Source organism: Variovorax sp. Root318D1, assembly GCF_001424835.1.
Classification (GTDB): Bacteria; Pseudomonadota; Gammaproteobacteria; order Burkholderiales; family Burkholderiaceae_C; genus Variovorax.
The window spans coordinates 1-56,945 of sequence record NZ_LMCQ01000007.1; the positions used below are offsets into that span (position 1 = coordinate 1).

A 56,945-nucleotide genomic window follows, 5' to 3' on the forward strand; every position below is an offset into this window, starting at 1 on the left:
TCGGGCTGGGAGCTGTACGTGGGCGGCAACGGCGGCATCAAGACGGAGGTGGCGCAGTTCCTGGTGAAGGTGAAGACGGCGGCCGAGGTGATGGAGTACTCGGGCGCGTTCTTGCAGCTGTACCGCGAGGAAGGCTGGTACCTGGAGCGCACGGTGCACTACATCGGGCGGGTCGGGCTGGACTATGTGAAGAAGAAGATCCTCGAAGACGAGGCTGGCCGCAAGGCGCTGTGGGAGCGGCTGCAGTTCGCGCTGGATGGCGAGCCCGATCCCTGGTTCGAGTCGAGCCAGGCATCGGTGGATGTGCGGCAGTTCACGCCGCTCGCGGTTTAAGCGCAAAGCGCAGGATAAAAAATTGAAAAGAAGACTCTTCATTGCTTCGTCCGCGCTGGCCGCGGTGGGCGTGCACGCGCAGGTGGCCGACCTCAACGACGCCATCAACAAGGCGGGCCGCCAGCGCATGCTGTCGCAGCGCGCGAGCAAGGCCTATCTCGCGCTGGCGCAGAAGGTAGAAACGCGCAACGCCCAGCAGGTGCTCGACAAGTCCATCGTGCTGTTTGAAAAGCAGCTGGCCGAACTCAAGGCCTTTGCGCCGAGCCCTGCCATTCGCAGCACCTACGACGCACTCGACGGCGCCTGGGGCGAGTTCAAGCGCGAGCTCACCGGCCCAACGGCCGGCAAGGAAGAAGCCGTGCGGATCGTCAAGCTCGACGCCGCCGTTCTCGCGCTTGCGCACCAGGGCACCACGCAGTACGAAGCTGCCTCGGGCAAGTCCGTGGGCCGGCTGGTCAACATCGCTGGCCGGCAGCGCATGCTGTCGCAGCGCATGGCCAAGTTCTACCTGGCCGGTGCGATGCAGATCGACGCGGCCGGCAGCACGGCCGAGATCGCCAAGGCACGAACCGAATTCCTGGCCGGCCTGGACACTCTGCGCAATGCGCCCGAAGCCACCGCGCAGATACGCCAGGAGCTGGTGCTGGCCGACGCGCAATGGATGTTCTTCAATCGCGGGCTCCAGCGCCTCGAAGGCGCCGGCACCTCGCCCGCCCTCATGTCCGACGTGTTCGTGACCAGCGAAAACATGCTGGCCATCATGGACCGCGTGACGGGCCTGTATTCCGACCTCAAAACCTAGAGACCCCCATCATGAGTGAATGGAAAACCATCTGCCGCATCGACGACATCCCCGTGCTCGGCTCTCGCCGCGTGGCACGCCCGGTGGGCGTGGACGTGGCGGTGTTCCGCAATTCCGAGAACCAGGTGTTCGCGCTGCTCGACCGCTGCCCGCACAAGGGTGGCCCCTTGAGCCAGTGTCCACTGCACAACTGGGCCATCGGGCTGGAAGACGGCTGCGCCAAGTCGCCCGATGAGGGGTGCACCCCCAGGTTCGCGGTGAAGGTCGAAGATGGCCAGGTCATGATGAACGCGCTCGAACTCAAGACGCATGCCATCGATCTGGCTCCGCCGCGCGCCGGCCCCGGCGCCGCAACGGCCGGCAAGCTGGGCGACGAGAGCTTCGACGTGCAGGCGCCGCACGGCAGCTAGGCGCACAACAAGGCATCGACCCATGGAAGAAACTCGCTCCACCTGCCCCTACTGCGGCGTGGGCTGCGGTGTGATCATCGAATCCGACGGCGCGCAGATTACCGGCGTGCGCGGAGACCCCGACCACCCGGCCAACTTCGGGCGCCTCTGTACCAAGGGCTCGACACTGCATCTCACGGCCACGGCCACGGTCACGCGCCAGACACGGCTGCTGCAACCCATGCGGCGCGCCGCGCGCGGCGGCGAGCCGGCGCCCATCGGATGGGACACCGCGCTCGATGGCGCCGTCGACAAGTTCGAACAGGTCATCCGCGACCACGGCCCCGACGCCGTGGGCTTCTACGTCTCGGGGCAGTTGCTCACCGAGGACTACTACGTCTTCAACAAGCTCGCAAAGGGCCTGATCGGCACCAACAACATCGACACCAACTCGCGCCTGTGCATGAGCAGTGCGGTGGCGGGCTACAAGCAGACGCTGGGCGCCGACGCGCCGCCGGCCTGCTACGACGACCTGAAGCACGCCGAGTGCCTTTTCATCGTGGGCAGCAACGCCGCGTGGGCGCACCCGATCCTGTTCCGCCGCATCGAAGATGCGAAGGCTGCGAACCCCGGCATGAAGATCATCGTGGCCGACCCGCGCCGCACCGACACGGTCGAGATCGCCGACCTGTTCCTGCCGATCCAGCCCGGCACCGACGTGATGCTGTTCAACGGCATGCTGCACCTGATGCTGTGGGAAGGCTGGACCGACAACGGCTACATCGCGGCCCACACCAACGGCTTCGATCCACTGAAAGCCACGGTGCGCGAATGCACGCCCGACAAGGTGGCGCAGATCTGCGGAATTTCGAAGGAAGACCTGCTTGCCGCGGCGCGCATGTTCGCGACCTCGCCGGCCACGCTGAGCCTCTACTGCCAGGGCCTCAACCAGTCGTCGAGCGGCACCGCAAAAAATGCTGCGCTGATCAACCTGCACCTGGCAACCGGCCAGATCGGCAAGCCCGGCGCAGGCCCTTTCTCGCTCACCGGCCAACCCAATGCGATGGGCGGACGCGAAGTGGGCGGCTTGGCCAATCTGCTGAGCGCGCACCGCGACCTGGCCAATCCGGCGCACCGGGCCGAAGTGGCGGCGCTGTGGAACCTGCCCTCGGTGCCCGAGAAGCCCGGCAAGACCGCGGTCGAGATGTTCCAGGCCGCAGCCGATGGCGAGATCCGCGCGCTGTGGATCGCCTGCACCAACCCCGCCCAGTCGATGCCCGACCAGGCCACCGTGCGCCGCGCCCTGGAGCGCGCCGAATTCGTCGTGGTGCAGGAAGCCTTTTCAACCACGTCGACTTGCGCCTTCGCCGACCTGCTGCTGCCCGCAACCACCTGGGGCGAGAAGGAAGGCACCGTGACCAACAGCGAGCGTCGCATCTCGCGCGTTCGCCCCGCGGTGGCGGCGCCCGGCGAGGCGCGTCACGACTGGTCGATCGCCGTGGACTTCGCGCGCCGACTCGAGCAGCGGCTCGGCCGCGCTCCCACGCTGTTTCCCTACGACTCGGCCGAAAGGGTGTGGAACGAGCACCGCGAATCCACGCGCGGCCGCGACCTCGACATCACCGGCATGAGCTACGCGATGCTCGAGACCGCGGGTCCGCAGCAATGGCCGCTGAAAGAAGGCGAAACCACCGGCCGCGCCCGCCTCTATGAAGACGGCATCTTCCCGACGCCGGACGGGCGCGCGCGTTTCGTCGACACGGTCTACAAGCCGGTGGCAGAGGCGCGCGAAGCGCGCTATCCGTTCTCGCTCAACACGGGCCGTTTGCGCGACCAGTGGCACGGCATGAGCCGCACGGGCACGGTCGGCCGGCTCTTCGGCCACGTGGCCGAGCCCGTGGTGCAAATGAACGCGCAAGACATGGCGCGCCGCCAGCTGACCGACGGCGACCTGGTGCACCTCACCTCCAAGCGCGGCTCGATCCTGCTGCCCGCGCGCGCGAGTGCCGAGATCGGGCTGAGCCAGGCCTTCGTCGCCATGCACTGGGGCGAGGAATACCTGAGCGGATGCTCGTCGACCGGGACGCCGCTGGCGGGCATCAATGCGCTGACCTCCCCGGCCTACTGCCCCACGTCGAAGCAACCCGAGCTCAAGCACACGCCGGTCAAGATCCTCAAGGCCGAATTGCCGTGGTCGCTGCTCGCCATGGCGTGGCTGCCGCCCGAAACGGCGCTGGCCGCGCACCAGGCGCTCAAGCCGCTGATGGCGATGTTCCCGTTTGCCACCTGCGTGCCGTTCTCGGGCAACACCCCGGGCGAGGAACGCAGCGGCATTTTGTTTCGCGCCGCAGCGCACGACGCACCGGCGGACGAGCTCGTCGATCGCATCGAAAACCTGCTCGGCCTCGTCGGCAGCGATGCCTTGCGCTACGCCGACCGCCGGCGCGGTCAGCGCCGCGTGGCACGGCTGGTGCGGCGCACCGATGGCAACGCCGGCCTGGAGGCCTTCCTGCTGGGCGGCGACACCAGTGCCGAAGCTTGGATCGGCACCCTGCTGCGGGAAGAAATCCCGGCGCAAACCTATGGCCGCCTGCTGCTGTCGCCGGGCGCCCGCGCGCCCGTGGCGGTGCAGTCGCGCGGCCAGCCGGTGTGCACCTGCTTCAACGTGACCGACCTGGCGATCCGGGCCGAGCTGGGCCGCTGCAGCGGCACGCCCGAGGAACGGCTGGCTTCCCTGCAGGGCGCGCTCAAATGCGGCACCAACTGCGGCTCATGCTTGCCCGAACTCAAACGCATGGTGCGGGCCACTCCCGCCGAAACCGCGGTGGAGGGTGCATAAGCCGCCTTGCTTTCGGGCATAAGCATTGCGGGACAATCCGTGCACCCATGGGAATCAGCCAATACATCAAGGAAATCGGCCGCGGCGCGCGAGGCGCCAAGCCGCTGACGCGCGAACAGGCCACCGACCTGTTCGGGCAGGTGCTGGACGGCACCGTCACCGACCTGGAGATCGGCGGCTTTTGCCTCGCGATGCGCATCAAGGGCGAAACGCCGGAAGAGATGGCCGGCTTCCTCGACGCCACGCACACCAGGCTCAACCACCTGCCCGCCGCCGACCGCCCGCTCATCGTGCTGCCGAGCTACAACGGTGCGCGCAAGCTGCCGGTGCTCACGCCGCTGCTGGCGCTGCTGCTCGCCCGCGAAGGGCTGCCGGTGCTGGTGCACGGCAGCGCCACCGAAACATCGCGCGTGCTCGCCTCGAACGTGCTGGAGGCATTGGACGTGCCCCAGCTCACGACGATCAGGCAAATCCCGTCCGGCGAAGTGGGCTTTGCGCCGACCGAGCTGCTCAACCCGGCCCTCAAGCGGCTGCTCGACGTGCGCCGCGTGGTGGGCCTGCGCAACCCTGGCCACAGCGTGGTCAAGCTGATGCAGCCGACCACCGGTCCCTGCGTGATCGTGGCAAGCTACACCCATCCGGAATACGCACGCACCATGGGCGAAACCTTCGAGCTCATGGGCATGACCGCCCTGCTCTCGCGCGGCCTCGAGGGCGAAGTGGTGTCCGACCCGCGCCGCACCGCGCAGATCGACGGCTTCGTGCGCGGCGTGCGCAGCGAACTGCAGGCCCAGGCCACGGGCACATCGAGCGAGGTGCCCGGCCTGCCGAAAGAAATCGACGTCGCGACCACGGCCGAGTACACGCGGCGCGTATTGAACGGCGAGCTTCCCGTGCCCGAAGCCATCGCCACGCAGGTCAGGCACATCACGCAACTGGCGTCCCACGCATGAACAGACCGATCACTTCGTTTGCCACCGGAAGCTGCACGCTGGTGGGCGCCGGCCCCGGCGACCCCGAGTTGCTCACCATCAAGGCTGTCAAAGCAATTCAGGCCGCGACCGTGCTGCTGGTGGACGACCTCGTGAGCGAAAGCATCCTGGCCTCGTACGCCCGGCCCGGCGCGCGCATCGTCCACGTGGGCAAGCGCGGCGGCTGCAAGAGCACGCCCCAGGCTTTCATCGAGCGGCTCATGATCACCGCGGCGCATGAAGGCGAAACCGTCGTCCGCCTCAAGGGCGGCGACCCCTTCATCTTCGGCCGCGGCGGCGAAGAGGTCGAGCACCTGCGCGAAGCCGGCGTCGAGTGCACCGTGATCAACGGTATCACCGCCGGCCTCGCGGCCGCCACCTCGCTCGGCGTGCCACTCACGCACCGCGACCATGCGCAGGGCGTGGTGTTCGTCACCGGCCATGCCAAGACTGGCGCCGGCGCGCACGAAGACGCGACCGACTGGCGCGCGCTTGCGGCCACGGCGCACAACGCACGGCTCACGCTCGTCATCTACATGGGCGTGGCGGGCGCTGGCCACATCGAACGCGAACTGCTGCAGGGCCTGCCCGGCGACACGCCGGTGGCCGTGGTGCAGCATGCGAGCCTGCCGCAGCAGCGCCACATCACGACCACGCTCGACCGGCTCCAGGCTGGCATTGCCGAGGCCGGACTCGCGAGCCCCGCGGTGATCGTGGTGGGCGACGTGCTGCGCGGGCTGGCCGCGGCGGCGCTGCCGGTGGGCACCGACGCGGGCCGCTTCGGCACCTGAGCAGCCGTCAGAAGGAGAAGGCCCGGGCCATCCGCGGACAGCCCCGGGCGCAACGCGCTGGCACCAAGATGTGGCATGGAGCGTGCTTAACGCCAGCATGCCCGTTTTTCGATCGCTTTCGGCGTCCGTCGCTCACCCATGAACGCAGTCGCCGCGCTTCCGCCCGCCGCCGTTGAAATCGTTGCCCTAAGCAAGCGCTACGCCGCAGGCACGCCGGCCGCCGTCGACCGGATCGACCTGCGCATTGCCAGCGGCAGCTACTGCTGCCTGCTGGGCCCTTCGGGCTGCGGCAAGAGCACCACGCTGCGCATGATCGCCGGCCACGAGTCGGTCACGAGCGGCGACATCCTGCTGGACAACCGCAACATCACGAACCTGCCCGCGGCCGCGCGCGGCACGGCGATGATGTTCCAGAGCTTTGCGCTGTTCCCGCACCTGTCCGCAACGGACAACGTGGCCTTCAGCCTCAAGATGAAGGGCGTCGGCAAGGCCGACCGCCAGAAGCGTGCGCGCGACCTGCTGGAACGCGTGGCCATGGGCCACCTGGCCGAACGCAAGCCCGGTGAACTCTCCGGCGGACAGCAGCAGCGCGTGGCGCTGGCGCGCGCGCTCATCACCGAACCGCGCGTGCTGCTGCTGGACGAGCCGCTGTCGGCGCTCGACCCCTTTTTGCGCATCCAGATGCGCGCCGAATTGCGGCGCTGGCAGAAGGAACTGGGGCTGACTTTCGTGCACGTCACGCATTCGCAGGAAGAAGCGATGGCGCTGGCCGACACCATGGTGGTCATGAACCACGGGGTGATCGAGCAGGTCGGCTCGCCGCACCAGATCTACAACCACCCGGCCAACGAATTCGTGGCGCGCTTCATGGGCGGGCACAACGTGTTCGACACGCCCGCCGGGCCCATCGCCGTGCGCAACGACCACATGCGGATTGCTCCGGCTTCCGATGGCGCCGCCTCCGGTGGCCTTGCCGCGACGGTGACCGACGTCGAATACCAGGGCACCTACGTGCTGCTCGGGCTGGCGCTGCAAGCCACCCCGCCCGGCCGCCAGAACGTGTCGGTGCTGATGGGCGAAGCCGCCTTCCTCGCGAGTCCCTACGCACAAGGCGAAACGGTTCGCCTGTCCTGGGCCGAAGCCGATGCACGCGCGCTCGCTGCGCCCCCGCAAGCGCCGCCGGCTATTTCTATCCCCGTTCCCTCACCCGCCACTTTCCACACGGAGGCTCTTTCATCATGACCGACCCCATCGACTCGTCCGCCGGCGTCCAGCGCCGCACCCTGCTGCAAGGCACCGCCGGCATCCTGGCCACGGGCATCGCGCCCTTCGTGCATGCGCAGGAAAAAATCGTGCTGCGCTACCTCGGCACCGCGGTGAACCAGGACAAGGCGATTGCCGAGAAGTTCAAGGCCGACACCGGCATCGAGATTCAGTACGTGGCCGTGACCACCGACGACGTTACCAAGCGCGCCGTGACCGCACCCAACAGCTTCGACCTGATCGACACCGAGTTCTTCTCGCTCAAGAAGATCGTGCCCACCGGCAACCTGAAGGGCATCGACACCAAGAAGATCAAGAACGCGGACAAGATCACCACGCTCTTCACCAAGGGCGAAGTCGGCGGCAAGGCCGTGGGCGACCAGGGCACCGCACCCAAGAAGGTGATCTATCTCGAAGGCGAGAAATCGAAGAAGTTCGCTACCTCGCCCACGCAGTTCATGTCGCTGATTCCCACGGTTTACAACGCCGACACGCTGGGCATCCGCCCCGACCTGATCAAGCGGCCGATCAGCTCCTGGGCCGAACTGCTCAATCCGGAATTCAAGGGCAAGGCCGCGATCCTGAACATTCCGTCCATCGGCATCATGGACGCGGCAATGGTGGTGGAGGCCAAGGGCATCCACAAGTACAAGGACAAGGGCAACATGACCAAGGCCGAGATCGACCTGACGATCAAGACCCTGATCGAAGCCAAGAAGGCCGGCCAGTTCCGCGCGCTGTGGAAGGACTTCAACGAGTCCGTCAACCTGATGGCTTCGGGCGAAGTGGTGATCCAGTCGATGTGGTCACCCGCCGTCACGGCCGTACGCACCAAGGGCATTGCCTGCAACTTCCAGCCGCTCAAGGAAGGCTACCGCGCCTGGGCCGCGGGCTTCGGCCTGCCGGCCACGCTGTCGGGCAAGAAGCTCGACGGCGCGTACGAATTCATCAACTGGTTCCTCGACGGCTGGGCCGGCGCCTACCTGAACCGCCAGGGCTACTACAGCGCGGTGCTCGACACGGCCAAGGCCAAGATGGAAGCCTACGAGTGGGCCTACTGGATGGAAGGCAAGCCGGCTTCGCAAGACATCAAGAGCCCGAACGGCGACCTGCTGGCCAAGGCCGGCGCGGTGCGCGACGGCGGCAGCTACGAACAGCGCATGGGCGGCATCGCCTGCTGGAATGCGGTGATGGACGAGAACGAGTACATGGTCAAGAAATGGAACGAGTTCGTTGCCGCCTGACGCTGTGAGCGCTCCAACCGCCAGCGCGCATGCACCCAGCCCGTCCGTCCACGCCGTGAAGGCATGGTGGCAGGCTGCGCCATTCGCGCTGGTTTTCTTGCTGTTCTTTCTAATTCCACTGGCGCTGATCGCGATGGTCAGCCTGTGGAATTTCAACGAGTACGAGTTGATCCCAGCGGTGACGCTGCGCAACTACGCGAGCTTGTTCGAAGGCTGCTCGCAGCTCACCGACAACGGCGACCTGTGCGTCACGCTCAACACCTACCTGAGCACCTTCAAGTTCTGTCTGTTGGTGTGGGGCATCACGCTGCTGATCGGTTTTTCGGTGGCGTACTTTTTGGCGTTCCACGTGCGCTCGTCGACGATGCAGACGGTGCTCTTCGTGCTGTGCACGGTACCGTTCTGGACCTCCAACGTGATCCGCATGATTTCGTGGGTGCCGCTCTTGGGGCGCAACGGTCTGGTCAACCAGATGCTGGCGGGGCTCGGCCTGGTCGACCATCCCGTGGAGTGGCTGTTGTTCTCCAATTTCTCGGTGGTGCTCGCCTTCGTGCACCTCTACACGATGTTCATGATCGTGCCGATCTTCAACAGCATGATGCGCATCGACCGCTCGCTGCTCGAAGCCGCCAGCGACGCGGGCGCCTCGGCCTTTCAAACGCTGTGGAACGTGGTCGTCCCGCTGTCGCGAACCGGCATTCTCATCGGCTCGATCTTCGTCATCACCATCGTGATGGGCGACTTTGTCACCATCGGCGTGATGGGCGGGCAGCAGATCGCATCGATCGGCAAGATCATTCAGGTGCAGACCTCGTATCTGCAGTTTCCGCTGGCCGCGGCCAACGCGATGATCCTGCTGGCGGTGGTGCTGATGATCATCTGGGGGCTGACGCGGATGGTCGATATTCGCAAGGAGCTCTGAGATGAAGCCTTGCTTGTCTGTTCGTCCCGTTGTGCATGAGGAGCCTTGTTCGGGGGGCGCTCCCGCCGACGGGGTACCTTTCTCCGCGAATGTCCTCCGGCCTGCGGCCTCCCCCTTTATTTCGCTGCGCAAGGCACCCCGCCAGCGGGATCGTTGGGCAGTGCGGCAGTTGATCCAGCAGAACAAGCGCAGCGCTCGGTGTGCACAGGGCGCCGGGTGCTCCCCGCAGCGAAATAAAGGAGGAGCCGAAGGCGGGGGACATTCGCGGAGGGGAGTGCCCGGTGGCCTTTGCACGCGCCCTGAACACTCCTGAACTGAACGTGAACGCCCCGAAGCAAGGACAACACACATGAGCCAACGCATAGGAGAACAACGCAGCCCAGGCTTCTGGCCATTGGCCATCGTCTTCGCCCTCTTCGTGCTGTTCCTCTACGGCCCGATGATCACGATCTTCATCCTGAGCTTCCAGGGCCCCGAAGGCGGCCTCACATTTCCACTGCGCGGCGTCTCGCTGCACTGGTTCTACAAGCTGGCCGAAGGCCTGGGCACGGTCGACATCGGCGCCGCCTTCAGGCGCTCGCTGGCGCTGGGCGCGGTGGTAATGGGCTTCACCGTGGTGCTCTCGGTGCTGGCCGGCCTTGCGTTCCGCAAGAAGCTCGCGGGCAGCAACGCGCTGTTCTTCGTCACCGTGGCGAGCCTCATCATGCCGTCGATCATCATTTCGCTGGGCATCGGCCTGCAATTCCGGCTCATCGACACTGGGGTCAAGAGCCTGCTCGAGGCCATGGACGCCACCACGCTGCTCGAAGGCTACGGCACCGCGCTCGGCCTGTTCAGCTCCGCGCTCGGCGCCCACCTGACGTGGACCCTGCCCTTCGGGCTGCTCATCATGTTCGCGGTGTTCAACCGCTTCAACCCGGCCTACGAAGAGGCGGCGCGCGACCTCGGTGCCTCGCCGTGGCAGACCTTCCGGCATGTGGTGCTGCCGCTGATCGGGCCGTCCATCGTCGGCATCGGCATGTTCGGCTTCACGCTGTCGTGGGACGAGATCGCCCGCACCTCGCAGGCCATTGGCGACGTCAACACGCTGCCGCTCGAGTTGCAGGGCCTGACCTCGACCGTCACGACGCCTTCGATTTATGCGCTCGGCACGGTGACCACCGTCGTGTCCCTGCTCGTGATGGCCGTGGCACTGGGCACGGCCGCGCTGCTGCGCCGCCGCGCCGTTCGGCCACGCTGACGCCACAACCGCACACGAGGCCGAGAACGCCGCGTGCCCCGCCTACCCCGTTCGGTCGACGTGAGAGTTTTCCTACAGCCGCCTAAAATCTCGCGCAACAAGACACAAGCGAGAGAGAGGCGGGCATGCTCGACATCGAGAAACTCAATGAATTCACCCAGACCCACGGCGAGCTGCGCCGCGGTCGAGGCCTCGTCACGGGAACCATTGCGCTGAGCCTGGGCATCCTGTGCTTCCTGGGCGTGCTGGCGTTCCACTTTCCGCAGTACCTCACAACGCCCGAGCTGCGCAAGAGCTACAACGTCGACGTGATGCGCTTCATCCTGCTGGCGGCCATGGTGGTTTCGGGCGGGCTGGCGCTGGTGAACATCATTTTCAACCGCTCGCGCTGGCTGTCTTCGGCCGCGTTCCTGCTGGTGGTGGCGGCGGCGCTGCTGGGCGGGCACAAGGTGCCGGTGAACGACTTTGCCGACAACACGCCCTACATCGGCCTGGACTGGTTCATCCTCGACCTGCTGGGCTCGTCGCTGATCTTCATCTTCATCGAGAAGCTCTTCGCGCTGCGCAAGGACCAACCGGTTTTTCGCGCCGAATGGCAGACCGACTTCCACCATTTCGTGGTGAACCACATGATCGTGGGCTTCGTGCTGCTGGCCACCAACCTGATGGTGCACAAGTTCTTCGGCTGGGCGGCCAACGACGGCATTCGCGGCTGGGTGGGCAACCTGCCGTTCTGGGCCGGGCTGCTGCTGATCGTCCTGGTGGCCGACCTGGTGCAGTACTGGACCCACCGCGCCTATCACGAGGTGCCAGTGCTCTGGCGCCTGCATGCGGTGCACCACAGCGTGAAGAGCATGGACTGGATGGCGGGCTCGCGCCAGCACATCCTCGAGCTGCTGATCACGCGCACGCTGGTGCTGGCGCCGATCTACGTGTTTGGCTTTTCCAAGGAAGTGATCGACGCGTACATCGTGGTGGTGGGCTTCCAGGCAGTGTTCAACCACTGCAACGTGAGCGTGCGGCTCGGGCCGCTGCGCTACATCATCGTGACGCCCAACTTCCACCACTGGCACCACAGCCAGGACGTCGAGGCGCTCGACAAGAACTATTCGGCGCACTACGCCTTTCTCGACTATCTCTTTGGCACCGCAGTGAAGAGCACCAAGCTCTGGCCGGAGAAATACGGCGTGCTCGGCGACTACGTGCCCAACGGCTTCTTCAAGCAGTTGAAGTTCCCCTTCGTCTGGAAAGGATGATGCGCCGCCATCTCCGCGCGGCGGTGCTCGGCGCTGCCGCATTGCTGCTGCTCTCGGCCTGCGCCACCCGCGTCGACCTGCCGTCCAAGGACACCAGCTTGCGCCTGCGCGTGCAGAGCTCCGTCATCGCCCCCGGCAACGGCGGCGAGCTGATCGCCGCCGATGCGCTGCAGCCCGGCGACATCCTGCTGACCTCAATTGCCACCGTCAATTCCTTCGGCATCCGGCTGGGCACTTTCTCACCCGTGAGCCATGCGGTGCTGTACCTGGGCGACGGCCTGATCGCCGAGGCGGTGGGCACCGGCGTGCGCGCGCGTCCGCTGGCCGACGTGGTGGACGAAGAACAGATGGTCGTGGCCTTTCGCGTACCCGGGCTCGACACCGCGGGTGCCGAAAAGCTGCGCACCTGGGCCAACTCCCAGGTGGGAATCCGCTACAACACCACCGGCGTGCTGCTGAATGCGCCTTTCGTGCTGAACCGGCGCCTGTGCGAGCTGCCGCTGATTCCCTCGGCCGTCAGCCACTACTGCATCAGCGGCATGGCCATGGTGCAGCTGGGCGCGAGCCGCGACGACCAGTTCTTCTGTTCGCAGTTCGTGCTCGAGGCTTATAGGCGGGCCGGTCTGCCGATCACCAACGCCGACCCGCGCTGGGTGAGCCCGGCCGACCTGCTCCACATGCGCGAGGGCGACGTGCCCTCGATTGCCGCCACGCAGCCGCTGCGCTACGTGGGCCACCTCAAATACAACCCACCGCCCCTGCTGGCGGCCGACGGACCCTGACTGATTTGAGCGCGCCTTTTCGATTCGATGTCGTCGTTGTCGGCGCCGGTGCCGCGGGCCTGTTCTGCGCGGCGCTGGCCGGGCAGCGCGGGTTGAAGGTGCTGCTGGTCGACCACAGCGAGAAGGTGGCGGAAAAGATCCGCATCTCGGGAGGCGGCCGCGCCAACTTCACCAATCGTGACCTCGACGTGCGCGCGCCGCAGCGCCACTTCATCGGCGAGAACCCGAATTTCTGCCGCTCGGCCCTGTCGCGCTATGCGCCGCAGCAGTTCATCGAACTGGTGCAGAAGCACGGCATTGCCTTTCATGAGAAGCACAAGGGGCAGCTGTTCTGCGACGGCCCCTCGCAGCAGATCATCGACATGCTGCTGGCGGAATGCGACGCGGGCAACGCCACGCGTTGGCAGCCGTGCAAGCTCGGAAAGATCGTGTTTTCGGCCTCCAGCGATGACGGGACGAGCGCAGGCAGCTACCAGATCGATAGCAGCAAGGGCCTGATCGAAACGCCCAAACTCGTGGTTGCGACAGGCGGCCTGTCGATCCCGCAGATCGGCGCCAGCGATTTCGGCTACCGCCTGGCCGAACAGTTCGGCCTGCGCGTCGTCACGCCCCGCCCGGCCCTGGTGCCGCTGACTTTCGGCGGCGAAGCCTGGGCGCCGTATGCCGAACTGGCCGGGCTGGCGCTGCCGGTGCGCATCGAAACAGGGGCCAAGAAAGAAAAGATGGCCTTCCTGGAAGACCTGCTGTTCACCCACCGCGGCCTTTCGGGCCCGGCCGTGCTGCAGATTTCGAGCTACTGGAAGCCCGGCACCCCGCTCACGCTCGACTTCGCGCCCGGCGTGGACGTGGCCGAGGCCCTGGGCGACGCCAAGCTCCGCTCGAAGAAGCGCATCGCCAACGAACTGGCCATGCTGGTGCCCTCCCGGCTGGCCGACGCGTGGGTGGGACAGGATCCGGCCCTGCAGCGGCCCGTCAACGAGGCCGCCGACAAAGCCCTGGCCGCCCTGGCCGAGCGCATCGCCCGCTGGCAGATCACCCCCAGCGGCACCGAGGGCTATAAAAAGGCCGAGGTCACGGCAGGCGGCATCGACACCCGCGATCTGTCCTCCCAGACCATGGAATCGAAGCAGCCGGGCCTGTATTTCATCGGCGAAGTGGTCGACGTGACGGGGTGGTTGGGCGGATACAACTTCCAATGGGCCTGGGCGAGCGCACATGCGTGCGCAACCGCGCTATAATCGCGGGCTAACTTTGGCCTCCCCTCAACGGCCGCAAAAATTTTTCAGTTGAGGAACCCCGGCTTGGGGCCTCGATCTCCCCGAGCCAAATTCAGTTCAACGATTCATCAATGACCACCATTCGCGTTAAAGAAAACGAGCCTTTCGACGTCGCCCTGCGCCGCTTCAAGCGCACCATCGAAAAGCTCGGCCTGCTGACCGACCTGCGCGCCCGCGAGTTCTACGAAAAGCCGACCGCCGAGCGCAAGCGCAAGAAGGCAGCCGCCGTCAAGCGCCACTACAAGCGCGTACGCAGCATGCAGCTCCCCAAGAAGCTGTACTGATGCCCGTTGGCAACAGGATCGCCGGCCTTTGACGCAAGTCGGCCCAGCGATCCGATTGCTGCCTCAGCCGCGCCAGGGAAACCTGCCGCGGCTTTTGTTTTTCCCGAACCAGGAGCCCAGAGCATGAGCCTCAAGGAACAGATCACCGAAGACATGAAGACCGCGATGCGCGCCAAGGACTCGGAGCGCCTCGGCACCATTCGCCTGCTGCTGGCAGCCCTGAAGCAGAAGGAAGTCGACGAGCGCGTGGAGCTCGACGACGCCATGGTCGTCGCCATCGTCGACAAGATGGTCAAGCAGCGCAAGGACTCCATCGCGGCGTTCACGACAGGCGGGCGCGCCGACCTGGCCGACAAGGAAGCGGCCGAGATCAAGGTGCTCGAGGTCTACCTGCCACAGCGCATGGGCGCCGACGAAGTGGCTGCCGAAGTGAAGGCCATCGTGGCCGAACTCGGCGCCAAGGGCCCTGGCGACATGGGCAAGGTGATGGGCGCGGTCAAGACGCGCCTCGCGGGCAAGGCCGACATGGGCCAGGTGAGCGCGGCGGTCAAGGCGGCCCTGGCGAGCGCCTGATGCGCAGCGGCGGTGCCGGCGCCACCACCACGATTCCGAAGGCTTGCGCCTGCCTGGTCGATGCCAGGGGCCGGCTGCTGGTGTTCCGCCATCCCGGCGATGGGAACATGCAGCTGCCCAAGGGCACCATCGAGCCCGGCGAATCGCCCGAGGCGGCGGTGCGCCGCGAGCTGCTCGAGGAATCCGGCATCGACCACGTCGGCGAGCTGCAGCCGCTCGGCACCCTGGAGCGCGACTGCGAGGCCGGCGCCGAAGGCCATACGCTACGCCACCCGCAGCTTTGGCACGTTTTCCTGATGCGTGCCGACGGCGCGCTGCCCGAAACCTTCGAGCACGTCGCCATGGGCAGCCCCGAGGAAGACGGCCTGGTGTTTTCGTTCAGCTGGCTCGCGCCCGACGAAGGCATCGAGAACTTCGCCCTGCCCTACAGGCAAGCCATCGCGCGCGTTCGCGCGGCCCTGCTCGCCGCCTGAGGATCGCCGGGGTTCGGGGCTCACCTGGTTCAGGCCAGCGCGTGCGCCACCATGTAGAACCCCAGGAGCGCCAACCCGGCCAGAAAGCAGCGCCGGAACACCGCCACCGACAAGCGCTGGCGCAACCACGTTCCCAGCACCATGCCGGCCAGAGCCGGCAGCAACATCGCCACCGACCCGCCGACCGCCGAAGCGGGATAGCTGCCGTTGCCAGCCAGTCCGATGGCGAGCACCACGGTGGAGGTGGTGAACGAAATACCCATCGCCTGGATCAGCGCATCGCGCTGGAAACCCAGGGCCTGCAGGTAGGGCACGGCCGGTACCACGAACACGCCGGTCACGGCCGTCACCAGACCCGTCGCGGCACCCACCAGCGGCCCCAGCCAGCGCTCGTGCGCCGCAGGCATATGCAGCTGCCGCCCCGTGAGCCCCCAGAGCGCATAGGCCACCAGCGCCGCGCCGAGCGCCACCGAAGCCCAGGCGCCAGCCGGCACCCCGAGCCACAGCGCGCCGCCCAGGGTGCCCACCACGATGCCTGCCTGCATGCCGCCGATGCGCCGCAACACCCGCCAGAAGGTCTCACGCGGCCCGGTCTGCCACAGGTTGGTGACCAGTGAGGGTGCGATCAACAATGCGGCCGCGCGCACCGGCGGCATCCACAGCGCGAGCAGCGCCATCGACACCGTCGGCAGCCCGAGCCCGACCACGCCCTTGATCACGCCGGCCAAGAGAAATACCGCGGCGGCGGCGGCCCAGTGGCCTGTTGCCAGTTCGTTCGAGATCGTCATTGCGGCCCAGTCTGCCGGCCTGGGCCGACGCTGAAAATGCGGCATTCGCGAAGCCAGCCTCAGGCACAGGCTGAGGCTCCCGTGCTACCTTGCGACCTCATCATGCGATTCGATCTCACAGACCTGCGGCTCTTCCTCCACGTTGTGGAGGCCGGGAGCCTGACCGCCGGCGCACAGCGCTCGCACATGACGCTCGCCTCGGCCAGCCAGCGCGTGCGCGGCATGGAAGACGCCCTTGGCAGCCCGCTGCTCACGCGGCACGCGCAGGGCGTGCGCCCCACCGAGGCCGGCCGCACGCTGCTGCACCATGCGCGTGTCGTGCTGCAGCAGATGGAGCGCATGCGGGGCGAACTCGGCGAATACGGCCAGGGCCTCAAGGGCCACGTGCGCTTCATGTGCGGCACCTCGGCGCTGAACGAGCACCTGCCCGAGGTGCTGAGCCGCTTTCTTGCGCAGCATCCGCGCATCTCGGTCGACCTCGAGGAACGGCCGAGCCCGCAATCGGTCGATGCGCTGCGGGCCGGGCTGTGCGACATCGGCATCGTCTCGGACGCGGTCGGCACCGAGGGCCTCGAATGCCACCCCTTCCGCCGCGACGACCTGGTGCTCGTGATGCCGCGCGGCCATGCGCTGGCGGGGCGCCGGCGCGTGCGGCTGGCCGAGGTGGCCGACAGCGAATTCGTCGGGCTGACCGAGGACAGCGCGCTGCAGCAGCTGGTGACGCAGCATGCCCGTGCGCTCGGCAAGCAGTTGGCCTACCGCGTGCGCGTGCGCAATTTCGAGGCCGTGTGCGGCATGGTCGCGCATGGCATCGGCGTGGGCATCGTGCCGCAGACCGCGGCCGCGCGCTGCGCCCGCTCGATGAAGATCGCGCGCGCCAACCTCAGCGATGCATGGGCCGAGCGCACGCTGATGGCCTGCGTGCGTTCATCGGAAGATCTGCCGCTCAACGCTCGTCGGATGCTCGAGCACTTGCTGGCGCCGCCTGAGAAGCCTGCGGCGAAGTAACCTGAACGCGAGGCCGGCTACGGCTCAGCGCGGCTGGAGTGCAAGCAGCTCCGCCATCTTCCGCAGCGCTTCTTCCGGCGTCGGCGCGATGTGGATCGAACAGGCCAGCATCAGGTTCAGCGGCTGGCCGAAGTCTTCCACCGCGATGCCGCTGCCGGTCTCGCGCAGCACCCCGGCCGCATCGGGCGTGCACGGCAGCGCGGCCCGGGCGCGGTCCGCATAGCTGCCCGCGGGCACGCCGTAGGCCACGACCGGAATCCCCAGCGCCACCGCAGCGCCCACCTCGAACACCGTCCCTGAATCGGGCTCCAGGCCGCGGAAGCTTGCGAGGTTGGCCACCACGCCGTCCGCGCCGCGAAGCCGCTGCATGTTGGCCTCGTAGATCTGCTCTTCCGGCGCGCCGGCGCTTGGCTGATCGTTGCCATCGGCCGGCAGCAAGGCCGAAAGCCCCAGCGCATCGCAAGCCGCCGCAAGCCGCACGAAGTGGTCCCTGGCGTCGGGGCGAAAGACGTCCGGGCCCGCGAGGTAGATCTGCGGACGGGCCTGTCTTTCTGGGTCTTGATTCATGGAAAGCACATCTTAGCCGCGCTACTGAAGGGCTGATGCGCTTTGTCCGCTGTAGGCGAACCGGCAATCCATCAAATTGCACGGTCCGCAAGTGCTCAGCTGCCGGCCACCTTCATGCGGTTGACCAGCACCGACCCCGTGGTCTTGGCGCCGAAGGTGTAGGCATCGGCGCCAATGGCCTCGATGCCCATCAGCATGTCCTTCAGGTTGCCGGCAATGGTGATTTCATGCACCGGGAAGGCGATCCGGCCCTTCTCCACCCAGAAGCCGCTGGCGCCGCGCGAGTAGTCGCCAGTCACGTAGTTCACGCCCTGCCCCATCAGCTCGATCACGAACAGGCCGGTGCCGAGCTTGGCGAGCATGGCGTCGAGATCGTCGCCCGGCTTCGTGAGGCGCGAATTCAGGATCAGGTTGTGCGAGCCGCCGGCGTTGCCGGTGGTCTTCATGCCCAGCTTGCGCGCCGAATAGGTCGAGAGAAAGTAGCCTTCGAGCCGGCCGGCATCCACCACCTTGCGCGCGCGGGTCACCACGCCTTCGTCGTCGAAGGGCGAACTGCCCTTGCCGCGCATCACGTGCGGATCTTCAGCCACGTCCACGTGCTTGGGCAGCACCGGCTTGCCGAGCGAGTCGAGCAGGAAGGTGCTCTTGCGGTACAGCGCCCCGCCGCTCACGGCCTGCACCAGCCCGCCCAAAAGGCCCACGGCCAGCGGCGACTCGAACAGCACCGGGCATTCGGTGGTCTTGATCTTGCGCGACTTGAGCCGGCTCAGGGCCCGCTCGGCGGCGTAACGGCCCACGGCCTGCGGGCTCGCCAGTTCGCCGGCCGAGCGCATCGAGCTGTACCAGGAGTCGCGCTGCATGTCGTTGCCCTTGCCGGCGATGGGCGCAACCGAAATCGAATGCCGCGAGCTGGCGTACCCGCCGCGAAAACCGTGCGTGTGGGCGCTGAAAAAGTGGCTCTGCTGGGCCGAGACGCCCGCGCCTTCGCTGTTGGTGATGCGCTTGTCGGTCGAGAGCGCAGCCTCTTCGCATTCGAGCGCCAGCGTGGCGGCCTGCTCGCTGGTCACGTCCCAGGGGTGGAACAGGTCGAGTTCGGGGTGCTCCTTGGCAATGTCTTCCTCGTCGGGAAGGCCGCTGACCGGGTCTTCGGCCGTGAAGCGGGCGATGTCGTAGGCGGCCTGCACCGTCTGGGCAATGGCGGCCTCGGAGAAGTCGGAGGTGCTGGCGTTGCCGCGGCGGTGGCCCACGTACACGGTGATGCCCAGCGACTTGTCGCGGTTGCGCTCGACGTTCTCGAGTTCGCCCTTGCGGACCGAGACGCTGAGGCCGCAGCCCTCGGAGGCTTCGGCGCCGGCATCGGTTGCACCGAGCTTTTTGGCGTGGGCCAGGGCCGAGTCGACCAGGTTTTCGAAGAAGGAGCGGCTGTAGGCGAAGCCGGAATCGGCGCGCGAGGAGGATGTCGTCATGTGGTGGCTATGATACTTGCGCCCCCCACATTCCGTTTTCCCTTCAGCTTCCCACTGCGCATTGCACGCGTTGCAACGCCGCACGGTGCGGCCCAGAATCCACCCCATGTCCCGCAAACCCAAAAAAGGCTATTTCGTCCGTGGCCAGTTCGTCGCCGAAGGCAGCGAGCTCGACCTGGAGCTCAAGCGCGAGCTCAAGGGCACCGACGAAGCCAGCCGCACCGACCTCAAGCGCGAAAGCGACGAACTGCAAAAGCTGGGCACCGAGCTGCTCGGCCTGCGTGCCGGCCTGTTCGATGCGCTCCCGCTCGACGAAAAACTGGTCGACGCCGTGGCCGAGGCCAAGCGCATCACCAATTTCGAGGGCAAGCGCCGCCAGATGCAGTTCATCGGCAAGCTGATGCGCAAGCTGGAGCCCGAGGTGCTGGAGGCCGTGAAGCTCGCCCTGACCGAGCAGAACAGCGTGCCGGCGGCCGAAACCGCCGCGCTGCACGAAGCCGAACGCTGGCGCGACCGGCTGATTGCCGACGACGATGCGCTGGGCGGCTGGATCGAAACCCACCCTGCCACCGATTCGCAGCAGCTGCGCGCATTGGTGCGCCAGGCCCGCAAGGACTTGAAGGCCGGCCCCGCCGGCGAAGCGCCGCGCCAGGGCAAGGCGTACCGCGAGATCTTCCAGCTGGTGCGCGCGCAGCTGGCGGTGCACGGTGGCGCCGACCACGCTGCGGAGGCCGCCGCGCAAGACCGGGAAGACGACGCATGAACCCCTTGCCTTTCTCCCTCCCCTCCCGGGGGAGGGCCGGGGTGGGGGCAAGCGGCGCATCCATCGGGCGCTCTGGCTGCCCCCATCCCAACCTTCCCCCAAAGGGGGAAGGAGCAACACCATGAGCACACCCGACCCCGTCCGCATCGGCATCGTCTCCATCAGCGACCGGGCCTCCAGCGGCACCTATGAAGACAAGGGCCTGCCTTCGCTGAAAGAATGGCTCGGCCGGGCGCTGAAGAACCCCATCGATTTCGAGTCCCGGCTGATTCCCGACGAAACCGCCCGCATCAGCGCCACGCTGATCGAGCTGGTCGACGCCGGCTGCTCGCTGGTACTGACCACGGGCGGCACCGGCCCGGCCCTGCGCGATGTGACGCCCGAAGCCACACTGGCCGTAGCCCACAAGGAAATGCCCGGCTTCGGCGAGCAGATGCGCCAGATCAGCCTGCGCTTCGTGCCCACCGCGATCCTTTCGCGCCAGGTGGCGGTGATCCGCGACAAGAGCCTGATCATCAACCTGCCGGGGCAGCCGAAGTCGATTGCGGAAACGCTCGAAGGGCTCAAGGACACCGAAGGCGTGCAGGTCGTGCCCGGCATCTTCGCGGCGGTGCCCTATTGCATCGACCTGATCGGCGGGCCGTACCTTGAGACCGATGACGCGGTCTGCAAGGCGTTCCGGCCGAAGTCGGCCATCCGACCGCCGCGCTAGGCGGCGAGCCAGCGGGGTCAGGCCTTCGGGCGCTGCCGGACCCAGGCCTCGAAGCCGGTCGGCGCCAGGCGCGCGCCGGCAGCCGGCGTGAGCGAGCGGTCGTCGAGGCGCACCCCGAAGTAATCCGCGTTGGCATCGGTGACCACTTGCCGGGCATCGCCCGTTGCAGCGAGAAAACGGCGCACCAGGTCGTCGAGTGGCACGGCCTCCGGCCCGGCGATCTCCACCCTGCTGCCTGACGGCGGCTCGTTCACGATCTCGGCCAGCGCCGCGGCCACGTCCTCCGCCGCAATCGGCTGCACCAGTGCGTGCGACAGGCGAATTTCGCTGCCCGCGCCCCCCGCGTTGGCGATGCCGCCCAGGAACTCGAAGAACTGCGTCGCCTGCACGATCGTGTAGGGCACGGGCGAGGCCTCGATCAGGTCTTCCTGGGCCTGCTTGGCGCGGAAATAGCCGCTGGCCAGCAGCCGGTCGGTGCCGACGACCGAGAGCGCGATGTGGTGGGCCACGCCGGCTTCGGCCTCGGCCGCGAGCAGGTTGCGGCCCGAGGTCTCGAAGAAGCGCAGCACGGCCTCGTCCTCGAACGACGGCGAGTTCGCCACGTCGACGACCACCTGTGCGCCCGCCAGGGCCTCCTTCAGCCCTTCACCCGTGAGCGTGTTGACGCCCGTGGAAGGCGAGGCGGCAACGACTTCGTGGCCGGTGTGGCGCAGCCGTGCGGCGAGCTTGGAGCCGATGAGGCCGGAGCCTCCGATGATGATGATCTTCATGGTTGATTCCTTGTGAAAAGGCAGTCCAGAGAACGCCCCCTTTGGACGTCCTTTCAAGCAAGACGTCCGGTGGGGATAGTTTGTGACACCAGGACCGAAAAACTACTTGGAATCGACGTCCCTCCGATGGGCAATGCGATAGAGCAGCGGCAGCACCAGCAGCGTCAGCGCGGTCGAGGAAAGGATGCCGCCGATCACCACTGTCGCCAGCGGGCGCTGCACCTCGGCGCCGGTGCCCGTGGCAATGGCCATCGGCACAAAGCCCAGCGAAGCGACCAAGGCGGTCATCAGCACCGGCCGCAGCCGGGTGATCGCGCCTTCGCGGATCGCCGCGTCGAGCGGCAGCCCGCCCTCGCGCAGGTTGCGGATGAACGAGATCATCACCAGCCCGTTGAGCACCGCCACGCCTGAAAGTGCGATGAAGCCCACCGCCGCCGAGATCGACAGCGGAATGCCGCGCAGCCACAGCGCCACGATGCCGCCGGTGAGCGCAAAAGGGATGCCGGTGAACACCAGGAGGCCGTCCTTCAGGTTGCCGAACATCGCGAATAGCAGCGTGAACACCAGGAGCAGCGACACCGGCACCACCACCTGCAACCGCTCGGTGGCCGAAGCCAGGTTCTCGTACTGGCCGCCCCACGCGGTCCAGTAGCCGGGTGGAATGCTCACCTTGCGCATCGCTTCTTCGGCCTCGGCCACGAAGGAGCCGAGGTCGCGGCCGCGCACATTGGCGCTCACCACGATGCGGCGCTTGCCGTTCTCGCGGCTGACCTGGTTGGGGCCGGGTGCAAGCTCCAGCGTGGCCACTTCGCCCAGCGGTATGAAGCTGGTGCGCTGCGCCTCCGCGCCAATGCTCTTTGGCAATGCCACGGGCAGGCGCTTGATCGCCTCCAGATCGGTGCGCAAGTTCTCGGGCAGGCGCACGAGGATGTCGAAGCGCCGGTCGCCGTCGAACAGCGTGCCCGCCTCACGCCCGCCCACTGCGATGGAGATGGCGTCCTGCACATCGCCCACGTTGAGGCCGTAGCGCGCGGTCTTGCCGCGGTCGATGTTCACCGTGAGCATCGGCAGGCCGGTGGTCTGCTCGACCTTCACTTCGGCGGCACCGGAGATCTTGCTCAACGTTCTCGACACCTCGGCCGCCGTCTTGTTCAGCACGTCCATGTCGTCGCCGAAGATCTTCACGGCCACATCGCTGCGCACGCCCGAGATCAGTTCGTTGAAGCGCAGCTGGATCGGCTGCGAGAACTCGTAGTTGTTGCCCGGCAGCTTCTCGACCTCTTCCTGCACCGCCGCGAGCAACTCGGCGCGCGTGCGGCGAGATGCACCTTGGGGCGCGGGCCACTCGCTCTCGGGCTTGAGCATGACGTAGCCATCCGAGATGTTCGGCGGCATCGGGTCGGATGCGATCTCGGCCGTGCCGGTGCGCGCGAACACGCGCTCGATCTCCGGAAACTTTTCTTTCAGCGAGCGTTCGATCTGCTTTTGCATCTCGACCGATTGCGTGAGGCTGGTGCCCGGAATGCGCAGCGCCTGAACGGCAAAGTCGCCCTCGCCCAGGCTTGGCACAAACTCCGTACCCAACCGCGTGGCCAGCAGGCCCGAGAGCAGCACCGCCACCACCGCCGTGGTAATGACCAGCGGCTTGGCCGTCATCACGCGCGCCAGCAGCGGCTCGTAGCCGCGCCTGGCCCACTGCATCAGGCGGCTTTCTTTCTCGCTCACCTTGTTGCCGATGAACAGCGCCACGGCCGCCGGAATGAAGGTGATCGACAGGATCATCGCGCCCAGCAGCGCAATCACCACGGTGAAGGCCATCGGGTGGAACAGCTTGCCCTCCACACCCGTGAGCGCAAAGATCGGCAGGTACACGATCATGATGATCAGCTGGCCGAACAGCAGCGGGCGCCGCGCCTCCTGCGAGGCAGCGAACACTTCGTGGAAACGCTCGCTGCGCGTGAGCGGCCGCCCGTGCCTTGCCTGCGCATGGGCGAGCCTTCGCACGCAGTTCTCCACGATCACCACCGCCCCGTCGATGATGATGCCGAAGTCCAGCGCGCCCAGGCTCATGAGGTTGGCGCTGACCTTCTGGTTCACCATGCCGGTGAAGGTGAAGAGCATCGACAGCGGAATGACCAGTGCGGTGATCAGCGCCGCGCGCATGTTGCCGAGAAACAGGAACAGCACCGCAATGACCAGCACCGCGCCCTCGAAGAGGTTCTTCTTCACCGTGGCGATGGCCTTGTCGACCAGCACCGTGCGGTCGTACACCGTCACGGCCTTCACGCCCGCGGGCAGCGTGCGGTTGATCTCCTGCATCTTCTTGTCGACCGCCTGCGAGACGGTGCGGCTGTTCTCGCCGATGAGCATGAACACCGTGCCCAGCACCACCTCGCGGCCGTTGTCGGTGGCCGCGCCGGTGCGCAGCTCCTGGCCGATGCCGACCTCGGCCACGTCCTGCACGCGCAGCGGCACGCCCCCCACGTTGCCCAGGATCACGTTGCCGATGTCTTCCACCGACTTCACCTGCCCCGGCGCACGGATGAGGTACTGCTCGCCGCGCTTCTCGATGTAGCCCGCGCCCACGTTGGCGTTGTTGCGCTCCAGCGCGGTGACCAGGTCGGTCATCGTGAGGCCATGCGCGAGCAGCTTGGCGGGGTCGGGCGCGATCTGGAACTCCTTGGCGTAGCCGCCGATGGAGTTGATCTCGGTCACGCCCTTCACGTTGCGCAACTGCGGCTTGATGATCCAGTCCTGGATCTCGCGCAGGTCGGTGGGCGTGTAGGGCTTGCCGTCCGCCTTCTTCGCGCCCTCTTCCGCTTCCACGGTCCAGAGATAGATCTCGCCGAGGCCCGTCGATATCGGCCCTATCACCGGCGAGATGCCGCCCGGCATGCTCTCGCGCGCCGACTGGATGCGCTCGTTCACCAGTTGCCGCGCAAAGTAAATGTCGGTACCGTCCTCGAAGATCACCGTCACCTGCGAGAGGCCGTAGCGCGAGAGCGAGCGCGTCTGCTGCAGGCCCGGCAGGCCGGCCATCACCGTCTCGATGGGATAGGTCACGCGCTGTTCGGCCTCGAGCGGCGAATAGCCGGGCGCGGCGGTGTTGATCTGCACCTGCACGTTGGTGATGTCAGGCACCGCGTCGATGGGCAGCTTCTGGTAGCTGAAGACACCGAGCGCGGCCATGCCTAGCACGACCAGCAAGACCAGCCAGCGCTGTTCGATGGAAAACCGGATGACTCGTTCGAACATGCGGCGTCCTCAGTGGGTGTGCGTGGCAGAGCTCTTGCCCTGCTGCGACTTGACGACGAAGCTGCCGCTCGCGGCATGGGCCGTGCCGGGCTTCAGGCCGCTCAAGACTTCGATGCGCCGGCCGTCGCTGCGGCCTGTCTGCACATGCTGCGGCACGAAGCCGCCGGGCACCTTGAGGAAGACGGTGGGCTTTTCCTCCACCGTCTGCACCGCGTCGGCCGCTACCGTCACGGGAGCATCCGCTTCGGACGAAACGAGCTCCACGTTCACGAACAGGCCCGGCCGCCAGACACGCTGCGGATTCGTCACCGTCACGCGTGCCGTGGCCGTGCGCGTCTGGGCGCCGATGAGCGAGCCCACGTAAGACACAGTGCCGCTGGCCGTCTGGTCGAACGCGGTCGAGCGGATGGTCACCGGCTCGCCGATGCGCACCAGGTTCAGGTTGTTCGCGGCCACGCTGATCTCGGCCCACACGATGGAGAGATCGGAAATGGTGAAGACGCTGGCGTCTTCCTTCACCGCTTCGCCGAGCGAGATGTGCTTCTCGACCACCATGCCGTCGAAGGGCGCGCGCAGTTCGTAGCGGCCAAGGGCCGGCGAGCCCGGCGTGGCGCCCAGCGCCAGCAGCTTCTGGTTCGCGTTGGCCACGGCAATCTGCGCCTCCTGCATGGCCTGCTCGGCCTGCAGATAGTCTTGCTGGGCCGAGATCTTTTCTTCCCAGAGTTTCTTCTCGCGCTGGTAGGTGGTGCGGGCCAATTCCAGCCGGCGCTGCGCGGATTGAAGTTCGCTGCGCTGCTCCGAGAGCATCGGGCTGGAGAGCACGGCCAGCACCTGGCCGCGCTTCACCTCTTGCCCGAGGTTGGCCGATACGCTGTCGACCACGCCTGCGACGCGCGGCACCACGTGGGCCGTGCGATCTTCGTTGAACTTGATCTCGCCCGGCAGCTGCAGAGACGACTTGATGCGCGCAGGGCCGGCGCTCCCGATGGCCAGGCCGGCGGCCTTGATCTGCTCGTCAGTGAAGGCGATCTTTTCTTCGTCTTCCTTGTGGGCCTTCGGCTCGCCCTTTGCCTCGCCAGATGTGCTTTTCTCCGCGTGCTCTTCCGCGTGCTTCTCCGCGTGCTCCTCGCCGTGATGCTCCTTGTCGGCGTGGCCTTTCGCATCGGCATGACCGTGGTCGTGGCCATGGTCCTTGCCTTCGGTCTTTCCTTCTTCGTGATGCTCGCCATCGGCATGCCCGCCGGCTTCCGAATGGCCGGCCGCCTCGGGCTTGGCCGGCGCGGTGCGCAAAATCAGCGCGCCCGCGCCAAGGCCCATCACCAGAACAACCGCGATGGCCATCCACTGCTTCTTGCCGATGCGCTCGGCGAGCGTGTTGCGTTCTTCTGTGTTCATGATCTTGTGAATTCCTGAAGTCAGCGCGCAACGGCCGTCGCGCGCAGGGGTTCGTCGCCTTCAGTGCCCAGCAGCCGGTCGAGCTCGCCCGCCGCGCGATGTGCATCGGCCAGGGCGAGCAGGTACTGGTTGCGCACCTGGAACAGCGTGCGCTGCGCATCGAGCGCTTCGAGAAAGCTGAACTTTCCAAGCTCGAAACCGCGGGCTGCTGCCTTGTAGGCGGCTTCGGCGCCGGGCAGCGCGTGGCGCTGGAGAGTCTCTGCGGTGGCGCGCGCCGACCGCAGGCGTTCGGTGGCCTGCGCCACGTCGGCACGCAGTTGAAGTTCGGCCGCCAGAAGGTCGTCGCGCGCCTTCTCTTCACGGCTCAGCGCTTCGGCGACGTTCCCGCGGTTGGTGTCGAAGATCGGCAGCGGCACCGACACGCCTACCACGACCTGGTTGCGGCCGCTGCCGCTGCCCATGCCTTCATCGGCCGGCACGCGCTTCGCGCCCAGCGACACGGTGATGTCGGGCACGCGCCGGGCCTGCTCCAGTGCCGAGAGCGCCTGGCGCCGCTCGACCTCGAGCCGCGCCTGGCGCAGCACCGGTGCCTCGGAAAGCCGATGCTGCACGGCGTCCGCAGTCGCTGCGGGCAGCAAGTCGATCGCGCCGTCCGCGTGCGTGAAGCGAGGATTCGCATTGCCCCAGAGCGATGCGAGTTGCCGGCGCGAAGAGCGCAAGGCGCCCTCGGCCTGCAGCAGCTCGACGCGAATGCCCGCCTCCGCCACGCGCGCCCGGCTCTCTTCGAGCGGCGCAACCTTGCCCGCCGCCACCCGGTTGGCGGCCGCGCGGGTTGCCACCCCTGCAAGTCCGACCGAGTCTTGCGCCAGTCGCAAGCGCTCCTGCGCGGCCAGCACTTCGAAGAACAGCGTGATCGTCGATGCGCGCAGCTCGGAACGCCGCGCAAGCAGCGCCGATGCGGCCTGGTCGCGGGCGCGCTCGGCCGCCGTCACGCGGGCCGCGCGCTTGCCGCCCAGCTCGATGGGCTGGCTCAGCTGCAGCGTGGTGGTGCGGTTGCCGCGCCGCAGGTCTTCCACCTGCGCGCCGAACACCGGGTTGGGCCAGGCACCGGCCTGCACCACGGCAGCATCGGTGGCTTCCCGCTCGCGCGCGGCGGACGAGAGCCCGGGGTTGAACTGCCGTGCCAGCGCGAGCGCACTGCGCAGGTCCAGCGGGCCTGCGGGCTCTGGCGCTTCCGGGGCAGCGTGCCCGAGCGACGAAGGATTGGAACCGGCAGTGGATTGTGAAAATGCCGGGGACACCGCCAAGGCCATGACGGCCAGCGGCACGAAGAGCGTGCGCATCGAATTCTCCTGGGTTGCAAAACAACGGGCGGGGGAATTCGGCGAGAGCTCAGCTGATGATGGGTATCAGGAAAATGGGTTGTTCTCTCGCCGAATCAAAGGGCGAGAGGCCACGCAGGAGGCACGGGCACTTCGGAGATGTGCGAGATGAAATGATCCGCGCGCGTGGCGCGCAGGGGCTGCGCCATTGGCGGCGCCTGCACGCGATCGGCCATGGTCGGCAGGTGTTGCGCGTGGCCCAGGTGGCAGACGGCGCAATCGCCCAGCACGGCGTTGGGCTGGGTGCCGGGGCTCTTCTGCGCGTCATCGGTCATGCGCGAATCGCTGGCACTGCTGCTCGGCTCGTGCTCGTGATGCCCCCAGTGGCCCGGTTGCACATCGCGTTCATGCTGGCAATAGGCCGCCGACGCCGCCCAGCTGAACTGGAACGGAAGCAAAAGCAGCAAGAAGATCAGAAGCCAGCGGCGCATGGTCCAAAAAAGTATATCGGCGACATGGAGCCGCTGGTCTGCAATGCCCTTGCAGTTCGCAGGCGATGCGAATTCTTTTCATCGAACGCGTGCCCGGACCAGGCGACGAACCGGTGTCAGGGCTTGGCCGGCGCCTCCGGCTCTGCCTCAGGCTTGCCCCCAGCGTCGCCGGCATGCAGCGCCTTGCGGCCGATGCACAGCGTCATCAGCGGCCCCGTCATCGCGGTGGTGGCCAGGGCCATCACCAGCAGCATGGTGAACAGCTCGGGGCCGATCAGTCCCACGTCAAACCCGATCTTGATCACGATCAGCTCCATGAGCCCGCGCGCGTTCATCAGCGAACCGGTGGCCAGGCTGTCGCGCCAGCTGTAGCCTGCGATGCGCGCTCCGGCCGCGCCGCCGGCAATCTTGCCGACGGTGGCCACGCCCACGATCAGCAGCATCGCACCCAGGCTCGCACCGGAGAAGGCATTCGCCGTGGTGCCCAGCCCCGCAAGCGCAAAGAACAGCGGCATCAGCACGACGATGGAAATCGGCTCGATGCGTTCGCTCAGCGAGCGCAGCAGACGGTCGTCGCGCGGCAGGCAGGCGCCGAACAGGAAGGCGCCGAACACCGCGTGCAGGTGCAGCCATTCGGTCAGCAGCGCGGTGAGCAATAGGCCAATCATGAGCGAGGCCATCACCGTGGTCGAAGGCTCGCCGTCGGGCGCCTTCACGCGCAGCAGCCAGGCAAAGGCGGGCTTAAGGCCGAAGAAAAGGAAGGCGAGCATCACGACCACGCCGACGGTGATCTTGATGAGGCTCTCGTAGCCCTCGCCCGCGCCAACCAGCGCCACCACGAAGGCCAGCAGGATCCAGGCGAACACGTCGACCACGGCCGCGGCACTGAGCGAGAGCTGGCCGAAAGCCGTGCGCGTCATCCCGCGGTCCTTGAGGATGCGCGCCATGACGGGAAAAGCCGTGATGGAAAGCGCCGCCGCCATGAAAAGCGCAAAGGGCCAGAAAGCGACACCGGCCGGCGCGAGCGTGGGGTACAGCGCAGGCGAGATCGCAATGCCCAGCGCCAGGGGCACGATCACGCTGAGCACGCCCACCGCGCCCGCCGCCTTGAGCTGCGCCCGCATGTTCCGCGTGGCCCGCAGCTCCAGGCCCACCACGAACATGAACAGCACCAGCCCCACCGTCGACAGCGAAGAAAGGCCCTGCAGCGATTCCTTGGCGAACAGCTGCGCGTGCAGCGAGGGAAAGAGCGCGCCCATGACCGCCGGCCCGAGCATGAGGCCCGCCGCCATTTCACCCACCACCCCTGGCTGGCCAAGGTAGCGAAGCACCCAGCCGCAGAGGCGCGCGGTGGTCAGGATGACGACGAGTTGCAACAGGAGGGAGGTGACGGACATCGGGGGGCTGGAGTCGGAAGGCGAGGCAGCCGATGTTAGTTCGAAGCCGTGTCGCCGAGCCAACGGTTGGCCCACTGGTTCAGCGCGAGGCGCTTGCCCCCCGGCAACTCACCTGGACGCGCGCATCAGCCGCAGCCCGTTTGCCACCACCAGCAGGCTCGCCCCCATGTCCGCAAACACCGCCATCCACATCGTTGCGCCGCCAAACACCGCGAGCACGAAGAACACGGCCTTGATGCCGAGCGCCAGCGTGATGTTCTGCCACAGCACCGAATGTGCGCGGCGCGAGAGGCGGATTGTTTCGGGAATGCGCCGCAGGTCGTCGTTCATGATGATCACGTCGGCCGCTTCCATGGCCGTGTCGGTACCCGCGCCGCCCATCGCAAAGCCGATGTCGGCCTGCGCGATCGCCGGCGCGTCGTTGATGCCGTCGCCCGCCATGCCGGCCATGCCGTAGCGCTGCTGCAGCGCCTTGATGGCATCGAGCTTCTCCTCGGGCATCAGGTTGCCGCGCACGTCGTCGATGCCCGCATGAACGCCGATGGCCCTGGCCGTGGCGGCGTTGTCGCCGGTGAGCATCACGGGCGTGACGCCCAGCGCGCGCAGTTCGGCCATGGCCGCCTGCGAAGACGGCTTGATGGTGTCGGCCACCGCGAACAGCGCCAGCACCGCATGGCCGGAGGCCAGCAAGGTGACGGTGCGCCCAGCCTCCTCATGCCGCTTCAGCTCGGCTTCGAGCGCGGGGCTGCACAGCTTTTGTTCCTCGACGAGGCGATGGTTGCCCAGCACATAGCTGCGGCCTCCATACGTGGCCTGCACGCCGCGTCCCGGCAAGGCCGTGAAGTCGACGATCGGCCGGGGCTCGTGCTTTACCAACCCCGCGGCAATGGCCTTGGACACCGGGTGGTCGGAGCGACCAGCGATGCTCGCGGCAATGGCGAAGATCTCGCCCTCGTCCGCCGCCCTGTCGAGCAGGCTCGCTTCGACCAGCTTCGGCTTGCCTTCGGTGATGGTGCCCGTCTTGTCGAGCGCCAGCGCCTTGAGCTTGCGCGCCTCTTCGAGGTAGGTGCCGCCCTTGATCAGGATGCCGCGCCGCGCGGCCGAGGCCAGCGCACTCACCACCGTGACGGGTGTCGAGATCACCAGCGCGCAGGGGCAAGCGATGACCAGCAGCACCAGCGCCTTGTAGACGGCCTCCATCCAGGTCCAGCCCATGAGCCAGGGCGTGAGCACCGCCACTGCGATTGCCAGCACGAAGACCGCGGGCGTATAGACAGCCGCGAACCGGTCGACGAAGCGCTGCGTGGGGGCGCGCGTGCCTTGCGCTTCTTCGACCGCATGGATGATGCGAGCCAACGTGGTGTTTGCAGCCACGGCCGTGACGCGGAATTCCAGCGCACCCGTCTGGTTGATGGTGCCTGCAAACACCGCATCGCCCACCGACTTGTCGACCGGAATGCTCTCGCCCGTGACCGGCGCCTGGTCGATGGCGCTCATGCCCTCCGTCACCACGCCGTCCATCGACACGCGCTCGCCGGGGCGAATGCGCACGAGGGCGCCGAGCGCCACAGCGTCTGCCTTTGCCGTCTTCCAGCTTCCGTCGGGCTGCCTGACCTCGGCCAGTTCAGGCGCCAGCGCCAAAAGGCCCTGGATGGCATTGCGGGCGCGGTCGACGGCACGCGCCTCGATCATTTCCGCAATGGCATAGAGCGCCATCACCATCGCGGCCTCGGGCCATTGGCCGATGACGAAGGCGCCCGTGACCGCCACCGCCATCAGGGCGTTGATGTTGAGGCGCCAGCGCACCAATGCGGCAAAGCCCTTCTTGTAGGTGTCGAGCCCGGCCAGCGCGATGGCTGCGAGCGCCACCCCCATCTCCACCGCCGTGAACGCGATGCCCTCCGGGGCGAGAAATGAAATCGTCTCGGCCGCGATCGCCAGCACCAGCGCGGCCACCAACCGCAAGAGCTCCGGCGTCATGAGGCCGGTGGTGCGCGCCGTGCCGGGAACGGGCGGCGCACCGGCCACGTCGTTCAGCGCCTCAGGCTTGAACCCCGCCTTGCGGATGGCCTCGAGCGCGTCGGGCAAGGCTGCGTCATCGGCAGTGATCGCCATCGTCCGTTCGCCGAGCCGAAAGCGCAGCCCGCTGATGCCGCCGACAGGCTCCAGCGCGCGGCGGATCTCGGACTCTTCGACGGCGCAATCCATGGTGGGAATACGGAAGAGCAAGGCGCCCTTCGGGATGTCTGCGGTATCGACGGCGGCAACCACTGCCGCCGATCCACATGCGGAGCTGCCGCAGCAGGCCGTTTCGGCCGGTGCATGCGAATGAGCATGCGCATGCGGCGCCACCGATTTCAGAGCGTTCTGGTTCGTCATGAAGCCGATTGGAAACCCTGAAGCAGGTGTAGAGTCAAACGATAGATTCCTCCACTCCCCTTCTTGCCGCATCATGAAAATCGGAGAACTGGCCAAGGTCGCGAACACGCCGGTCGAAACCATCCGGTACTACGAGCGCGAGCAGCTGCTGCCCGAGCCGGCGCGCACCGAAGGCAACTACCGCATCTATGACGACGAGCATGCGCAGCGGCTGGGCTTTATCCGCCGCTGCCGTTCGCTGGACATGACGCTCGATGAAATCCGCAGCCTGCTGCGCTTTCGCGATGCGCCCGGCGAAGACTGCGGCGAGGTCAACCAGCTGCTGGACGACCACATCGGCCACGTGGCTGCGCGCATTTCCGAGCTCAAAACTCTGGAGAAGCAGCTGAAGGCCCTGCGCCAGCAATGCGGCGCCCCTCAATCGGCGCAGAACTGCGGCATCCTGCAAGAGCTCGACACTGCCGCGCCGGCGACCGAACCCTTCGGACAGCACGCAGGCCATGTGCATGGCTCGCTGCATGCGGCCACCAAACGATCGCCCTGAAAGGCCCCGCTACTTGCCGATGAGCTGCGTGAGCTTCTCCGCCTCGAAGCTCTCGTCAAGCGCCGCATCGCAGGGCACGCAGTCCTTGGTACCGGGATGCGCAGACAGCTTCTCGATGGCCTGCCACAGCAGGGCGATCTGGTGCTCCTGGCTCGCGGCACTGTCGACGAGGCCGCGCATGGCCTGGCTCAGCGGGTCGTCGTCCTGCGTGATGCCGTAGGCGGAGAACTTCTGCGGAGCGGCCACATCGGCGCTCTCGCCGGCCTTCGACGGGATGATGCGCGCGGGAATGCCCACCGCGGTCGCCCCTGCCGGCACCGGCTTGATGACCACCGCGTTGCTGCCGATCTTGGCGCCATCGCCAACGACGAACCCGCCCAGCACCTTGGCCCCCGCGCTCACCACCACGTTGCGCCCCAGCGTCGGATGGCGCTTGGTGCCCTTGTAGAGCGAGGTGCCGCCGAGCGTCACGCCCTGGTAGATGGTGCAGCCGTCGCCGATCTCGGCGGTTTCGCCGACCACCACGCCCATGGCATGGTCGAAGAACACCCGCTCACCGAGCTTGGCCGCGGGATGAATCTCGATGCCGGTGAGCCAGCGGGCCCAGTGCGCGATGGCGCGTGCCGGCCACTTGAAGCCGTGCGTCCAACATGCGTGCGCCCAGCGGTGCAGCACCACGGCATGGAAGCCGGGATAGACCGTGATCACTTCCCAGGCGCTGCGGGCGGCCGGGTCGCGTTCGAGGATGCACCGGATGTCGGCGCGCATTCGAGAAAACATCGCTGCCTTTGTTGTCGTTATATCGATAGGGGCCGGGCAGTCTAAAGCGCAGGGTCTTCGCGTACGGGCGATGGGGTTTTAGGCTCGCGGGCGGCGTCGGCCATGGCCTTGGCGATGCCGCGGAGGATGTGAATTTCCTCCGGCGTCGGCTGGGCGCGGTTGAAAAGCTGCTGCAGCCGGGGCATCAGCTTCTTGGGCGCCTGCGGGTCGAGAAAACCGATGTCCACCAGCGACCGTTCCCAGTGGTCGAGCATGCCGGCCACCGCCTTCGCATCGGCCGCCTGCACGGGCGCGGTGGCGTCGCGCACCTCGTAGCCACCCAGGGCCAGCCGCCATTCGTAGGCAACCACCTGGATGGCGGCGCCGAGGTTCAGGGAGCCGAACTTCGGATCCGTGGGAATGCTCAGGGCCACGTTGCAGCGGTAGACGTCTTCGTTGCGCATGCCGAAACGCTCCGAGCCGAACAGAAAGGCCACATGCTGGTCGCCCTGCTTCACGAGCGGCTCCAGGTGCTCGCGCGGGGTGCGCGTGGGCGGGCCGAAGTCGCGCGGGATCATGGCGGTGGCGCACAGGTGGGTCACGCCGTCGAGCGCCTCGTCCAGCGTTTCAACGATGCGGGCGTTGTTCAGAACGTCCAGCGCACCGCTCGCGCGCTGGATGGTTTCTTCCCGCCGCAGCACGTTGGCCCACCGTGGCGCCACCAGCACCAGGTCGTCGAAACCCATGGTCTTCATGGCGCGGGCGGCGGCGCCCACATTGCCGGCATGGCTGGTCTGGATCAGGATAAATCGGGTGCGCATGGAGGGTTTGGAGACACAAAACGGGCGGAGCCGGTAAAATGTCCGATTCTCGCCGCCCGCATCGCCGGGCCGCTCATCGGGGCGCCAGCCGCTCCTTCCGCCGTTCTTCTCACAATCCAATGTCGTCCCCCAACCTGCATCCCATGCTCAATGTGGCCGTCAAGGCCGCACGCGCCGCCGGCGCGATCATCAACCGCGCCGCCCTCGACGTCGAGGCCGTGCGCATCTCGCAAAAGCAGGTCAACGACTTCGTCACCGAAGTCGATCACGCCAGCGAGCAGGTCATCATCGAAACGCTGCTTGGCGCGTATCCGGGGCACGGCATCCTGGCCGAAGAATCGGGCGCCCAGCATGGCGCCAAGGATTCGGACTACGTCTGGATCATCGATCCGCTCGACGGCACCACCAATTTCATCCACGGCTTTCCGGTCTACTGCGTGTCCATCGCTCTGTCGGTGCGCGGCAAGATCGAGCAAGCGGTCATCTACGACCCGAGCCGCAACGACCTCTTCACAGCCACCAAGGGCCGCGGCGCCTTCATGAACGAGCGCCGAATCCGCGTTTCCAAACGCACCCGGCTCAGCGAATGCCTGGTATCCACCGGCTTTCCGTTCCGCAGTGGCGACAACTTCAAGCAGTACCTGGCCATCATGGCCGACATGATGCCCCGCATGGCCGGCCTGCGCCGCCCCGGCGCGGCAGCGCTCGACCTGGCCTACGTGGCCGCCGGCTTTACCGACGCCTTCTTCGAAACCGGCCTCAACCCCTGGGACGTGGCCGCGGGTTCGCTGCTGGTGACCGAGGCCGGCGGCCTGATCGGCAACTTCACGGGCGAGCCCGACTTTCTTGAACAGCGCGAATGCCTGGCCGGCGCGCCGCGCATTTACGGCCAGATGGTGCCGCTGCTCGCCAAGTACTCCAAGTTTGCCGGCATCGACGACAAGATGCGCGCCAGCGACCGCGTGCGCGCCGTATCGGCCGCCGCGCGGCCTGGTGCCGACGAATCGGTCGACCTGTACGCCCGCAGCACCGTCACCGAGCTGACCGCCGCGCCGCTCGACGGCGAGGCGCCCGCGCCGGCTGCCGCAGCGGCACCGGTGTCGCGCAAGCTCACGCGCATTCGCCGCGACGCGCCTGCCGACGGCAGCCCCTCCGAAGGCGACGCTTCCGCCAAGTGATGCAGGGGCCCGGTGCCGCCCTCCGGTTTCGTGCCGCGCTGCGTGTTGCGCTGAGCCAGTACGTCGCCAACGGCTTCAGCGTTGCGCTTGGCTTGCTGGTCATCTCGGCCGGCGCGCACCTGTGGCTCGGCGCCATTGCGGCGGCGTCGGCCGCGGTGGGCGTGATCGTCACGGCCCCACCAGACCTGCCCGGCCCGCGCCGCGGCAAGTTCTTTCAGATGCTGCCGGCACCGCTGATCGGGCTGCCACTGTTCTTTTTAGTGCAACTGCTGCACGCCGCGCCCATCCGCCTCGGCCTGGTTCTGGTGCCCGCCACCTTCATTGCCTTCCTGGCCATGGCGTGGGGCAAGCGGGGCATCCCCATTGCCATCGCGGTGATGTTCTCGATGATCTTCTCGATGGCCACGCCCACGCCCAGCGGCATGGCCGAGGCGCTCGAACGCACCTGGCACTTCGGCCTGGGCGCGGGGCTCTACGTGATCTGGGCCACGCTGGCCAACCATGCGCTCAACACGCGCTTTCGGGTGCAGTCGGTCTCGGACGTTCTTTATTCGCTGGCCGCGCTGATGCGCACCGAGGCCGGCCAGTTCACCCCGCTCGACGACACCAGCGACATCCGCGAAACCCCCGCGCCATTGCTGGGCCAGCTGTTGCGCGAACAGGCCGCGCTGGCCGACCAGCTGCAGGCCACGCGCGACATCGTGCTGGAGTCGCCGCGCACGCCACGCCGGCAGCGGCTGGCGGCCATGCTGGTGATTGTGCTCGAGATGCGCGACCAGCTGCTCGCGAGTGAGCTCGACCTGGATGCGCTCAAGAGCCATCCCGCGCATGCCGAGGCTCTGATCGAAATGCGCCGCGTGCTCGAAGAACTGGCCGACGAAACCACCGCGCTCGGCGATGCGCTGCTGATGGGCCGCCAGCCCGAAGCAGTGGCCGACCGGCGGCCGCGGCTCGCGTCGATCCATCTTTCCGGCGAGGACGATGGCGCGGGCCATGGCCTGCCCGGCCCGAATGCCGCCATGCTCGCGCGCGGCCTTGCGAGCCGCATCGGCCACATCAACGACGAGGTGCTGCGCCTGTCGGCCATGGCGCGCGGCGACGCCGAGCCCAACCTTGCGGTAGTGCGCGCCAACTGGCAGATGTTCGTGAGCCCCACCGATTGGTCGCTGCGGCCCTTTCTCACGCTGTGGCGCTGGGACGCACCGCCGCTGCGCCACGCCATTCGCGCGGCGCTGGCCATTGCGGCCGGTTACGCCATTGCGGTGTCGCTGCCCTGGGGATCGCACGACTACTGGATTCTGCTGACCATCGTGGTGGTGCTGCGCGGCAGCCTCTCGCAAACGCTGGAGCGGCGCAACAGCCGCGTGGCCGGCACCTTGCTGGGCAGCGTGCTCGCGGTGGGCCTGCTCTCCGCGCATCCCTCGCCCCTGATGCTGCTGGCCATCGTCACGGTGTCGCAGGCCATCGCCCACAGCTTTGCGGTGCGGCGCTACCTGATCACCGCGGTGGCTGCCACCGTGCTCGGCCTGGTGCAGGCGCACATGCTCAACACCGGCACCGCACCCATCTTCGCGCTGTTCGAACGCATTGCCGACACGCTGATAGGCGCCGCCCTGGCCTGGGGCTTTTGCTATGTGCTGCCCTCGTGGGAGCGCGGCCAGATTCCGGCGCTGGTGGCGCGCACGCTCACCGCGCAGGCGCGGCATGCACGCCTGGCGCTGGGCCTGGGCCAATTGAAGGCCGTCGACAGCAGCCCCGAACTCGAATGGCGGCTGGCACGACGCGAGGCCTACGACAGCCTCTCGGCGCTGGTGCAGGCCACGCAGCGCTCGCTGTCCGAGCCGCGCGCGGTGCAGCCGCCGCTCGAACCGCTCGAGCACCTGCAGGCGCACAGCTACCAGTTGCTGGCGCAGCTGAGCGCGGTCAAGTCGATGCTGGTGCTGCGGCGCGACCGGCTCACACCCGCAGACATCGAAGGACCGCTGGAGCGCACGGTGCAGCGCATCGACGCCGCCATCGGCACCGCCCCAACCACCGGTCCCTCGCTGCCCGAAAGCCCCGGCTCCACCACCGTGGGCGGCCCCATCCCCCTGCCCGACCCGTTCGACAACGACGTGAGCCCCTGGCTGCTGCGCCGGCTCGACCTGGCCACGGCGCTTGCCACGCAGCTGCGCGACGACGCGGCGCGCATTCTTCAACCCCTGAACGAGACAACACAGACCACCGCGACCGCCACCGCCCAATGACTGAAGAGATCCTTGCCCACCCCTGGTTCGGCACCTGGCTCGCAGCCTTTGTCGGCGTTCCGCTCGCCCTGTTGATCCACCGCGTGGGCGGCCTCGTGTTGATGCGGGTCACGCGCCCGACGCCCGCGCTGCATGCGATGGTGGTCAACTGCAAGGCGATGGCGCGGCTGGTGCTGCCGCTGGTGGCGCTGCTGCTGGTGTTTCAGGCCGCGCCCGACAACCTGCGCTTCATCGGCAGCGTTCGGCATTTCAACGGGCTGCTGCTGATCGGCGCCACCACCTGGCTCCTGGTCAAGGCCATCAACGGTTTTGCCGACGGCGTGCTGGCGCAGCACCCGCACGACATCGAAGACAACCTGCATGCGCGCCGCGTGCTCACGCAGACGCGCGTGCTGGCGCGCACCGCCATCACGATGGTGCTGGTGGCCGGCGGCGCGATGATGCTCATGACCTTTCCGGGCGCACGCCAGGTCGGCGCCAGCCTGCTGGCCTCGGCGGGCGTGATCGGCATCGTGGCGGGCTTGGCGGCCAAGCCGGTGTTCAGCAACCTGATTGCCGGACTGCAGATTGCATTGGCCCAGCCCATCCGAATGGACGACGTGCTCGTGGTCGAGGGCGAATGGGGCCGCGTCGAGGAGATCACCGGCACCTTCGTGGTTGTGAGAATCTGGGACGACCGGCGGCTGATTTTGCCGCTCAGCTATTTCATCGAGAAGCCGTTCCAGAACTGGACGCGCAAGTCTTCGCAGTTGCTGGGCGCGGTCTTCGTCTATGTCGACTACGGCATGCCGGTGGCGCCGCTGCGTGCAGAGGTGGAACGCATCGTGAAGGGCGCACCCGAATGGGACGGCCGCTTTTTCAACCTGCAGGTGACCGACGCCACCGAGCGCACCATGCAGATCCGCGTGCTGTGCACCGCGGGCAATTCGAGCCTTGCCTTCGACCTGCGCTGCAAGGTGCGCGAGGGGCTCATCGACTTCATGCAGCGGGAGTATCCGCAGTTTCTGCCGAAGATGCGCATCGAGGGCGACGCGATGCAGCCCGCATCGGCAGCCCCTTCGCTGGCTCAGGACGCCGCGCCGCCGCGCTGACCTGCGGCTTGGCGGCTGCGCCGCAGCGGCGGCAGCTGCATGTAGGTGAACGCCCGCAGCAGCCACTCCACCGGACCATAGGCAAAGCGGCCCATCCACCAGGCGCTGAGCAACAGGTTGCCCGCGAAGATCGCCAGCGCAACACCGAACGTGGCCAGCGGTCCGAGAACTCCGATCAACCGCAAGCCAAAGGCGAGAAAGATCCACGCGCACACCGCCGATTGCAGCAGGTAGTTTGTCAGCGCCATGCGACCCGCCGGCGCGAGCGCCCGCGCCAACACGCGGCCGCTTCGGGTCTGGAACACGAGCAGCATGCCGGCCGCATGCGCAGCAGCCAGGAACGGTGCCGTGAGCAGGGTGACCGCGACACCCTGGAGCTCGCGCACCGCGTCCGGACGAAGGGTTGGAAGCGCATAGGCCAGCGCACCCGGCAAACCGATGGCCAGCCCCCACCACAACACCCGCCACAACAAGGCGCGATGCGCATCGACGTGTGCAAGGAGCCCGCGCTTGCCGGCGATGAAGCCCAGGAAGAACATGGCCAGAGCCTCCGGCGCCTGCACCAGCACCGTGACCCACCAGGTCTGCGAAAGATCGCGTACATGCTGCACGACCACCGACAGAGGCGTGGCGCGGTACGCCGCCAGTGCCGCGGCCGCGTCGCCGTAGGCTGCCTGCACGGCCATCTGCATGTCGAGTTGCGAATACATGCGCCCAACGCCGGCCCACAGCAGCGAGGTGAGCAACACCAGCCCGATGGCCGCGCACGCCAGAAGCACATCACCGCGCCGTCGCAGCATCAGCAGCACCGCGCCCAGCACCGCATACGCCATGAGGATGTCGCCGAAATAAAGCAGCACGGCATGCGCCACGCCGAGTACAAACAGCGCGACATGCCGCCGCACCATGCGCGGCACGAAAGGTTTGCCATCGCGCTCCGCCGCCCGCATCTGCAGCGTGAAGCTGTAGCCGAAGAGGAATGAGAACAGCAGGTAGAACTTGGTCTCGAACAAAAAGGCGCGCACGAACGATGCGCTGCGGTCGGCCAGAGAGATGTTGAGCGGATCGGGAATGCCCAGTCCGTAGTAGGTCGAGGCAAAGCTCGCGATATTGACCACCAGGATGCCGAGCAGCGCGAAGCCGCGCAGTGCGTCGACCATCTGCTGGCGCTCGTTCGATGGGCTGGGGTCCAGCGCGGAGAGTTGCGTCGTCATGCGGGCTTTCCAGGTTTGGGAGTTGGCCCTGCGCCGCGTCGCCCGCGATCCGCCTTGGGCAGCACGGCCTCCTGCACCATGCGGTCAGCCCGCGCCTGCAGCCGATGCAAGAATTCATCCAAGTGCGCCGCGTCTTGCTTGCCAAGAGCACCCATCAGCTCGGCGTTGATCTGGGTGACCAGCGGAAAAAGCTCTTCATACAGCGCATGCCCCGCCTCGGTGAGGTCCAGCAACACCTGGCGGCGGTCGCCCGCGCGGGCCACGCGTGAGACCAGCTGCTTTTGCACCAGCGAGCCGACCGCCTTCGAGGTGCGGGCGCGGTCAAGCTGCGCGTGCTCGGCCAGCTGGGAGGAGCCCAGCTCGCCCCGGCTTGCCAGCACCGCAATCAGCCGCCATTCGCGCCGCGTGATGCCGAAGCGCCCCTCGCACAGCCGGATCACCATGCCGCCCGCGACCCCGACCAGCCGCGACAGCCGGTACAGCAGCAGGTCGTCCAAAGGGCGGCGCGGCGCGGTCATTTGGGGGTTAGTCCGGGGGATGGTTGATTAGATCAATCGACTGTAGCGTCTCTACAGTCGTTCGGGATCGAACGCTTGCACGACCAGTACCCGGAGACACCGCCCATGCCCACATCCAACATCGACCGCCGCCGCGCGCTCGCCGCACTGGGCGGGCTCGCCCTGGCGCCGCTCGCCCTCCCCGCGCGAGCCCAGGGTTTCACGCCGGGCCAGCCGATCAAGGTGCTCATCGGCGTGCCCGCCGGCGGCACGCAGGACGTGCTGACGCGCGCCATTGCCGAGCAGGTGCGGGACACGCTGGGCCCGCTCATCGTCGACAACCGCTCGGGTGCGGCAGGCCGCATTGCAGTGGAAGCGGTCAAGACGGCGCCGCCCGACGGGCGCACGCTGCTGCTGGGCACCGCCAGCATGATGACCATGTTCCCGAGCGCCTACCGCCAGCTTTCCTACGACCCGATCAAGGACTTCGTGCCGATCATCAACGCTGCGCGTTTCGAGCTGGCGCTGGTCGTCCACAAGGACGTGCCCGCCAACACGCTGGCTGAATTCATCGCCTGGGCCAAGGCGCAGGGCGACAAGCTGAGCTTTGCCTCCTACGGCGCAGGAACGCCTTCGCACTTTCTGGGCGAAATGCTCAACCGCGCCGCCGGCCTCAAGATGGTTCATGTGCCCTACCGCGGCTCCACGCCGGCGCGGCAAGACGTGATGGGCGGCTCGGTGCCGGTTTATTTCGACACCATCGGCGGCGCGCAGCAACTGCTGCCTTCGGGGCGCGTGAAAGTGCTGGCGACCAGCGGCGAAAAGCGTTCTCCGCTGATGCCCAACCTTCCCAGCTTTGCGGAGAGCGGCTACAAGGACGTGGTCGCCACCGCGTGGTTTGCCTACTACGCGCCGTTGAAGACGCCGCAGCCCGTCATCGACAAGCTGCGTGCCGAGTTCACCCGCGCGGTCAACACGCGCGAGGTGCGTCAGCAGTTGCTGCAGAACGGGATGTACCCCGTTGGCGACAACAGCGAGGCATTGCTGAAAACCATGCGCGAGGACACCGCGCGCTGGGCGGGCATCATGAAGGCCGTGAATTTTCAGGCCAACGATTGAGTGAACGAACCGACGACTGAATGAATGAATCGACGAATGACCGAACGAGGAGGAACCCCATCATGCTGAACAACACCCCCATCACCCGCCGCCTGGCCACGCTGCTTGCCGCAGCCGGCTTCATGGCATCCATCGCCACCATGGCCACCAGCGCGGCTGCGCAGGCACTCGACAGCCCGCTGCACGTCGTTGTCGGCTATGCGCCTGGCGGCGCCACCGATCGCGTAGCGCGCATCGTCGGCGACAAGCTCGGCGCGCGGCTGGGCGTTCCGGTCATCGTCGAGAACAAGCCCGGCGCCGGTGGCCGCCTGGCGGCTCAGCAGGTCAAAACCACGCCAGCCAGCCAGAACGTGCTGATGCTCGCCAACCCCGCCGTGATGGTGGTAGCGCCGCTGGTCTTCAAGGACAACAACTACGACCCGGAGCGCGACTTCGTCCCCGTGTCGCACGTCAACGCCTACGACTTTGCGCTGTCGGTCTCGCCCGCGCTGCCGGTGCGCGAACTGAACCACTTGCTGGCGTGGATGCGCGCCAATCCGAACCAGGCCAACGTGGGCGTGCCCGCCACCGGCAGCCTGCCGCACTTCTTCGGCCTCATGGTGGGCGAGAAGGCCAAGGTGCAGACGCAAATCATCGGCTACCGCGGCTCGGCCCCGCTGCTGAACGACCTGATCGGCGGCCAGGTGCCGATTTCCATCGACACCGAAGACGTGGTGCTGCCGCAGCACAACGCGGGCAAGCTCCGCATCCTTGCAATCTCCGGCGCCAAGCGCTCGCCGTTTGCGCCGAATATTCCGACCTTCAAGGAAGCCGGCCTCGACTTGGCCGCCACCGGCTGGAACACCTTCTTCGCGCCGGCCAGCATGCCCAAGGAGAAGGTCGAACGCCTGTCCAACCTGATCCGCGAAGTCATGCAAGACCCGGACACGCAACGCAAGTTCAAGGACGCCGGCATGACGCCAGTGGTGAGCACGCAGGCGCAGACCGCGGCCATGCTCAAGGCCTACCGCGCGCAGTGGGCCCCCGTCGTCCAGAAGTCCGGCTACCAGCCCTGAACCTTTTCAGACACATGACCAGACCCAACATCATCTTCATCGTGGCCGACGACCTCGGCTATGCCGACCTGGGTTGCTACGGCGGCCGCGATGCCGCCTTCGGCCCCGTGTCGCCCGTGCTCGACGGCCTGGCCGCCAACGGTTTGAAGCTCACGCAGGGCTACTCGAACTCGCCCGTGTGTTCGCCCACGCGCTTTGCGATGATCACCGCGCGCTACCAATACCGCCTGCGCGGCGCGGCCGAGGAGCCCATCAGGAGCAGCAGCCGCGGCAGCACGACGCTCGGCCTGCCGACCGACCACCCCACCCTGCCATCACTACTGAAGGCCAGCGGCTACCAGACTGCGCTCATCGGCAAATGGCACCTGGGCTATCCGCCCAGCTTCGGGCCATTGCGCTCGGGGTACGACGAATTCTTCGGGCCCATGTCGGGCGGCGTCGACTACTTTACCCACTGCGACTCCACCGGCGGCCACGACCTGTGGTTTGGCGAAGAGGACAAGAAGGAAGAGGGCTACCTCACCGACATCCTCTCCAAACGCGCAGTCGACTACGTGGAGCGCATGTCAAAGCAGGAAGCCCCCTTCTTCCTCAGCCTGCACTACACCGCCCCCCACTGGCCGTGGGAAACCCGCGACGACGCCGAGAAGGCACCGACCGTGAAGGACAACCTCTTCGACCTGGCCGGCGGCAATATTCACGTGTACCGCCGGATGATCCATCACATGGACGAAGGCATCGGCTGGATCATGGCCGCGCTGCAAAAGCACGGCATGGCCGACAACACGCTGGTGGTGTTTACCAGCGACAACGGCGGCGAGCGCTTTTCGGACAACTGGCCGCTGGTCGGCGGCAAGATGGATTTGACCGAAGGCGGCATCCGCGTGCCATGGATCGCGCACTGGCCCGCCGTGATTGCCAAGGGCGGCGAGAGCAAGCAGCTGTGCATGACCATGGACTGGTCCGCCACCATGCTTGAAGCGGCCGGCGTGCAGGCCGATGCGGCCTACCCGCTGGACGGCGTGTCGCTCATGCCCGTGCTGAAGGATGCAAAGCACAGCTTCCGCCGCCCGCTGCACTGGCGCATGAACCATCGCGGGCAAGAAGCCATGCGCGATGGGGACTGGAAGTACCTGAAGGTGGATGGGAACGAGTACCTGTTCAACATTCCGGCCGATGAGCGCGAGCGGGCGAATCTGGGGAAGAAAGAGCCGGAGAGGTTGGCCGCGATGCGGGCGGATTGGGCGGCGTGGAATGCGACGATGCCTGGGATTCCGGAGGATGCGACGGTTAGTTTGGGGTATTCGGTGAAGGATATGCCGCAGAGGTAGGGGGTGCAATGGGGTGGGCTCGCGCGCCGTGAATGCCCCACCCGAAGTAATCGATTGAAGGAGCCTCGTCGAGTAGCTGGTTAGGGCGGACACGCGGGTTAAGGTGACAACAGTCGCATGCGACCGGGTCGTAAGCAAAGGTTCGCGTACTCAAAAACTCGTCAATCGATTACGAGCCGAGTCATTAAAGAGCTGCCTACAGCTTTTTCTCGCAGAATGGTCCCGCTTCAGTCATAGCCCGAATCCACTTGCGCACCTCGAACTTAACGGGAACTGCTGGACCCGAGAAAGAATTCGGAGACGACGCTTCCACGAGCCGATATCCACAGCCACCATCGATGTATCTCATGGTGAAAATGTACGCGCGATCCTCTTCCGGTATGAACTCTAAGGTTGCCGAGCACCCTTTGATGAACGCTGGTCCAGCCAGCGCACCAACGGCCCCCATTGCAAACAGCACTAAGCTACCTGGAGCGTCAATGCCCGTTGTGAACACGAGGCTTTGACCGGCTTGAACCTTTAGCTTGCGAGACGATTTCGGCTGGACCAAACCCGGATTCACTCGATCCGTACACTCCTTCGAATCGCCATGCAGATGCACCGACATTGGTCCTGGTGCATCGTCGACAAACTCGATCGATGCAACCGCTTTTCCGGTAGGTTCTTGATAGGGAGTTGCACAACCTAGCAGCACAAGCGGTGCCGTGAGAAGCACCGAGGGAAGGAGTCTGTTGGTCGATTTGAACTGGTTGTTTCGTGCGTTCATATGCGATTCCGGGTTCTCTGAAGGCGGCGGACGAGCGTCCGATACTGGGCCGAAGGTTTCCAAACTTATACAACTGCCGATGATGGGCCCTCGGCTTCGCGCACGAACATGCAGCCCAGAAACGTGCCAGTTTCAGCCACTCGAACGCACAGAAACGCGGTGCCGCGCACGCCGGGAACCTTCAACCACTCGATACCACTTGCAAGGTGTACCACCAGGTTGCGAGCAAGCTCGCCGGCGGACGTCGACAAGCGTTGGAAGTACGCGTCCGGTCGTGCCGCTAGGGCCTTCGTTCGGGTTTCATAGACCTTCACGAGCGCGGGCGTGATGACAGAGTCGCCAAGCGCTTCGATGCCGCCAGGGACGAGGGCAGCATCCGCAGCCGCCTCCGCTTCGAACAGTCCCGAGGTTCGGAGGCCTTCACTGATATCAGCTCGCATCGAATCTGCAAGTAAAAAGCTCTGGGCAATGACTGGTCCTGGCCCGACTGAAGACTTCATACGTCTCGCGTCACGCCAGCTGTCGTAAATCCCCAGCGTAGTAAACCGTCAGGGTGTTCGCACGCGAAACTGACTTTGATCTTGTCGTAGACAGATTTTGCGTCGATTCCGCTTACACGACATCGATCGTTGGGAAGAAGGTCAAGGCGATTTGACCATTGCTGCGCGAGGTCCTCCCAAAGCACAGCCCACGTATCGCGCACGGCTTCAAAAGACAACGCCGAGATCCTCTGAGCCGCGCATTCGACTTCGACAGGAATGATAGAGAGGTGGTCATGTCCCCAGTGAAGGTCGAGATCACATCCGTTGAATTTCAGATTCAATAGTTCTTCAATCGTCATTTGTACCCCCTCATACAAGGACGCCTCTGGCCGACTACGGTGGTACACGAGCGTAAGCCCAACGACCGCTCACACTGCATAGTCGTGTAGCGCCGACAACTGATGCAGCGTTTCTACCGCTCTCGACGCATGCTCAACTTACTAGAACTTGGCATTCCCGTGAATTTCGTCACATCGGACAGAACCCTGTTCTGTAATGCCGTGAAATGGACTGGCGCATGAAGAGGCGCCACAGTCCTCAGGTTCGGTTTCCGGCGTGGGTGGAGATGGGCATTCCCCTCACGTCGGGGACGAGCGCACATATTTCTTCATCTATCCACACAAGCAAGGAGCACAGCCATGTCTTTCAAGATTCTCTGCTGCGACGGCGGCGGCATCCGCGGCGTCATCACTGCGCTGCTGATCCAGGACCTGGACCGAAGCTTCGGCATCGTCCAAAACGCAGATGGTTTCGCCGGCACTTCCACTGGTGGCCTGATCTCGCTGGGCCTCGTGAGCAATGTGGGCATCGACGCCATCGTCAATCTCTACCAAAACGAAGGGGCCACGATCTTCGAACCCAACGGCTGGTTGCTGAGCGCACAGGCCAAGCAGCAGGACCGGGCGCCGGCGCAGTCGACGGAAGAACTGCTGGGCAGCGGCCCTGGCATCTTCAGATGCCAGTACGTCAACACTGGCTTGCAGGCAGTCGCCCAGAAACTGGTGGGCGCAGGCGCGATGTCGTCGGCGAGCCGCTTCGTGGCCGTCAACTCCGCGCGGCTATGGGATGCGAGCGACAACAGTTGGGCGCCGTGCACCATCTCCAACGGTCCGAACAATACCTACCGTGGCATCAGCATGGTGGACGCCGCGCTGGCCACCTCGGCTGCGCCGACGTACTTCCCGCCGTACCAGGTGGGAGACTTCGGCTACTTCGCCGACGGCGGCACCTTCGCCAACAACCCCTCGATGACTGCGCTCGTAGAAGCCATCTACCAGGGCTACGCCACCTCCACGTCGGACATCGTGATGTTGTCGCTGGGGACCGGCGCCAATCCGGTGGGCGTGCCGCCGGGTTCTGTGTCCAATCCGCTGGACTGGGGCGTCACCCATTGGCTGTGGCCGTTCAGCGATGGCGCGGTGCCGGCCACGGCACTGCTCAATCTCACCATGGATGCCACCGCCGAGTTGGCGGCGATCCAGGCGCAGCAACTGCTCGGCAGCAACTACATGCGCGGCAATGTGCCGCTGAGCCAGCCGTTCGGCCTGGACGACTACAAGAACGTAGGCGAATTGGTGAGCGCGACGCAGAACTACATGGAGACCTCGTCCGAGTGGGCGGCGGTGCGTAGCTGGGTGCAGCAGAACTGGAGGTGAGCGAGCAGGCGTCTCAGGCCAGCCACTCATCCCCCGCCAACCTCCATCCACTCACACCGACATGGAACCTGCCGATGCACCGGCCTTCGGCGAGGGCCCTGCGGAGGCAATGCCCGCCGGAGCACCCGCCTCCAGCGAACACCATGCGGCTGATGGCTTATCTGCCTCAAGCGAGCACCAAGCAGCTGTTGGTTTGCCAGCCTCCAGCGAACACCATGCAGCTGCTGGTTTTCCCGCTTCAAGCGAGCACCAGGCAGCCTTTGGTTTGCCAGCCTCAAGCGAGCACCATGCGGCTGCAGGTTTATCTACCTCGAGCGAACACCATGCAGCCGCCGTTTTGCCCGCCTCCAGCGAACACCACGCAGCCGCCGGTTTACCGGCCTCCAACGAGCACCAAGCCGCCGCAGGTTTGCCCGCTTCAAGCGAACACCAAGCGGCCGCATCCTTGCCAACTCCACGTTGAGGCGTTGCAGGCGTAGCCTCGCCAAACTCCTCAGCCGTCAGCCGCTGCATCTCCTCGAAGGCCGCTTGCAGCGCCTTCGCATCGTCTTCGCCGCGCAGGCCAAGGTACGGAAAGTGGTGCAAGAAATAACCGAAGGTAGTTTCGCAATCAGCGGCGTACTTTCTCGTGTCCAGAATGTGCATGTGCCAGAAGCGGTCGACGTCCTGCTCGGGAGCGAGCGTCAGGTCGGGGTGCTTGGCGTGCAGGATCAGGTAGCGCTTGTAGGCCACTTCCATCTGGTTCGCGTAGCTTGGGGACCAGCCGTATCCGTCTTCTTTGCGGCAGGCCTTGAATTTGATGGGCGTGAGGTCGAGCGCCTCGATGGCGGCGATGGTCTGGTCGAGTGTTCTGCTTTGGGTCGAATGAATCATGAATGCTCCTGTGGAGTTGCTGCAATGTCCGAGCGAACGTGCTCGGTGACGATGCTTCAAGGGTTGGGCCGTCAGGCCGCGACCGATGGAGCAAATTGGTTGTGTAGGTGACGCGCCATGAAATTGCGCACCTCGTCGGCAGGCACGGGCCTGCAGAGCCAGTAGCCCTGGGCCTCGTCGCAACCGCGGCTGCGCAGGTAGTCGAACTGGGCTTGGGTCTCGATGCCTTCGGCCACCACCTTCATTCGCAGCCCGTGGGCCAGGGTGATGATGCCGTCGATGAGAGCGCGTGCGTCAGCGTCCTGCGAAAGGTCGTTGATGAAGGAACGGTCGATCTTGACCGTCGACAGCGGAAAGTGCTTCAAGTAGGAGAGCGAGGAATAGCCCGTTCCAAAATCGTCTATGGCAAGTCCGACGCCCATGTCTCGAATCGTCCGGAGCAATTGAGCCGCGCGCTCAGGGTTGGCCATCACCGCGCCCTCGGTAATTTCCAACTCCAGCAGCGACGGCTCCAGGCCCGAGGTTTCCAGCACGGACCGTATGTCGGTAATGAGCGTGCGGCTTTCGAATTGGCGCGGCGACAGGTTGACGCTCATCAACACCTCCGGCAAACCGAATTCCTGCCATGAACGCGAATCGGCGCAGGCCTTCTCCAGCGCCCACTTGCCGAGGGACACGATCAAGCCGATCTCTTCGGCAATTGGGATGAACTGCACCGGCGGAATCATGCCCAGGATGGGATGGTGCCACCGCATCAGCGCCTCGACGCCAACGATGCGCTGGGTCTGCAGATTCATCTTCGGCTGGTAGTGCATTTCCAGCTCGCCACGTTCCAGGGCATGGCGCAGCGCGCTTTCCAGCATGAGCTGTTCGGTACTCTGCGCGTTCATTTTTGCCGCGTAGAACCTGAAGGTATTGCGGCCTCTTTCCTTGGCCCGGTACATCGCGGTGTCGGCGTTCTTCAAGAGCGCTTCGGCGTCGCCGCCGTTGTCCGGGTAGACGCTCACGCCAACGCTGGCGGTAACGTGCAGCTCGCGCCCCGCAATCATGAAAGGCTCGGCGCAACATGCGAGCACTCTTTCGGCGAGCACCGCGGCATCGTTCGCGCTGGACAGGTTCTCCAGGAGCAGCACGAACTCATCGCCACCGAAACGCGCCACGACGTCGGCCTCGCGCAGCAGCGCCGTGAGGCGCTCGCCGCAGATCTTGATCATCTCGTCGCCCACGCCGTGGCCCAGCGTGTCGTTGATGTGCTTGAAGCGATCCAGGTCGACGAATATCACCGCGAACTGCTTCTGGTGGCGGTTGCTGCGCTTGATGGCGCGAACCAGCTCGTGTTGCAGCGCGGCGCGGTTGAACAACCCGGTGAGTTCGTCGTGACTGGCCATGAAGCGGAGACTTCTCTCGGCCAGCTTGCGTTGCTTGTACTGGGCGATCTGCAAGGCGATCACTCGCAGCGACTCCATCGTCTCGGCCTCGACTGCGTACGGATTGGAGCCAAAGAGTTCCAGCGCCGTGGTCGATCCGGTAATGATCATCGGCACGACGACACCAACGGTCAGTCCGGCCTGCCTGGCGCTCACATCGCGCGCAAAATTCTTCGGGGCCGCCTGCGCGTCAATCTGGACGATGCCGCCTGTTTTCCAGGCGCGGCCCAGCGAGCCTTCATCAGCCTGGTACTCGAGCAAACGGCTGTCAGAGACGAACTGCTGCACTGCCAGAGGGATGTCGTTGGCATGCCAGGCGGCGGTGCAGCGAACTAAACCGTCCTCGCCGACGCTCCACAACGCGCCGCAGTCCCAGCGCAAGTCGGTGCATACGGCTTCCAATGCGAGCGTGATGACCGTTTCGGCCCGGCCATCGCCGGCAAGCAGCCGAGCGATCTTGTATTCGAGCTTCTGGCGCAAGGCATCCTTGCGCGGCCGCGTCGCGTCGCGCACGGTGCCGCGCACCAGTGTCTTTCCGTCTTCCACGGCCGACTGCGCGATGACGTGGAGCCAGCGTTCGGTGCCATCGGGCAGGCACAAGCGGTGCTCGAATTCGCTGCGTTCCATGGACTGGGAGGCCAGCGCGATGTGCTCTTCAACCGCGACGCGTTCCGCAGGTGGAACCCGCGACAGCAGCGCGGGCAGGTCCGGCTGCGAAGGGCCGGGTTCAAAGCCCAGGATGCGCCGAGCTTCATCGGAGCATTGCAGGGCTCCGGTCTGCGGATCGAGGATCCAGCTACCCAGGCTTGCCAGGTGCTGGGCTTCTTCCAACTGCCGCTCGCTGGTGCGCAGGTGGATGGTCATCTTGTTCGCCAGGACCTGGGCTCGGCTGCGTGAGGTGGTCAACGAAAAAACGATGCCGGCGAGCAGCATGCTGGTGGCCAGGCCGCCGAAGACGATGAACCAAGGGATGGACTTGTCGAGCGGGCCGAAGGCCTGGTTTTCGTCTTGGGCGACCTCCACGAGCCAGGAGTGGCCGCCCAGCTCGAAGCCGAGCATGCGTTCGAGGCTGCGCGCCGGCGCGGCAGCACTGGGCTTCGCCAAGGCTCCGCTGTCGAACATCAATTGCCGCTCGCCGAACGAAGTGGTCGCTACAAACCGAGTCTCCACGCGTGTCCCGATCGCCCCCTTGCCCGGCCCGGCATCGATCAAGCGCAACCGGAACGTCCTCGCGGCAGTGGCACCCACCACGTCGCTCAGCATTCCCGCGACGCTGAAGCCCGCGCCAACCGAACCTATGTAGGCATTGCGCCGCTGCTCGAGCGTGTCGAGCGGTTGTTTTGGGCGATAAACCGGCAGCCGCATCGCCAATCCGACGTCGGATTCGCGACCCGCGATGCGGACTTTCCGGCCAGACATGACGAGCCCACCGGTGTCGCGCCCCTGCTCGAGTGCGTTTCCTCTGTCGGGCATCGCGCCCAGGTCATTGCCAATCAGCCTTTCGTTCCCGGCCCGCGGTTCGATGTAGACCAGTGGGTAGTAGGTGTCCCGCTCACCGGGTGGCTTGATGGCGAACTTGGAGGCAACGACAGTGTCGAGGCTGGCATCGCCGCGAACCTGCTGCTCGAAGGCCTGCTTGTCATTGGCCGCAATGCGGGGCGCATAGTTAACGGCCTGGAAACCGGGGTAGGCGCTCGCCAGGTTCAGCCCCGCGACGTAATCCGTGAAATCGCTTCGCGTCACGGCCTCGGAGGTGTTGAATCGTGCACGCAGGCCGGTCAGGACGGCAATGTAGTCGTCGAAGCGGGCTTCGACCTTGCGCGCCAGGTCGAAGGCGGTTGCGTCGAAGCGTGCCTGGGCACTGCGTCCGATCTCCTGCCGGGCGGAGACGCCGAGGGCGATCGAGAGCGCCGCGCCGGCAACGAAAATCACCAGCGGCAAGCGAATCCTGACCCAGACGGACAATGACATTGGATTCGACTCCCGTCGTTGCACAGACCGGTTGGCTCTGTATGCGGCAGTGCAGCACGCAGAGAACGCAGTATTTTGTATCGTTTTGTCGCAATATATACAAAGGTTACCGAAACGTCACGCGATTTGTCCTACCCACAGTCGGGTCATGGCGGGGACGGCTTGACCGAACCTGAGCAGTTCGCGTTTTTGCGCTTGGTCGAGCATTGCGCCTCCCTAATTCGCCCCTAAGCCTTTTGCCTTTTGACTGACACAGGGCAAACCTAGATTCGTTCGCGGCCCCCCAGTGCCGACGCACCCTGCGCGGCGCTGCGTCATGCCCCTCCACGCCGAAAGAACGAATTGATTAGAGAAGCCACTCCAAACGTCAGATCCAGCTTGCTGTACCCCACCCTGACCGTGCTCGCAGCGTCGTTGCTGGCCGCGTGCGGAGGTGGCGACAACGGCACAGGCCAGTTCGCGTTTCTGCCGCCCGCAAACCAGCCCGGCGCGAGCCAACCCGCCGGCCCCGGCAACACCACCTTCAGCGGTGTGCTCACGGCCAGCGCCTTCAAGCCCGGCAGCAGCTCCGACCCGGTGATCGGCGCCGGCTACTACGCCGGCGCCACCGTCTGCGTGGACGCCAACGGCAACGGCCGCTGCGACACCGGCGAGCCTGCGGCGGTCACGGACGGCAGCGGCAAGTTCAGCCTGTCGCTCTCCGGCGCGTCGGCACTCATTGCCGACATCGGCACCAATGCCAGAAACACCGCAACCAACACCAACGTGCCCACGCGCGAAGTGCTGCGCGTCATGCTCGATCAGGTGCAGGAGCAAGGCACGGCCGTGGTGGTGAGCCCGCTGTCGTCCGAAGTGGCGCGGCTGGTCGAAGCCAACGCCACGAGCTATGCCGTCGAGAAGCAGAACCTGGCCACGCGCCTGGGCGTGCCCGTCGCGTCGGTGCTCGGCGACGTCAATGCCGCCAGCGGCACCGTGCAGACCGCCTTGCTCAACGAAGCCAATGCGCTGAACAACCGCTTCGCCTACGCCACCACCAAGCTCGACCGCGGCGACAAGTTTCCCGACGCGCTGGCCAACCCCGGCGGCGATCCGCGCCTGGCCGGCATGGCCGGCGTGACCACGGCTACGGCCAAGGTGGTGGACAACCGCAAGCCCATCACCTTCCTGCAGTCGCAGCAGGCGGCTTTCAACGTGGAGGGCATTCCGCGCTACGACAACATCTTCATCGTGATGCTGGAGAACAAGGCCACGATGTCGATCCTGAACTCGGCCTACGCGCCCAAGATCAACGGCTACCTGAAGGCCGGCAACCAACTGGTGAGCTACTACGCCACCGGCAACCCGAGCGAGCCCAACTACACGGCGCTGGGTGGCGCGGACGACTGGGGCATTACCGACGACAGCCAGTGGAATTGCGACGCGACCGGCACCAATGCCGTGCGGGACACTCCCGTGCCGGACAACACGCAGCCCGGCCTGTCCAAGTCACCATTCGCAGCCACCTGCACGCAGGCCGCCGCGGTGAACCACAACATCGTCGGCAAGCCCAACCTGTTCAATGCGATGACGAGCGCCGGCCTGACTTGGCGCACGTACAGCGAGTCGATGAATCCGGGCCAGGACTTCCGCACCGACAGCGTGGCCGATGCGGCCGTCACCGCCAAGGACAACGTCTATGCGCCGGGCACGCTGGGCGGCAACACCGCGGCCATTGGCGACGCTACGCTCACGCTGCCGCTGCCCGCAGGCCTGTACAAGACCAAGCACCACCCCGGCATGGCTTACCAGAACGTGCGCAGCGCGCCCGAATGGAAGTACAGCAACCGCACCATGGGCGGCGGCCAGTGGGACGCGACGCTGAAGAACAGCACCGACTACGCCATTCCCGCCAACTACGACTACGACCAACTCGGCGCCGACCTGGCCAGTGGCAACGTCGGCAACCTGAACTTCCTGGTGCCCGACCAGTGCGACGACATGCACGGCATCAGCGTGAAGGGCACCGGCGGCGTCGGCACCGCGAGCGACTGCGGCAGCGTGGCGAACAACGTGTCGGCCACCGCCGTCTCGCCGATCATCACGCGCGGCGACAACTACGTCGATTTCACGGTGAAGCGCATCCAGGCTTCACCGCTGTGGCAGAACCCGCAGAAGCGGGTGGCCATCGTGCTGATGTTCGACGAAGGCAGCGCCACCAGCGGCTTCAATTCCTGCTGCGGCTGGAACGTGTCGAACAGCACGGTCGCCAATCCGGTCAAGCAGAACGCGGACGGCACCTGGTCGGTGGACGCGACCATCAACAACTACACCAAGGGCAACCGCGGCCACGGCGAGAGCATCTTCGGCATTCTGACCAACCAGACCAACGCACCCAAGGGCGTGTCCGACAGCGACGCCTACAGCCACTTCTCGTTCGTTCGCACGCTGCAGGACATGTTCCAGCTGGCCGATCCGGTGGTCGACGGCACGTACATGAACCGCTCGAAGTACACCGAGGCCTTCATCGCCGAGAACATCATGAACCTGCCGGAATACGCAGGCAGCGCGGACACCCACTTCGACAGCGTGCGGCCGATCAACCACGCCTTCGTGATTCCGGCGAGCTACACGCAGAAGCAGTCGGGCGACGTCTCGACCACGGCGCAGGTCGGCCCGGATGCCAATCAGCTGAATGTCTGGTCGCTGAAGCAATGAGGGCGCTCGGTGCGGCGGGCATCGCAGGCGCGATGCTCGTCGTTGCATGCGGCGGCAGCGGCAGTGGCCCTGCCGTGGCGTTGCCGGGCACGGCTACGGGCGCCACGGCGGGCGCATCCGCACCCGCATCGCCGACAGCGGCGCCCGCGCCGCCCAGCACGCTGAGCCTTGCGGCGCAGGTGGGCCAGAAGATGTTCTTCGACAAGAAGCTCTCGGGCTCCGGCGCCATGTCTTGTGCCAGCTGCCACGACCCGGCGCATGCGCACGCGCCCGCCAACGACCTGTCTGTGCAGCTCGGCGGCGTGCACATGGACCTGGCCGGCCTGCGTGCCGTGCCTTCGCTGCGCTACAAGGACGTCACCCCGCCCTACGCCGACCTGCTGGACAACCCGGACGGCATCAGCGTGCCGGGCCCCGGCGGCGGCTTCACCGCCGACGGCCGCGCCGACACGCTGGCCGCGCAGGCCCGCATTCCGCTGCTCGACCCGCTCGAGATGGCCAACGCCAGCAGCGCCGAAGTGGTGAAGAAGCTGCAGGCCGCCGACTACGCACCGCTCATCGCCAAGGCCTTCGGTGCGAAGGTGTTCGACGACAGCGACGCCGCATTCGCCAATGCCTTGCTGGCCCTGCAGGCCTATCAACTCGAGGACAAGAGCTTTCATCCGTACAGCAGCAAGTTCGACCTGTATGCGGGCAACAAGATCGGCGGCACGCTCACGCCGGCGGAAACGCGCGGCCTCAAGGTGTTTGCCAATCCGGCCACGGGCAACTGCGCGTCGTGCCACTACCAGGGCGCGGGCCTCAACGGCAGTTCGGCGCTGTTCACCGACTTCTCCTACGAAGCGATCGGCGTGCCGCGCAACGCCGGCATTCCCGCCAACAACAACGTGCAGTACTTCGACATGGGCGTGTGCGGTCCGCTGCGCACCGACCATGCGCCGGCCGCGCCCAATGCCGCGAACAGCTTCTGCGGCATGTTCAAGGCGCCGACCCTGCGCAACGTGGCCACGCGCACGGCCTTCTTCCACAACGGCGTGATGCATTCGCTGGAACAGGTCATCCGCTTCTACAACACGCGCGACACGCAGCCCGAACTCTGGTACCCCACCGTGGGCGGCACGCCCAAGGCGAAGAACGACCCCGGCTTTCCGGGCTACGGCCTCGTCACCACGCAGTACACGGGCGGCAAGGTCCAGAAATACGACGACCTGCCAGCGGCCTACGCGCCGAACATCGATACCCAGCTGCCGATGGACGGCCGCGCCGCGGGCTCGGTGCCTCCCATGTCCGAACAGGACATTGCCGACCTGATCTGCTTCCTGAACACCTTGAGCGATGCGGACACGAAGCCCGCGACCCCCACGAAGCCGGGTGCATGCGTCAATTGATTTCCTTCCTTTCTCTTTCCATGAACAACGAAAAAATCTCCACGGTGCTGGGCGCGGTTGCACTGGCCGCCCTCCTCGCCGGTTGCGGCCCGCAGCAGCCCGAAGCCAATTTGCAGAACCTGACGGCCGCGATGAACGCCTACCTGGCGACAAAGGGCGACCTGTGCCTGGGCAAGACGCAGTGGCCCATCGACGTGCCGCAGCGGGAAGCGGGCACGCGCTCGCGCAACGCGGTGCAGATGCCGGTGCTCGAGCACGTCGGGCTGGTGAGCGCATCCGCGGCCAAGGTGCAAGACACCAAGGAAAGCGAACAGCCCGCCGAGATCGCCGTCACGCGCTATACGCTGACCGAAGAAGGAAAAAAATACTTCCACACGCGCGAAACCCAGGGCGACTTCTGCGCCGCCCACCTGACGCTCGACAAGGTTGTGAGCTGGGAAGCACGCAAAGACGAGAAAGACGCATCCGCCGTCGTCGTCACCTACACCTACAAGATCGACGCCGCGCCGTGGACCGGCGATGCCGATGTGCAGAAGGCTTTTCCGATGATGGACCGCGTGGTGCGCGGGGCCGGCACGATGCAGCTGAAGCAGAACTTCAAGCGCACGCAAACCGGCTGGGTTCCGGAGGGCGTCTGAGCCGAGGTTCCTGACAGGTGCGGGCGTCCGACGTGTATTGGTTTGACTTTTATTTAGATATATCTAAAATAGTTCAGATACGCTTCGAGAAGGACACCCGCCATGCGACATTTCCACTTCGGCCATCACAAGCATCACCACTGCCACGCTCCCCGTGGCGAACACGAAGACAGCGCCTCCGGCGGCTGCGGCCCTCGCCACGGCGGAGGTGAAGAGCAGCGCATGCACGGAGGCCGCGGCGGACGCGGCGGCGCGCGGGTCTTCGGCCATGGCGGCCTGCGCTTCGTGCTGCTGCAGCTCATCGCCGAGAAGCCGGCGCACGGCTACGAGCTCATCAAGGCCATCGAAGATCGCCTGGGCGGGAGCTACGCGCCGAGCCCCGGCGTGGTCTACCCCACGCTCACGCTGCTCGAAGAGATGGGCTACCTGAGCGTTGAAACGGCCGACACCGGCGGCCGCAAGCGCTACAGCATCACCGCCAGCGGCCAGGAGTTTCTGGCCGCCAACCGCGACACGGCCGACGCCATGATGGCCCGCATGAACGGCGGCGTCGACGGCGCCGGCCCGCGCGGCGGGCGCCCGCCACAGGTCACGCGCGCCATCGAGAACCTGAAGCTCGCGATGCGCATGCGCCTCTCGGGCAAACCCCTTACCGAACAACAAGCCCACGATTTCGCCGCGGTGCTCGACAGCGCCGCCCAGCAACTGGAACGACTCTAGAAAGAATTTTCTTGAATGACTGACTTCACCACCGCAACCTCCCCTGTCGGCGCGCCTGACCGCACGCCGCGCCGCGTGCGCCACGAGCTTCGCTTTCGCCAGCTCACCGTGAAGACGGCGCAGCGCATCACGCCGCACCTGATCCGCATCACCCTCACGGGCGACGACCTCGCGGGGTTCACGAGCCTGGGCTTCGACGACCACTCGAAGGTCTTTTTCCCCGATGCCGCCACGGGCCAGCTCACGCTTCCGACTGTGGGCCCAGACGGTCCGGTGTGGCCCGCGGGCGGCCGACCGACCATGCGCGACTACACGCCACGCCGATACGACGCCACGGCCAACACGCTCGAAATCGACTTCGCACTGCATGAGGCCGGCCCCGCCACGCAATGGGCCGAAGAGGCCAAGCCTGGCGACATACTGGGCGTAGGCGGCCCGCGCGGTTCGTTCATCGTGCCGACCGAGTTCGACTGGCACCTGCTGATCGGCGACGACACCGCCCTGCCTGCCATCGCCCGGCGCCTGGCCGAGCTGCCGGCCGGCGCGCGCGTGGTGGTGCTGGCGGAGGTCGACAGCGAAGCCGACCAGATTCCGTTCGAGACGCAAGCCGAACTCACGTTGCAATGGGTGCACCGCCGCGGCGCCGAGCCGGGCCTGAGCCCCG

The 56,945-nt window shown here is 66.2% G+C and carries 50 protein-coding genes and 1 pseudogene (1 of these 51 running past the window's edge); 32 read left to right on the forward strand and 19 right to left on the reverse strand.

The features are described from left to right. The 16 genes and pseudogenes from ASC78_RS07700 to ASC78_RS07775 form a co-directional block, all read left to right on the forward strand. A pseudogene (locus tag ASC78_RS07700) lies at positions 1 to 333 on the forward strand (nitrite reductase large subunit); the annotation flags it as partial. A gap of 22 nt (positions 334 to 355) precedes the next feature. Continuing rightward, entirely contained in the window at positions 356 to 1,135 is a 780-nt protein-coding gene (locus ASC78_RS07705; protein ID WP_055798824.1) for a type IV pili methyl-accepting chemotaxis transducer N-terminal domain-containing protein, read from the forward strand. An 11-nt stretch (positions 1,136 to 1,146) separates the two neighbouring features. After that, the gene (locus tag ASC78_RS07710; protein WP_055798828.1) at positions 1,147 to 1,545 is read left to right on the forward strand and encodes a nitrite reductase (NAD(P)H) small subunit; all 399 of its coding nucleotides are present in this window, start codon (positions 1,147 to 1,149) and stop codon (positions 1,543 to 1,545) included. A gap of 22 nt (positions 1,546 to 1,567) precedes the next feature. Further along, positions 1,568 to 4,363 (forward strand): nitrate reductase, encoded by a 2,796-nt coding sequence (locus ASC78_RS07715; RefSeq protein WP_055798830.1) that lies wholly within the window; start codon positions 1,568 to 1,570, stop codon positions 4,361 to 4,363. 47 nt (positions 4,364 to 4,410) lie between these two features. Further along, on the forward strand, positions 4,411 to 5,316 hold the full coding sequence (gene ybiB / locus ASC78_RS07720; protein WP_055798833.1) for a DNA-binding protein YbiB: 906 nt from the start codon (positions 4,411 to 4,413) through the stop codon (positions 5,314 to 5,316). Then, positions 5,313 to 6,125: a uroporphyrinogen-III C-methyltransferase gene (cobA, locus tag ASC78_RS07725; protein WP_055798835.1), complete on the forward strand. Its 813-nt coding sequence runs from the start codon at positions 5,313 to 5,315 to the stop codon at positions 6,123 to 6,125. The genes ybiB and cobA overlap by 4 nt, the downstream gene beginning before the upstream one ends. Before the next feature lie 138 nt (positions 6,126 to 6,263). Further along, the gene (locus ASC78_RS07730; RefSeq protein ID WP_055798839.1) at positions 6,264 to 7,367 is read left to right on the forward strand and encodes an ABC transporter ATP-binding protein; all 1,104 of its coding nucleotides are present in this window, start codon (positions 6,264 to 6,266) and stop codon (positions 7,365 to 7,367) included. Beyond that, positions 7,364 to 8,632 (forward strand): ABC transporter substrate-binding protein, encoded by a 1,269-nt coding sequence (locus ASC78_RS07735; protein ID WP_055798843.1) that lies wholly within the window; start codon positions 7,364 to 7,366, stop codon positions 8,630 to 8,632. Before ASC78_RS07730 ends, ASC78_RS07735 begins: the two co-directional genes overlap by 4 nt. Positions 8,633 to 8,636: 4 nt before the next feature. Further along, positions 8,637 to 9,554, forward strand: a complete 918-nt coding sequence (locus ASC78_RS07740; protein ID WP_055798846.1) for an ABC transporter permease — start codon at positions 8,637 to 8,639, stop codon at positions 9,552 to 9,554. Between the two features lie 349 nt (positions 9,555 to 9,903). Continuing rightward, positions 9,904 to 10,794 (forward strand): ABC transporter permease, encoded by an 891-nt coding sequence (locus ASC78_RS07745; protein WP_055798850.1) that lies wholly within the window; start codon positions 9,904 to 9,906, stop codon positions 10,792 to 10,794. A gap of 125 nt (positions 10,795 to 10,919) precedes the next feature. Beyond that, complete coding sequence (locus tag ASC78_RS07750; RefSeq protein ID WP_055798852.1) at positions 10,920 to 12,050, forward strand: sterol desaturase family protein; 1,131 nt, start codon at positions 10,920 to 10,922, stop codon at positions 12,048 to 12,050. Further along, entirely contained in the window at positions 12,047 to 12,832 is a 786-nt protein-coding gene (locus ASC78_RS07755) for a YaeF family permuted papain-like enzyme (RefSeq protein ID WP_055798855.1), read from the forward strand. The genes ASC78_RS07750 and ASC78_RS07755 overlap by 4 nt, the downstream gene beginning before the upstream one ends. Positions 12,833 to 12,837: 5 nt before the next feature. Continuing rightward, positions 12,838 to 14,070, forward strand: coding sequence for an NAD(P)/FAD-dependent oxidoreductase (locus tag ASC78_RS07760; RefSeq protein ID WP_055798859.1), 1,233 nt, complete (start codon positions 12,838 to 12,840; stop codon positions 14,068 to 14,070). A gap of 110 nt (positions 14,071 to 14,180) precedes the next feature. Beyond that, positions 14,181 to 14,393 carry a 30S ribosomal protein S21 gene (gene rpsU, locus ASC78_RS07765; RefSeq protein WP_007833691.1) on the forward strand — a complete coding sequence of 71 codons (213 nt, stop codon included), beginning with the start codon at positions 14,181 to 14,183 and terminating at the stop codon, positions 14,391 to 14,393. 123 nt (positions 14,394 to 14,516) lie between these two features. Beyond that, positions 14,517 to 14,966: a GatB/YqeY domain-containing protein gene (locus ASC78_RS07770; protein ID WP_055798861.1), complete on the forward strand. Its 450-nt coding sequence runs from the start codon at positions 14,517 to 14,519 to the stop codon at positions 14,964 to 14,966. Then, positions 14,966 to 15,439 carry an NUDIX domain-containing protein gene (locus ASC78_RS07775; protein ID WP_055798863.1) on the forward strand — a complete coding sequence of 158 codons (474 nt, stop codon included), beginning with the start codon at positions 14,966 to 14,968 and terminating at the stop codon, positions 15,437 to 15,439. Before ASC78_RS07770 ends, ASC78_RS07775 begins: the two co-directional genes overlap by 1 nt. A gap of 29 nt (positions 15,440 to 15,468) precedes the next feature. On the opposite strand, the gene ASC78_RS07780 is transcribed toward ASC78_RS07775, so the two are convergent. Continuing rightward, positions 15,469 to 16,227: a sulfite exporter TauE/SafE family protein gene (locus ASC78_RS07780; protein WP_200934282.1), complete on the reverse strand. Its 759-nt coding sequence runs from the start codon at positions 16,225 to 16,227 to the stop codon at positions 15,469 to 15,471. A 102-nt stretch (positions 16,228 to 16,329) separates the two neighbouring features. On the opposite strand from ASC78_RS07780, the gene ASC78_RS07785 reads away from it, so the two are divergent. Continuing rightward, on the forward strand, positions 16,330 to 17,235 hold the full coding sequence (locus ASC78_RS07785) for a LysR family transcriptional regulator (protein WP_055799100.1): 906 nt from the start codon (positions 16,330 to 16,332) through the stop codon (positions 17,233 to 17,235). A 24-nt stretch (positions 17,236 to 17,259) separates the two neighbouring features. Here the strand turns inward: ASC78_RS07785 and ASC78_RS07790 are convergent, their stop codons facing one another. Both ASC78_RS07790 and pmbA read right to left on the reverse strand, forming a co-directional pair. Continuing rightward, on the reverse strand, positions 17,260 to 17,802 hold the full coding sequence (locus ASC78_RS07790) for a nucleoside 2-deoxyribosyltransferase (protein WP_055798869.1): 543 nt from the start codon (positions 17,800 to 17,802) through the stop codon (positions 17,260 to 17,262). A 95-nt stretch (positions 17,803 to 17,897) separates the two neighbouring features. Then, positions 17,898 to 19,268, reverse strand: a complete 1,371-nt coding sequence (pmbA, locus tag ASC78_RS07795) for a metalloprotease PmbA (protein WP_055798872.1) — start codon at positions 19,266 to 19,268, stop codon at positions 17,898 to 17,900. A gap of 106 nt (positions 19,269 to 19,374) precedes the next feature. On the opposite strand from pmbA, the gene yjgA reads away from it, so the two are divergent. Continuing rightward, complete coding sequence (yjgA, locus tag ASC78_RS07800) at positions 19,375 to 20,031, forward strand: ribosome biogenesis factor YjgA (RefSeq protein ID WP_055798874.1); 657 nt, start codon at positions 19,375 to 19,377, stop codon at positions 20,029 to 20,031. Between the two features lie 121 nt (positions 20,032 to 20,152). After that, complete coding sequence (gene mog, locus ASC78_RS07805) at positions 20,153 to 20,743, forward strand: molybdopterin adenylyltransferase (protein WP_055798877.1); 591 nt, start codon at positions 20,153 to 20,155, stop codon at positions 20,741 to 20,743. Positions 20,744 to 20,760: 17 nt separating this feature from the next. Here mog and ASC78_RS07810 read toward each other — a convergent pair whose 3' ends face one another. The 7 genes from ASC78_RS07810 to ASC78_RS07840 all read right to left on the reverse strand — a co-directional run bounded on the left by ASC78_RS07810 (position 20,761) and on the right by ASC78_RS07840 (position 31,752). Continuing rightward, a complete protein-coding gene (locus ASC78_RS07810) occupies positions 20,761 to 21,513 on the reverse strand; it encodes an SDR family oxidoreductase (RefSeq protein ID WP_055798879.1) in 753 nt (250 codons plus the stop codon). Between the two features lie 102 nt (positions 21,514 to 21,615). Next, entirely contained in the window at positions 21,616 to 24,768 is a 3,153-nt protein-coding gene (locus ASC78_RS07815; protein ID WP_055798882.1) for a CusA/CzcA family heavy metal efflux RND transporter, read from the reverse strand. Between the two features lie 9 nt (positions 24,769 to 24,777). Further along, complete coding sequence (locus tag ASC78_RS07820) at positions 24,778 to 26,163, reverse strand: efflux RND transporter periplasmic adaptor subunit (RefSeq protein WP_055798885.1); 1,386 nt, start codon at positions 26,161 to 26,163, stop codon at positions 24,778 to 24,780. A 20-nt stretch (positions 26,164 to 26,183) separates the two neighbouring features. After that, entirely contained in the window at positions 26,184 to 27,506 is a 1,323-nt protein-coding gene (locus ASC78_RS07825) for a TolC family protein (RefSeq protein ID WP_055798889.1), read from the reverse strand. 95 nt (positions 27,507 to 27,601) lie between these two features. Beyond that, complete coding sequence (gene czcI, locus ASC78_RS07830) at positions 27,602 to 27,976, reverse strand: cation efflux protein, CzcI family (RefSeq protein ID WP_055798893.1); 375 nt, start codon at positions 27,974 to 27,976, stop codon at positions 27,602 to 27,604. 116 nt (positions 27,977 to 28,092) lie between these two features. Continuing rightward, entirely contained in the window at positions 28,093 to 29,373 is a 1,281-nt protein-coding gene (locus ASC78_RS07835; RefSeq protein ID WP_055798896.1) for a cation:proton antiporter, read from the reverse strand. 108 nt (positions 29,374 to 29,481) lie between these two features. Beyond that, positions 29,482 to 31,752 carry a heavy metal translocating P-type ATPase gene (locus ASC78_RS07840; protein ID WP_055798899.1) on the reverse strand — a complete coding sequence of 757 codons (2,271 nt, stop codon included), beginning with the start codon at positions 31,750 to 31,752 and terminating at the stop codon, positions 29,482 to 29,484. Between the two features lie 73 nt (positions 31,753 to 31,825). Here ASC78_RS07840 and cadR point away from each other — a divergent pair, with 73 nt between their 5' ends. After that, positions 31,826 to 32,296, forward strand: coding sequence for a Cd(II)/Pb(II)-responsive transcriptional regulator (gene cadR / locus ASC78_RS07845; protein ID WP_055798902.1), 471 nt, complete (start codon positions 31,826 to 31,828; stop codon positions 32,294 to 32,296). 9 nt (positions 32,297 to 32,305) lie between these two features. Here cadR and cysE read toward each other — a convergent pair whose 3' ends face one another. Further along, positions 32,306 to 33,097 (reverse strand): serine O-acetyltransferase, encoded by a 792-nt coding sequence (gene cysE, locus ASC78_RS07850; RefSeq protein WP_268810386.1) that lies wholly within the window; start codon positions 33,095 to 33,097, stop codon positions 32,306 to 32,308. Positions 33,098 to 33,117: 20 nt separating this feature from the next. After that, complete coding sequence (locus tag ASC78_RS07855; protein ID WP_055798908.1) at positions 33,118 to 33,876, reverse strand: RNA methyltransferase; 759 nt, start codon at positions 33,874 to 33,876, stop codon at positions 33,118 to 33,120. A gap of 119 nt (positions 33,877 to 33,995) precedes the next feature. On the opposite strand from ASC78_RS07855, the gene ASC78_RS07860 reads away from it, so the two are divergent. From ASC78_RS07860 to ASC78_RS07870, 3 genes are read left to right on the forward strand one after another with little or no spacing between them, the layout of a single operon-like run. Continuing rightward, on the forward strand, positions 33,996 to 35,054 hold the full coding sequence (locus ASC78_RS07860; protein WP_055798911.1) for an inositol monophosphatase family protein: 1,059 nt from the start codon (positions 33,996 to 33,998) through the stop codon (positions 35,052 to 35,054). After that, a complete protein-coding gene (locus ASC78_RS07865; RefSeq protein WP_055798915.1) occupies positions 35,054 to 37,300 on the forward strand; it encodes an FUSC family protein in 2,247 nt (748 codons plus the stop codon). Before ASC78_RS07860 ends, ASC78_RS07865 begins: the two co-directional genes overlap by 1 nt. Then, entirely contained in the window at positions 37,297 to 38,391 is a 1,095-nt protein-coding gene (locus ASC78_RS07870) for a mechanosensitive ion channel family protein (RefSeq protein ID WP_055798918.1), read from the forward strand. The genes ASC78_RS07865 and ASC78_RS07870 overlap by 4 nt, the downstream gene beginning before the upstream one ends. Here the strand turns inward: ASC78_RS07870 and ASC78_RS07875 are convergent. Both ASC78_RS07875 and ASC78_RS07880 read right to left on the reverse strand, forming a co-directional pair. Next, a complete protein-coding gene (locus ASC78_RS07875; RefSeq protein WP_235505026.1) occupies positions 38,367 to 39,605 on the reverse strand; it encodes a DUF418 domain-containing protein in 1,239 nt (412 codons plus the stop codon). The genes ASC78_RS07870 and ASC78_RS07875 overlap by 25 nt on opposite strands. Further along, positions 39,602 to 40,123 carry a MarR family winged helix-turn-helix transcriptional regulator gene (locus ASC78_RS07880; RefSeq protein ID WP_055798921.1) on the reverse strand — a complete coding sequence of 174 codons (522 nt, stop codon included), beginning with the start codon at positions 40,121 to 40,123 and terminating at the stop codon, positions 39,602 to 39,604. Before ASC78_RS07880 ends, ASC78_RS07875 begins: the two co-directional genes overlap by 4 nt. A gap of 105 nt (positions 40,124 to 40,228) precedes the next feature. Between ASC78_RS07880 and ASC78_RS07885 the strand changes: the two genes are divergently transcribed. From ASC78_RS07885 to ASC78_RS07895, 3 genes are all read left to right on the forward strand, one after another. Beyond that, positions 40,229 to 41,221 carry a Bug family tripartite tricarboxylate transporter substrate binding protein gene (locus ASC78_RS07885; protein WP_055798924.1) on the forward strand — a complete coding sequence of 331 codons (993 nt, stop codon included), beginning with the start codon at positions 40,229 to 40,231 and terminating at the stop codon, positions 41,219 to 41,221. 62 nt (positions 41,222 to 41,283) lie between these two features. Further along, positions 41,284 to 42,276, forward strand: coding sequence for a Bug family tripartite tricarboxylate transporter substrate binding protein (locus tag ASC78_RS07890; RefSeq protein WP_200934283.1), 993 nt, complete (start codon positions 41,284 to 41,286; stop codon positions 42,274 to 42,276). Between the two features lie 14 nt (positions 42,277 to 42,290). Next, positions 42,291 to 43,607 carry a sulfatase family protein gene (locus ASC78_RS07895; protein WP_055798928.1) on the forward strand — a complete coding sequence of 439 codons (1,317 nt, stop codon included), beginning with the start codon at positions 42,291 to 42,293 and terminating at the stop codon, positions 43,605 to 43,607. A gap of 196 nt (positions 43,608 to 43,803) precedes the next feature. Here ASC78_RS07895 and ASC78_RS27410 read toward each other — a convergent pair whose 3' ends face one another. The 3 genes from ASC78_RS27410 to ASC78_RS27415 all read right to left on the reverse strand — a co-directional run bounded on the left by ASC78_RS27410 (position 43,804) and on the right by ASC78_RS27415 (position 45,214). Further along, positions 43,804 to 44,373, reverse strand: a complete 570-nt coding sequence (locus ASC78_RS27410) for a hypothetical protein (RefSeq protein ID WP_157634412.1) — start codon at positions 44,371 to 44,373, stop codon at positions 43,804 to 43,806. A gap of 65 nt (positions 44,374 to 44,438) precedes the next feature. Continuing rightward, the gene (locus tag ASC78_RS07900; protein ID WP_157634413.1) at positions 44,439 to 44,873 is read right to left on the reverse strand and encodes a hypothetical protein; all 435 of its coding nucleotides are present in this window, start codon (positions 44,871 to 44,873) and stop codon (positions 44,439 to 44,441) included. Next, complete coding sequence (locus tag ASC78_RS27415) at positions 44,870 to 45,214, reverse strand: hypothetical protein (protein ID WP_157634414.1); 345 nt, start codon at positions 45,212 to 45,214, stop codon at positions 44,870 to 44,872. The genes ASC78_RS07900 and ASC78_RS27415 overlap by 4 nt, the downstream gene beginning before the upstream one ends. 339 nt (positions 45,215 to 45,553) lie before the next feature. Between ASC78_RS27415 and ASC78_RS07905 the strand changes: the two genes are divergently transcribed. After that, positions 45,554 to 46,570, forward strand: a complete 1,017-nt coding sequence (locus tag ASC78_RS07905; RefSeq protein ID WP_055798933.1) for a patatin-like phospholipase family protein — start codon at positions 45,554 to 45,556, stop codon at positions 46,568 to 46,570. Positions 46,571 to 46,621: 51 nt separating this feature from the next. Here the strand turns inward: ASC78_RS07905 and ASC78_RS07910 are convergent, their stop codons facing one another. Both ASC78_RS07910 and ASC78_RS07915 read right to left on the reverse strand, forming a co-directional pair. After that, positions 46,622 to 47,443, reverse strand: a complete 822-nt coding sequence (locus tag ASC78_RS07910; RefSeq protein WP_235505027.1) for a glycine-rich domain-containing protein — start codon at positions 47,441 to 47,443, stop codon at positions 46,622 to 46,624. Positions 47,444 to 47,514: 71 nt separating this feature from the next. Then, positions 47,515 to 50,841, reverse strand: coding sequence for a bifunctional diguanylate cyclase/phosphodiesterase (locus tag ASC78_RS07915; protein WP_055798936.1), 3,327 nt, complete (start codon positions 50,839 to 50,841; stop codon positions 47,515 to 47,517). A 378-nt stretch (positions 50,842 to 51,219) separates the two neighbouring features. On the opposite strand from ASC78_RS07915, the gene ASC78_RS07920 reads away from it, so the two are divergent. The 5 genes from ASC78_RS07920 to ASC78_RS07940 form a co-directional block, all read left to right on the forward strand. Continuing rightward, on the forward strand, positions 51,220 to 53,535 hold the full coding sequence (locus ASC78_RS07920; protein WP_055798940.1) for a hypothetical protein: 2,316 nt from the start codon (positions 51,220 to 51,222) through the stop codon (positions 53,533 to 53,535). Next, positions 53,532 to 54,923 carry a cytochrome-c peroxidase gene (locus ASC78_RS07925; protein WP_082517472.1) on the forward strand — a complete coding sequence of 464 codons (1,392 nt, stop codon included), beginning with the start codon at positions 53,532 to 53,534 and terminating at the stop codon, positions 54,921 to 54,923. Before ASC78_RS07920 ends, ASC78_RS07925 begins: the two co-directional genes overlap by 4 nt. Before the next feature lie 20 nt (positions 54,924 to 54,943). Beyond that, positions 54,944 to 55,561 (forward strand): hypothetical protein, encoded by a 618-nt coding sequence (locus ASC78_RS07930; RefSeq protein ID WP_055798943.1) that lies wholly within the window; start codon positions 54,944 to 54,946, stop codon positions 55,559 to 55,561. A gap of 102 nt (positions 55,562 to 55,663) precedes the next feature. Beyond that, positions 55,664 to 56,281, forward strand: a complete 618-nt coding sequence (locus ASC78_RS07935) for a PadR family transcriptional regulator (RefSeq protein WP_055798947.1) — start codon at positions 55,664 to 55,666, stop codon at positions 56,279 to 56,281. A 15-nt stretch (positions 56,282 to 56,296) separates the two neighbouring features. After that, positions 56,297 to 56,945: the 5' portion of a siderophore-interacting protein gene (locus ASC78_RS07940; RefSeq protein ID WP_055798950.1), read on the forward strand. Its footprint extends 194 nt past the window's final position; the window shows 649 of its 843 coding nt (coding positions 1-649); the start codon lies at positions 56,297 to 56,299; its stop codon lies beyond the right edge, outside the window.

Bases quoted from the DNA above. Each gene is read 5' to 3' on its own strand.
- ASC78_RS07710 (WP_055798828.1), top strand. From the start codon at position 1,147: ATGAGTGAATGGAAAACCATCTGCCGCATCGACGACATCCCCGTGCTC.
- ASC78_RS07715 (WP_055798830.1), top strand. From the start codon at position 1,568: ATGGAAGAAACTCGCTCCACCTGCCCCTACTGCGGCGTGGGCTGCGGT.
- ybiB (WP_055798833.1), top strand. From the start codon at position 4,411: ATGGGAATCAGCCAATACATCAAGGAAATCGGCCGCGGCGCGCGAGGC.
- cobA (WP_055798835.1), top strand. From the start codon at position 5,313: ATGAACAGACCGATCACTTCGTTTGCCACCGGAAGCTGCACGCTGGTG.
- ASC78_RS07730 (WP_055798839.1), top strand. From the start codon at position 6,264: ATGAACGCAGTCGCCGCGCTTCCGCCCGCCGCCGTTGAAATCGTTGCC.
- ASC78_RS07735 (WP_055798843.1), top strand. From the start codon at position 7,364: ATGACCGACCCCATCGACTCGTCCGCCGGCGTCCAGCGCCGCACCCTG.
- ASC78_RS07745 (WP_055798850.1), top strand. From the start codon at position 9,904: ATGAGCCAACGCATAGGAGAACAACGCAGCCCAGGCTTCTGGCCATTG.
- ASC78_RS07750 (WP_055798852.1), top strand. From the start codon at position 10,920: ATGCTCGACATCGAGAAACTCAATGAATTCACCCAGACCCACGGCGAG.
- ASC78_RS07755 (WP_055798855.1), top strand. From the start codon at position 12,047: ATGATGCGCCGCCATCTCCGCGCGGCGGTGCTCGGCGCTGCCGCATTG.
- rpsU (WP_007833691.1), top strand. From the start codon at position 14,181: ATGACCACCATTCGCGTTAAAGAAAACGAGCCTTTCGACGTCGCCCTG.
- ASC78_RS07770 (WP_055798861.1), top strand. From the start codon at position 14,517: ATGAGCCTCAAGGAACAGATCACCGAAGACATGAAGACCGCGATGCGC.
- ASC78_RS07775 (WP_055798863.1), top strand. From the start codon at position 14,966: ATGCGCAGCGGCGGTGCCGGCGCCACCACCACGATTCCGAAGGCTTGC.
- ASC78_RS07780 (WP_200934282.1), bottom strand. From the start codon at position 16,227: ATGACGATCTCGAACGAACTGGCAACAGGCCACTGGGCCGCCGCCGCC.
- ASC78_RS07785 (WP_055799100.1), top strand. From the start codon at position 16,330: ATGCGATTCGATCTCACAGACCTGCGGCTCTTCCTCCACGTTGTGGAG.
- ASC78_RS07790 (WP_055798869.1), bottom strand. From the start codon at position 17,802: ATGAATCAAGACCCAGAAAGACAGGCCCGTCCGCAGATCTACCTCGCG.
- pmbA (WP_055798872.1), bottom strand. From the start codon at position 19,268: ATGACGACATCCTCCTCGCGCGCCGATTCCGGCTTCGCCTACAGCCGC.
- yjgA (WP_055798874.1), top strand. From the start codon at position 19,375: ATGTCCCGCAAACCCAAAAAAGGCTATTTCGTCCGTGGCCAGTTCGTC.
- mog (WP_055798877.1), top strand. From the start codon at position 20,153: ATGAGCACACCCGACCCCGTCCGCATCGGCATCGTCTCCATCAGCGAC.
- ASC78_RS07810 (WP_055798879.1), bottom strand. From the start codon at position 21,513: ATGAAGATCATCATCATCGGAGGCTCCGGCCTCATCGGCTCCAAGCTC.
- ASC78_RS07815 (WP_055798882.1), bottom strand. From the start codon at position 24,768: ATGTTCGAACGAGTCATCCGGTTTTCCATCGAACAGCGCTGGCTGGTC.
- ASC78_RS07820 (WP_055798885.1), bottom strand. From the start codon at position 26,163: ATGAACACAGAAGAACGCAACACGCTCGCCGAGCGCATCGGCAAGAAG.
- ASC78_RS07825 (WP_055798889.1), bottom strand. From the start codon at position 27,506: ATGCGCACGCTCTTCGTGCCGCTGGCCGTCATGGCCTTGGCGGTGTCC.
- czcI (WP_055798893.1), bottom strand. From the start codon at position 27,976: ATGCGCCGCTGGCTTCTGATCTTCTTGCTGCTTTTGCTTCCGTTCCAG.
- ASC78_RS07835 (WP_055798896.1), bottom strand. From the start codon at position 29,373: ATGTCCGTCACCTCCCTCCTGTTGCAACTCGTCGTCATCCTGACCACC.
- ASC78_RS07840 (WP_055798899.1), bottom strand. From the start codon at position 31,752: ATGACGAACCAGAACGCTCTGAAATCGGTGGCGCCGCATGCGCATGCT.
- cadR (WP_055798902.1), top strand. From the start codon at position 31,826: ATGAAAATCGGAGAACTGGCCAAGGTCGCGAACACGCCGGTCGAAACC.
- ASC78_RS07855 (WP_055798908.1), bottom strand. From the start codon at position 33,876: ATGCGCACCCGATTTATCCTGATCCAGACCAGCCATGCCGGCAATGTG.
- ASC78_RS07860 (WP_055798911.1), top strand. From the start codon at position 33,996: ATGTCGTCCCCCAACCTGCATCCCATGCTCAATGTGGCCGTCAAGGCC.
- ASC78_RS07865 (WP_055798915.1), top strand. From the start codon at position 35,054: ATGCAGGGGCCCGGTGCCGCCCTCCGGTTTCGTGCCGCGCTGCGTGTT.
- ASC78_RS07870 (WP_055798918.1), top strand. From the start codon at position 37,297: ATGACTGAAGAGATCCTTGCCCACCCCTGGTTCGGCACCTGGCTCGCA.
- ASC78_RS07875 (WP_235505026.1), bottom strand. From the start codon at position 39,605: ATGACGACGCAACTCTCCGCGCTGGACCCCAGCCCATCGAACGAGCGC.
- ASC78_RS07880 (WP_055798921.1), bottom strand. From the start codon at position 40,123: ATGACCGCGCCGCGCCGCCCTTTGGACGACCTGCTGCTGTACCGGCTG.
- ASC78_RS07885 (WP_055798924.1), top strand. From the start codon at position 40,229: ATGCCCACATCCAACATCGACCGCCGCCGCGCGCTCGCCGCACTGGGC.
- ASC78_RS07890 (WP_200934283.1), top strand. From the start codon at position 41,284: ATGCTGAACAACACCCCCATCACCCGCCGCCTGGCCACGCTGCTTGCC.
- ASC78_RS07895 (WP_055798928.1), top strand. From the start codon at position 42,291: ATGACCAGACCCAACATCATCTTCATCGTGGCCGACGACCTCGGCTAT.
- ASC78_RS27410 (WP_157634412.1), bottom strand. From the start codon at position 44,373: ATGAACGCACGAAACAACCAGTTCAAATCGACCAACAGACTCCTTCCC.
- ASC78_RS07900 (WP_157634413.1), bottom strand. From the start codon at position 44,873: ATGAAGTCTTCAGTCGGGCCAGGACCAGTCATTGCCCAGAGCTTTTTA.
- ASC78_RS27415 (WP_157634414.1), bottom strand. From the start codon at position 45,214: ATGACGATTGAAGAACTATTGAATCTGAAATTCAACGGATGTGATCTC.
- ASC78_RS07905 (WP_055798933.1), top strand. From the start codon at position 45,554: ATGTCTTTCAAGATTCTCTGCTGCGACGGCGGCGGCATCCGCGGCGTC.
- ASC78_RS07910 (WP_235505027.1), bottom strand. From the start codon at position 47,443: ATGATTCATTCGACCCAAAGCAGAACACTCGACCAGACCATCGCCGCC.
- ASC78_RS07915 (WP_055798936.1), bottom strand. From the start codon at position 50,841: ATGTCATTGTCCGTCTGGGTCAGGATTCGCTTGCCGCTGGTGATTTTC.
- ASC78_RS07925 (WP_082517472.1), top strand. From the start codon at position 53,532: ATGAGGGCGCTCGGTGCGGCGGGCATCGCAGGCGCGATGCTCGTCGTT.
- ASC78_RS07930 (WP_055798943.1), top strand. From the start codon at position 54,944: ATGAACAACGAAAAAATCTCCACGGTGCTGGGCGCGGTTGCACTGGCC.
- ASC78_RS07935 (WP_055798947.1), top strand. From the start codon at position 55,664: ATGCGACATTTCCACTTCGGCCATCACAAGCATCACCACTGCCACGCT.